The sequence below is a fragment of the Yersinia artesiana genome (assembly GCF_902726545.1).
In the GTDB taxonomy this organism is placed as follows: Bacteria; Pseudomonadota; Gammaproteobacteria; order Enterobacterales; family Enterobacteriaceae; genus Yersinia; species Yersinia artesiana.
On the sequence record NZ_CACVAD010000012.1, the window covers coordinates 57,672 to 102,804 of the forward strand.

Here is a 45,133-nt window from a genome sequence, read left to right on the forward strand (position 1 = left end):
TGAGAGAAAGCAGTCCACCATCGCGGCGACTTCAGTTTCTGATTGCCCAACCCCGACGGTTTCAACAATAACGATGTCATAACCCGCTGCTTCACAAAGTAAAATCAGTTCGCGGGTACTCTGACTGATACCGCCAAGATGCCCCCTGGAGGGGACAGGCCGGACAAACGCATGCTCGGCGCGTGATAAATTCAGCATGCGGGTTTTGTCCCCCAAAATGCTGCCGCCGCTGACCGGGCTGCTGGGGTCGACCGCAATCACCGCCACTTTGTGGCCTTGTGCTAACAACTCTTCCCCTAACGCTTCAAGAAAGGTGCTTTTGCCCGCTCCCGGAGTGCCGGTGACGCCAAGCCGTTTGGCTTGCCCGGTGTAGGGCATAATGCTGTCCAGTAACCGGGCGCTTAATACTTGATGTTGGGACAGGGTGCTTTCTGCCAGTGTCATGGCTTGCGCCAGTGCAGCCCGCTCCCCTCGGCGTAAACGCTGGATGTAATCATCCAGATTGTCAGCGTTAATCATGATGGGCACTGATCAGTTGCAAGACATCACGCACGCTGGCTAACATCGGGGTGCCCGGCCCATAAATAGCGGCAACACCGCGCTCACGTAAAAAGGCGTAGTCTTGTGGGGGAATAACACCGCCGGCGACCACACAGATATCCTGACGATTGTATTGGCGTAATGCCTCGACCAATTCAGGGATCAAGGTTTTATGACCGGCTGCCAGTGATGACGCACCGATGACATGGACATCATTTTCAACGGCCAGCCGGGCGATCTCTTCCGGTGTGGAGAACATAGGGCTAAGGTCGACATCAAAGCCAAGATCAGAATAGGCACTGGCAATCACTTTCGCGCCACGGTCGTGACCATCCTGACCCATCTTGGCAATCAGAATTCTTGGATGCCGGCCATTTTGTTCAAGGAAGTGCTGAGTTTGTGCGAGAATTTGATCAAACTCTTGTGCATCGTTTTCATTTTGATGATAACTGTGGGCAATCACCCCAGTTACGCATTCGCTTGGCACCAGATAGCGGTCAAACTCAGTTTCCATGGCATCTGAAATTTCCCCTAATGTTGCCCGTAATCGTGCAGCTTGCACCGCCGCTTCCAACAGGTTTTCATTATGCCCGGCGGCATGGCGCAATTGTGCTAATGCCTGCTGTACCGCCGCATTGTCACGACGGGCGCGGATATCTTTCAACTGAGCAATTTGTTCATTGCGCACTTTGACGTTGTCGATTTCCAACACCGGCGTTTCCGCTTCTTGCTCTAGCTTGTATTTATTCACCCCGACAATAACGCGCTTGCCTTGATCAATCAGTGATTGCTCTCCGGCGGAGGCTTCTTCAATCATGCGTTTGGGCAGCCCGACCTCAATGGCTTTGGCCATTCCACCCACATCATCAATTTGTTGAATGATTTTGCGCGCTTGTTTGACCATTTGATCAGTCAGTGACTCGACAAAATATGAGCCTGCTAATGGGTCAATGGTGCGGCAAATTTCTGACTCTTCTTGAATGATAATTTGCGTGTTACGCGCAATTCGCGCTGAGAAATCAGTGGGTAAGCCGAGGGCTTCATCAAAAGCGTTGGTATGCAAAGATTGGGTGCCGCCGAGGGTTGCTCCCAACGCTTCAATGGTGGTGCGAATGATATTGTTGTAAGGGTCTTGCTCGGTCAGACTCCAGCCTGATGTCTGGCAATGGGTGCGTAGCGCCAAAGATTTAGGGTCAGTGGCACCAAATTGGCTCACAGCTTCACTCCAGAGGTAGCGAGCCGCCCGCAACATGGCAATATTCATAAACAAATCCATGCCGATGCCGAAGAAGAAGGAGAGGCGCGGGGCAAAGTCATCAATATTTAAACCGGCTTTCAGCGCGGCTTTGATGTATTCAATGCCATCGGCGATAGTAAAAGCCACTTGCTGTACACAGTTAGCCCCGGCTTCCCCCATGTGGTAGCCACTGATACTAATGGTGTTAAAGCGCGGCATATTGTGCGAACTCCAGGCAATAATGTCTGAAATAATGCGCATGGAGGGTTTGGGCGGGTAAATATAGGTATTGCGGCACAAATACTCTTTCAGAATATCGTTTTGAATAGTACCGGTCAGTAGCGCCGGAGCCACGCCTTGTTCTTCAGCGGCGACAATGTAAAACGCCATAATGGGCAGCACTGCGCCATTCATGGTCATTGAGACCGACATTTTATCCAGTGGGATTTGGTCGAATAAGACTTTCATATCTTCGACGCTATCAATTGCTACTCCTGCTTTCCCGACATCACCCGCAACGCGTGGGTTGTCGGAGTCGTAACCGCGGTGGGTAGCCAGGTCAAAGGCAACTGACAGCCCTTTTTGCCCCGCCGCCAGATTTCTGCGATAAAAGGCATTTGACTCTTTAGCGGTTGAAAAACCAGCATATTGGCGAATGGTCCAGGGTTGCGCTGCATACATTGTGGCCCTTGGCCCTCTGACATAAGGTGCCATGCCGGGCAGAGAGCCAGTGACTTCTAACCCAGCAAGGTCACTGGCGGTATACAGCGGTTTGACCGCAATACCTTCCGCTGTGTTAGTGATCAGGTCTTCGATATTTTTTCCTCGCCGGTTGAGTTCTTTATTAGCAAGGTTTTCCCATTCGCGGATATCTACCATTATATGGCTCCCAATTATTGGCAATAGAGTCCCTATTAAGGAGAGTGATATTCCCTTAATGAAGACTCTTGATTTTATTTAAGTAAGCGCTTTTTAATGGGGATTGTCGCTGGCAAAAAAGAACAGGGTTTACGGTCATTATTAGACGGCAGGAATGCAGCTAATATGTGGTTTGGTTCATACTTTTTTAGGAAAAGTCATATATTGCGGAATGTTGGCAGCATAAAAAACACCCTGCGAGTTGGATAGCCAACTATTAGGGTGCTATTGACGGGCAACGGGCAGACTAAAATTTTTCGGGATGCAGCAGTTGCTCCACCGCTTTCTGCGCATTAATCCAATGTTGTCCACCGAATAAGTTACTGCGGTTCAGTAGGTAATAAAGTTGATAAATAGGTTGGCGTTCAATAAAACCGGCAGGGAGTGGCCAGATACTCTGATAACCATCATAAATCTGTGCCGGAAGTGCAGGGTAGAGCGGCAACATGGCAAGGTCACACTCGCGATCACCCCAATAACAGGCGGGATCAAAAATAACCGGGCCATTGATACTGGCGGCGCAGTTTGCCGGCCACAAATCGCCATGTAACAACGAAGGTTGCGGCTGGTGGCCCTGTAAACGTTCTTGAACCAGATGGGTTATATGATCGATATCGCCAAACGACATGCCTTTCTCGGCGGCTAATTGCAATTGCCAGCCGATACGTTGTTCCGCGAAAAATTGCGCCCAGCGACGTTGCCAACTATTAGGTTGTGGCGTGGTGGCTAAATCATTATCAAAATCCAGCCCAAATTGCAGTTGTTCACTCCATTGATGTAAATGGGCTAATTGTTGCCCCAAACAATAAGCACTGTGAGCATCTAATGGTTTAAGCGGAAGATATTCGAGTAGCAAGAAACTGTATTCACGATCACTGCCCACACCATAAACTTCAGGTACCCGGACAGTTTTGCTGCGAGCTAATAGCGAGAGTTGGTCTGCCTCGGCGGTAAATATCGGTAGCATTTCACGGGTATCACATTTGACAAAAACCTCAGTTTCGCCATAGCTGAGGCGCCAGGCTTGATGAATATCTCCGCCGGGCAGTTCGGTTCTTTCCCGAATTTCAGCCGGCCCAAGATATTCACTTAACAGACGATTCACTGCTTGCCACATGATATACCCCCTATTAGCTGCCAGTTATACCCTTCATCTTATTAAAGAGTGGTTCGCTTGCTGCTGACCTGTAATCCAATGCCCTGAATACAGAATATTAGGTTAGCTTTTTTATAGTGCATAGAACAAGAGCCTATGCACAGAGGATACCCATGCCGGATCAAATAAAAGACGGATTGTGCTCATTATTTAGGATATAGCGTAAAGCTCAATTTATTATAGCAGGTTACCTTTTGGCGCGTTTTCAGCAGGTTCATCTTTAACCTTCAACTCTATTGGGTGGCCTTTGGTTGGTTTGATGAGGTTATAAATAAGCGCAATAACAAAAAACAGTGCCTGAATAATAACAATACATGGCCCCGTTGCCCCATCAATATGGAAGCTTATCAAGGTACCTAATACGCACGCCACCACTGAAACCACAGTAGCCACAACCAACATTTGATCAAAACTGCGACAAACCATAAAGGCGATAATGCCGGGTGCTATCAGCATGGCAATCACTAAAATAACCCCCACCGCCTGTAATGAAGCCACAATAGTTAATGCCAGCAAACAGAGTAAACCATAATGTAATAACTTAACCGGTAGACCAATGACGCGGGCATGGTTTGGGTCAAAACAGTACAGCATGAAGTCTTTACGTTTTAATAGCACAACTAACAATGTGAAGCCGGCGATCCAGAGGGTTTGCTTCAATTCCGCTAGCGAAATACCCAACATATTACCGAACAAAATATGGCTCAGGTGTTGATCGGTATCCATGCGAGAAAACAGCACCAGACCGAAAGCGAACATGCCAGAGAAGACAATCCCCATAACGGTATCTTCTTTAACCCGGCTGTTTTCTTTTAAATAGCCCGTGGCGACCGCACAAAAGATCCCTGAAACAAAAGCGCCGATAACCAATGGGATACCGAGCCAAAAGGCCAACACTATGCCCGGTAACACCGCGTGAGAGATAGCATCTCCCATTAATGACCAACCTTTTAATACCAGATAGCAAGATAACACCGCGCACACCACACCGGTGATAATCGCGGCCACTATCGCCCGCTGCATAAAAGGGTAGGCGAAAGGTTCGCTCACCAGACTGAACAAGGTGTTCATGCATGATCCTCCGGGTGAGAGGCCGCAGGGTGGCGGCGCTTCTGACGCGATTGATAGCGCGTCGCCAATAAACCGTGTTTGGGGGCGAAGAAAAAGGCCAGTAGGAACACGACGGTTTGTAAGGTGACGATAACCCCACCGGTTGCGCCATCAAGGTAGAAACTGAGGTAGGCACCAAAGGCACTGGTAAATGCGCCGATGGCAATCGCTATCACCAGCAAACGGCTGAAACGGTCAGTCAGCAAGTAGGCGGTGGCACCGGGGGTCACGACCATTGCAATCACCAGAATCGCCCCGACAGTTTGCAACGCCGCCACTGTACAAGCACTTAATAAGGTGAAGAATAAAATCTTTAAGCGCAGTGGTGACAAGCCAATTGACATGGCATGACTTTCATCGAAAAACACCGCCAGCAAATCTTTCCAAATCAGGCACAAAATCACAAAAGAGATCAAAATAATGATTTCTACCTGCAGCACATCTTCATCGGCGATGCCCAAAATATTGCCGAAAATAATCGACTGCACATTAACCGAGGTGGGATTGAGCGAAACAATGAGCAGCCCGACGGCAAAGAAGGTGGAGAAGATAAAGCCGATAATGGCATCTTCACGCAAGCGGGTGATATGGCGCACTAAGGTCATTGCCAATGCGGCGAGCATACCGGTAAAGAATGCCCCGGCGGCATAGGGCAGGCCGAGGGCATACGCGCCAGCGACGCCGGGTACCACGGAGTGAGAGAGCGCATCCCCCATCAGCGACCAGCCTTTCAGCATCAAATAAGCGGATAAGAAAGCGCAGACGGCACCAACAATCGCGCTGACCCAAATGGCCTTGACCATGTAATTGTAGTTAAAGGGTTGCAGTAAGATTTCCAGCATCAGGGATTGCTCTCCTTCGACTGGCTTTGTGCCGGGGGATCATTTTTGGTATGACCATAAAATACTGCTGGGCGCTCGTCATCGGTGATAACAGTCACGGTGCGTGGATCATTATCGTCGTGCAGCGTGTTCCCCGACAGATTGATATGGCGCAGTACGCCACCAAAGGTCATTTCCAGGTTCTTTTGAGTGAAAGTCGTTTCTGTCGGGCCTGCGGCCAGTACCGTTTGATTAATCAGAATCACATGATCACAAAACTCTGGCACGCTGCCGAGGTTATGAGTGGAAACCAAAATCAGGTGACCTTCGTCGCGCAACGCTCGCAACAAATCTATGATGGCATTTTCTGTTTTGACATCGACACCGGTAAACGGCTCATCCAGCAGCAATACAGTACCTTGCTGGGCCAGTGCTCGCGCCAGAAACACGCGTTTTTTCTGCCCGCCGGAAAGTTCGCCTATCTGACGTGAACGCAATGCGGTTAATCCGACCCGCTCAATGGCCTTATCGACTATGGCTTTGTCTGCGCGACTCGGAATGCGCAAAAAATTCATTTTTCCGTAGCGCCCCATCATGACGACATCTTCGACTAATACTGGAAAATTCCAGTCCACATCTTCCGTCTGCGGAACGTAGGCGATGGTATTTTGCTTTAATGCATGGCTAATCGGCTTATTGCTCAGCTCTACTTTGCCCACACTGGGCTTTACTTGCCCCATGATGCTTTTAAACAGGGTAGATTTACCGCTTCCATTAACGCCGACTAATGCGCAGATGGTACCGCCAGAGAGAGAGAAACTGGCGTCGTAAATGGCAGTATGCCCATTGTTATAGGTGACAGTGACGTTATCCACTATCAGCTCCGGGCGGACAAAAACAGCATGACTCATTGACCAAATCCTTTCGCGATAGTTTGCACTGTGGTGTTAATCAAATCGATATACGTCGGAACAGGCCCTTTCGCATTCGATAGAGAATCAACATATAACACCCCACCGTATTGCGCACCGGTTTCTTTGCTGACCTGTTTGGCAGGTTTATCAGAAATAGTGCTTTCGCTAAATATTACCGGGATTTTATTGGCGCGCATGGTGTCAATGACACGACGCACCTGCTGCGGTGAACCTTGCTCCTCGGCGTTGATTGGCCATAGATACACCTCTTTGAAACCATAATCTTTCGCCAGATAGCTAAAAGCGCCTTCACTGGTGACCAGCCAACGCTGTTCTTGCGGAATTCGGGATAAACGCTCGCGCAGCGGGGCATCCAACGCCGCAATTTTTTCTGCGTAGGCTTTAGCATTGCGATTGTAAGTCTCAGCATGAGCAGGATCGTGTTCGACCAGTGCTTTGCGAATATTTTCAATATAGATCAATGCGTTTGACGGTGACATCCAGGCATGAGGATTAGGGATGCCTTTATAAGGCCCTTCACGAATGGGGAGTGGCGTGATGCCATCAGTTACCACCGCCGAAGGAACATCTTTAATATTCTCAAAAAAACGCTCAAACCAGCGCTCCAGATTCATGCCATTCCATAAAATCAGGTCTGCTGACTGTGCCTTCACGATGTCGCGCGGGGTCGGTTGATAGTCATGAATTTCAGCACCGGGTTTAGTGATTGATTCAACAATGGCCGCATCACCGGCGACATTTTGCGCAATATCCTGAATAATTGTGAATGTCGTCACAATTTTGAATTTTTTATCTGAATCGTTTGGCTGATTGTCTGCCCATGCAGAGGCGTTCATCAGCAATGAAATTGCAACGACTGTAAACCAGGTTATGGCAGGTAAAAAATGAGGCGTAAAGCCGCTAATAGCGTGCAGGTAGGGTATTTTTTGCTTAATAAACATGGCGATGTTCCCTTTCTTTAAATGAAAATGATTATCAATATCATTTGTGGTGAAGTCAAGCCTCGCCATACAATAAACTAAAACTTACCGATAGTTACCGAATATAGCCTGATCATTATGTTGATAATGGTCAAACTAGGCCAAAAAATCTATTTGGACGAGGTGACAACTTGTATATGCTACCAAACGGCTTATCAGCACGGGGAATACTGTGAATCCAAAAGTCGGTTGCCTAATGGCAATTTTATTGCTGGCGGGGTGTGCTAAACAAACCCCTCCACCGCAAGCAAATAACGGGTGGCTGAAAAAACCACCTGCAGGTGGTTTCCTTAATGCACCGAAAAGCAGCGCAGGTTCAAGTACAGTTGCGTATAGCGATGTAATTAAACAAGCAGCCAGCCATTATGGTGTTGATGAAACTTTGATTAAAGCCATTATCCAAGTGGAGTCTGGTTATAATCCTGATGTAGTGAGTACCTCAAATGCCGTGGGGTTGATGCAAATTAAAGCCTCTACTGCGGGGCGTGATGCGTACCGCATGAAAGGGCGCAATGGTCAACCAAGTTCTGGCGAATTAAAAGATCCGGTGAAGAATATTGATATTGGGACGGCTTATATCAATATTTTGCAAAATCAGCAGTTAGCGGGAATTAATGATCCGCAAACGTTGCGTTATGCAACCATTGTTTCTTATGCTAATGGGGCGGGGGCGATGTTACGGACATTCTCATCGGATAAACGTCTGGCCGTGAATAAAATTAATAGTCTTAGCCCGAACGAATTTTATCAGCATATACAAAAGAAACATCCGGCCGCACAAGCGCCACGTTATTTGTGGAAAGTCGATACCGCCTATCGGGCGATGTCGGAATAATATTAAAACGCTAACCGGTGTCGTATCAGTATCAACATCGGTTAGCGTTTCTTTTAAGCTATTATCGCGTTATGCAACCACCGGGTGGTAGTTGGCAATAATATCCAGCACGCCATTAATAATAAATTGCACGCCCATACACACCAGCAAGAACCCCATCAGTCGTGAAATTGCCTCAATACCACTCTTGCCGACCCAACGCATAATTGCACCTGAGCTGAGCAATGAACCCCATAAAATCAGTGATACACTGAGGAAAATCAGTACCGGAGCCACGGTGACAACCCATGGGCTGAACATATCATGGCCTTTTATCGAGGCGGCGGAACTGATTATCATGGCGATGGTACCTGGCCCCGCAGTGCTGGGCATGGCTAAAGGCACAAAGGCGATATTGATGGATTTACGTTGCTTTAAATCCTGTGATTTTGCTTCTAATTGAGTATCTTCCGCTGATTGCTGCGGGAAGAGCATACGAAAACCAATAAATGCCACAATCAAACCACCTGCGATACGCAAGCCTGGAATAGAAATACCAAAGGTATTCATCACCACCTGACCGGCGTAAAATGCAATCGTCATAATAAAGAAGACGTAGATTGACGCCATCTTCGACTGATGATTCCTTTCTTCGCTGGTCATATTGCCGGATAAGCCGAGTAATAGAGCCACTGTCGTTAATGGATTTGCCAATGGCAGCAGGAGCACTAAGCCCAGGCCAATGGCTTTAAATAATTCGAGGATACTTTGCATCAATCTTGCTCCGAAAATGACATCAAACTTACCCGATGAAAGTAAAACATATCAGGCAATTAGCCGTATATCGGGCAAATATACCCGCACACGTCATTATTACTTACCTTGCCACTCTACGCGATACACTGTGTAAAAGGCTATCTCGCTTTTGTTTCGCCAAGTTATTGGTGTTAATAGCTCGACACGGGTACTACAGCGGATGGGCTACAAAGGGGATTTGTGATGCGGATCAAATCTCTGGCGGGCAACAGTTGGTTCCATACCGTAGATCCAGAATATACTCGTCATACTTCAAGCTGCATGTGTGTTGGCTGCTGTCTCGCACCCGAATCATTGCCTGGCGTCAATTTATCGGGATTTACTCCCTTGCCGCCTTTCTGCAGTTCGAATTATTTAAAGTAACATCATGGCAGCATCAATTTTTGCAAGGAATCCGGTTGTGTGTATTTGTGATATCAGTGTTGAAGATGAATATATTCGTCAGCCATTATCGGCTTCTGTTGCGTGGGTGTTAGACACACAAGCCGCACGAACCCGCGGCCGTTTACGCTTCTTAAAACCTAAACGTGAGGCGCGTCCGCGCTGGCGTCTGGCACCACTCAAAGATACTTACGAAATTCGCTTTTATCCTCACCGTTTGCCAGAACTGTGGTTTTTCAGTGCGGAAAACGCTGCCCGGAAGCGGCTTTGATGGCTGTTATCAGTGCCTATTACTGGTTTAGTTTGACAATAAACCCGGTTTTATCATTCTGAGCGGGGGCTGGCATGGGTTTTACTGATAATGAACGTAGCGCGCTGTTGGCCGTCAAGGGGGTAGGGCCGACAGTTGTTACGCGACTGGAACAACTTGGTTTTACTTCGCTGGCGCAATTGGGCCAGGCCGATATGAATGAAATTGTTAGCACTGCTGCAGCAATGGTCGGGTCTACCTGTTGGAAAAATAGCCCACAAGCGCGTTCGGCAATTCAAGCTGCGATTGAGTTGGCCAAAATGCATTCATGATAGTGAGTGTATCCCGGCCATTATTTGCCTTGTTTCCTGTTATTCAATCCCCCAACTCGCACAGCCTATTTCTTTTTTGGCGCGGTGGTGGGGTATGGCATCAGTAAATCATCCAATATCTGCATCCTTTCCTCTACCGGAATATATAACCAACGCGTAAACCAAGGTGTCTTCTCTGTGCACTGTTGATCTGTTCGGCGAAAATAAAGTTCGAGACCTGACAGAACGTCATTAATCTGTTTCATCCTATTTCTCCTTCTTAGCGACCAGTGAGCAAATCATAGGCAACAAAATAAGGAAGAAAAACGGATGGAATCTATTTTATTGTTCAGTATTTAGAGGTGATAATCCATAGTTGTATGATGTGATGGAATTTACTGCGAAAGAGAGTTGTTTTCGATGTCGAGGCGATAGATGTTAAAAATAAAACGCCCCGATTGCGTAAACAATCAGGGCGGCGTTCCAGTAACCATTGCTACACGGAAACGGAAATTTATTATGGGCACTTCCTGTAGAAATAGCAATACACCCAGTGCTACTCAAAAGCAATAGATCATAATGTAAATCATTGTTGGTGAGAATAAACACCTTTACACAACTAACGCCGGTTGTATGTGTGATAAAATCGCTTTCCTTCGCCAAACGTAACATTTCAAAAAATTGCTCAGGCGATTCAATCGTTTGTCTTTAGCTATTATCGGAAATACCTAATTCTAAAACAGACATATTTTAACTCATCAGAACGCATTTTAGCGATTGGGAGTATGCTATGGTTGGCCCGTTTATTAACAGTGCGGGGATAATCCTGGGGGGGATCGTCGGCGTCTTACTTGCCCGCCATATCCCCAAACGGTTACAAGAGGGATTACCAGCAACATTTGCCCTGGCATCCATATCCATTGGTATTGTGATGGTGGTAAAAGTGCACTTTATGCCTGCGGTTATTTTGGCATTGATTATTGGGACCGCGGTGGGGGAATTACTAGCACTGGAACAAGGTGTGAAGTGGGGGGCCAATAAAACCCGCACACTGTTAGAACGTATCATTCCTTCTCGCAGTACTTTGCCACCCCAGGAGTTTGCGCAAAGTTTTAGCGCCATGATTGTTTTGTTTTGTGCCAGTGGATTGGGGGTTGTGGGTTCTCTAACTGAAGGTATTACCGGTGATTTTCAACTGCTATTCGTCAAAGCGCTGATGGATTTTTTCACCGCGCTGATATTTTCCATTTCACTAGGTATTGCGCTGGTGGCCATTGCTATTCCTCAACTGCTCATTCAAATCGCATTGGTTTTCCTGGCCAAACTGATTATGCCTTATATGGATGATATTGCCTTTGCCGATTTTTCTGCCTGTGGTGGGATTATTATGATCGCGGTAGGATTACGAATTGCGCAAATTAAAATATTTGCAGTGGTGAATTTTCTACCTGCATTATTGTTTGTCGTGCCAATTTCCTATTTATGGCGTCACTTCATGGCATAAGAATTTGCGGAGATAAGCAATTAACTTTCCGAAACGGTAGGCCTCTTTGCCAATGCTAATCATAGAAGCGACCGTTTCAGAGTAGTGTAATATTATGTTTTTATTTGATTATTTTCTGTCTAGCCAATCTTTCGGCACAAAAACTTGCCTTTTATTACGCCATCAAAAAAACGACCTTTCGAAACCACAGACATAAAATTCTGATGAACACGCTCCGGGACACCTAGATACTGATAAATCCCTTGTTCACGGAACTGTATCTCCAGCATGCGATTTTCAGGATCATAACCAATCGACAAAATTCTGGAGGATGTAACAGGTTGTCGCTGCAATAGTTGACCCTCAGTTATACGGTGTTGATATTATGCTGATCGTAGAGCAGTTTAAGCATGATAACTATGTCGACGATCATTATCACTGTTTGGTTGCAGCATTAATAGATTATTCGCCAGGTATTATTGTCATTGCTTTAAGTGATGATAATATGGCTCCACTTTATGACATGATCTGGGTCACAAAGTAAACTGTGTACACAGTTGCGTACCAATATAACAAACGTGGGTTAAATTGATGTCGCAACTCTTTGAAGTTAAACAATAATTACGTCTTGCATGTGATCTGTCGTGTGGGTCACCACTGTAGATAAGGAATTAGAATGCCTGTTATTACCCTTCCTGACGGCAGTCAGCGCCAATATGATCACGCCGTTTCTGTGCTTGATGTTGCTTTAGACATCGGCCCCGGTCTGGCAAAAGCCTGTATTGCTGGCCGAGTCAATGGCGAACTGGTCGATGCCAGTGATCTTATCGAATCTGATGCGCAACTAGCCATAATTACCGCCAAAGATGCTGAAGGTTTAGAGATTCTGCGCCATTCCTGTGCACACTTATTGGGGCACGCTATCAAGCAACTTTGGCCAGATACCAAAATGGCAATCGGCCCAGTTATCGACAACGGTTTCTATTACGATGTTGATATCGACCGCACTCTGACGCAGGAAGATCTGGAACTGCTGGAAAAGCGGATGCATGAGCTTGCCGATAAAGATTATGACGTAATTAAGAAAAAGGTCAGTTGGCAAGAAGCTCGTGACACTTTTGCTGCTCGTGGTGAAGATTATAAAGTGGCTATTCTTGATGAGAATATCAGCCGCGATGATCATCCTGGTTTATATCACCATGAAGAATACGTTGATATGTGCCGTGGCCCGCACGTACCCAATATGCGTTTCTGTCATCACTTTAAATTGCAGAAAACATCTGGGGCCTATTGGCGTGGCGACAGCAAGAATAAAATGCTGCAACGTATTTACGGCACGGCCTGGAGTGATAAGAAGCAACTGAATGCTTATCTGCAACGTCTGGAAGAAGCGGCCAAACGCGACCATCGTAAGATTGGTAAGCAACTGGACCTTTACCACATGCAGGAAGAAGCGCCTGGTATGGTGTTCTGGCACAATGACGGCTGGACTATCTTCCGCGAGCTGGAAACTTTTGTGCGCATGAAGCTCAAAGAGTACCAGTATCAGGAAGTTAAAGGGCCATTCATGATGGACCGTGTACTGTGGGAAAAAACCGGGCATTGGGAAAACTATGCTGAGCATATGTTTACCACCTCGTCGGAAAACCGCGAGTACTGCATCAAGCCAATGAACTGCCCAGGGCATGTGCAGATCTTCAACCAAGGGTTGAAGTCATACCGTGACCTGCCACTGCGTATGGCTGAGTTCGGTAGCTGCCATCGTAATGAGCCATCAGGCGCGCTGCACGGTTTAATGCGCGTGCGTGGCTTTACTCAGGATGATGCACATATCTTCTGTACTGAAGAGCAGGTACGCGATGAAGTGAACAGCTGCATCAAGATGGTGTACGACATGTACAGCACCTTTGGCTTCGAGAAGATTGTGGTCAAGCTGTCCACCCGTCCTGAAAAACGTATCGGTAGCGATGACCTATGGACTCGCGCTGAAGACGATTTAGCGGCTGCGCTGACTGAAAATGGCATTCCATTTGATTATCAGCCGGGTGAAGGTGCCTTCTACGGTCCGAAAATTGAATTTACCTTGCATGATTGTTTGGATCGTGCGTGGCAGTGTGGTACCGTACAGCTCGATTTCTCATTACCGGGCCGCTTAAGTGCGTCTTACATCGGCGAAAACAACGATCGCCAGGTGCCAGTAATGATTCACCGGGCTATTTTGGGGTCAATGGAGCGCTTCATCGGTATTCTCACCGAAGAATATGCAGGCTTCTTCCCAACTTGGTTAGCTCCGGTACAAGTCGTGGTGATGAATATCACCGATAGCCAGTCTGATTATGTCCAACAAGTGACCAAAAAACTGCAAGATGCAGGGATTAGGGCAAAAGCGGACTTGAGAAATGAGAAGATTGGCTTTAAAATTCGTGAACATACGTTGCGTCGGGTTCCATATATGTTGGTCTGTGGTGATAAAGAGGTCGAATCAGGCAAGATTGCCGTTCGTACCCGCCGCGGTAAAGACTTAGGAAGCTTGGACGTCAACGTGGTCGTAGACCAGCTGCTAGCAGAAATTCGCAGCCGTAGTCTTCATCAACTGGAGGAATAAAGTATTAAAGGCGGAAAACGAGTTCAACCGGCGCGTCCTAATCGCATCAACAAAGAGATTCGCGCCACAGAAGTTCGCTTAACAGGCGTCGATGGTGAGCAGATTGGCATTGTCAGTCTGAATGAAGCTCTTGAAAAAGCTGAGGAAGCTGGTGTTGATTTAGTAGAAATCAGTCCGAATGCCGAGCCGCCGGTTTGCCGAATCATGGATTACGGCAAATTCCTCTATGAGAAGAGCAAGTCGACAAAAGAACAGAAGAAGAAGCAAAAAGTCATTCAGGTCAAGGAAATCAAATTCCGTCCTGGTACCGATGATGGCGACTATCAGGTCAAACTACGCAACCTGATTCGCTTTCTGGAAGATGGCGATAAAGCCAAAATCACTCTGCGATTCCGTGGACGTGAGATGGCGCACCAACAGATCGGCATGGAAGTCCTTAACCGTGTCAAAAAAGATCTGACTGAAGATTCTGATTTGGCTGTCGTGGAGTCTTTCCCGACTCGTATCGAAGGCCGTCAGATGATCATGGTGCTCGCACCTAAGAAGAGACAGTAAGGCACTCAAGTAATAGGCCTCTCTTTGCTTGCAAAGGAGGAGGTCTATTCGCCTAGCTAGCTCGTTGTAATTAACAATGCGAAGTGGATATATTCAATGCCAAAAATTAAGACAGTACGCGGCGCCGCTAAGCGCTTTAAAAAAACCGGTGCCGGTGGTTTTAAGCGTAAGCATGCCAACCTGCGTCATATTTTGACCAAAAAAGCTACTAAGCGTAAACGTCATTTACGTCCAAAAGGCATGGTATCTAAGAACGATCTAGGTTTGGTCGTAGCATGTCTGCCATACGCATAAGTAATTTTGGTTTGAATTAAGACGATAGGAGAAGTAAATGGCTCGCGTAAAACGTGGTGTGGTAGCTCGTGCACGTCACAAAAAAATCTTAAAGCAGGCGAAAGGTTACTACGGTGCCCGTTCGCGCGTTTATCGTGTTGCTTTCCAGGCAGTAATCAAGGCAGGCCAATACGCCTACCGTGACCGCCGTCAACGGAAGCGTCAATTCCGCCAATTGTGGATTGCACGTATCAACGCAGCTGCTCGTCAGAATGACATGTCTTACAGCAAATTCATTAATGGTCTGAAAAAGGCTTCTATTGAAATTGACCGTAAGATTTTGGCTGACATCGCAGTATTCGATAAAGTGGCATTCTCTGCACTGGTCGAAAAAGCGAAAGCAGCTCTGGCGTAAGTCAGAATTGAAGAGGGAGCTTGTCTCCCTCTTTTAATCTTTAGCTTACTAGTAAAAAGGTCATCGTCATGATGCATGTAGTTACTTTTCGCTTCTTTTTTTACTTTAGCGCCTGATTTCAGGAGGCTTGCGCGTAAGAATAGAAACGAAAAATAGCGCCTAAGCCTCCCATCGCGGAGGCTTTTTTGTTTTTGCTCTACAGCACTTATGGTGACTAGAGTATGGGTATCAAGGATGTGATATCTTATTGATTTTGTAAGAAAAATTTATTTCAATTATCGAATTTTAACTAATTCCATATATCCTAAATAATTCGAGTTGCAGGAAGGCGGCCATTGAGCGAATCCCCAGGAGCTTACTCAGGTAAGTGACTGGGGTGAACGAAAGCAGCCAACGCACATGCAGCTTGAAGTATGACGGATATAACTATAAGCGGGCCATACCGGCCAGAGGAAGAGAAAACAATGCCACATCTCGCAGAGCTGGTTGCCAAAGCTAAAGCAGCCGTAGAAGATGCCCAGGATGTTGCCGCGTTGGATTTGGTACGCGTCGAATATCTAGGCAAAAAAGGCCATTTGACCCTTCAAATGACATCGCTGCGTGAACTGCCAGCGGAAGAACGCCCGGCAGCAGGCGCTGTCATTAATCAGGCTAAACAGGAAGTTCAAGAAGCACTCAATGCACGCAAGGAAAAACTGGAATCAGCGGTTCTGAATGCCAGATTGGCAGCCGAAACCATTGATGTCTCTTTACCGGGGCGTCGTATGGAAAATGGTGGGTTGCATCCGGTCACTCGTACGATTGATCGCATTGAAACTTTCTTTGGTGAGTTGGGCTTCTCAGTAGAGTCCGGCCCAGAAATTGAAGATGACTACCATAACTTCGATGCATTGAATATTCCGGCTCATCACCCTGCTCGTGCTGACCATGATACGTTCTGGTTTGATGCTACCCGACTGTTGCGTACCCAGACATCAGGTGTACAGATTCGCACCATGCAAGGCCAGCAGCCACCGATTCGGATTATCGTGCCGGGGCGCGTTTATCGTAATGATTACGACCAAACTCACACGCCAATGTTCCATCAAATGGAGGGGCTGATTGTCGACAAAGATATCAGCTTTACCAATTTGAAAGGAACCTTGCACGATTTCCTGCGTAATTTCTTCGAAGAAGATTTGCAAATCCGCTTCCGCCCATCCTATTTCCCGTTTACCGAGCCATCTGCTGAAGTGGATGTAATGGGCAAAAATGGTAAGTGGCTGGAAGTGCTGGGCTGCGGCATGGTACACCCAAATGTATTGCGCAACGTAGGTATTGACCCTGAGGTTTATTCAGGTTTTGCATTCGGGATGGGAATGGAGCGCTTGACTATGCTGCGTTACGGTGTCACCGATCTGCGTGCATTCTTCGAAAACGATTTGCGTTTCCTCAAACAGTTTAAGTAAGGCGGGAATATCTCATGAAATTCAGTGAACTTTGGTTACGCGAATGGGTAAACCCAGCCATTAGCAGTGATGATTTGGCGCATCAAATTACCATGGCCGGCTTGGAAGTTGATGGCGTAGAAGCGGTCGCCGGTGAATTTAATGGCGTGGTCGTGGGCGAAGTGGTGGAGTGCGGCCAGCATCCAAATGCCGATAAATTACGTGTGACAAAAGTCAACGTTGGCGGTGACCGTCTGTTAGATATCGTTTGTGGTGCGCCGAACTGCCGTCAGGGTTTGAAAGTTGCGGTTGCCACTGTGGGCGCGGTGTTGCCGGGTGATTTTAAGATTAAAGCGGCTAAATTACGCGGTGAGCCATCTGAGGGGATGCTGTGTTCGTTCTCTGAGTTAGCAATTTCAGAAGATCACGATGGTATTATTGAACTACCTGCGGATGCGCCGATTGGTGTTAATCTGCGTGAATATCTGAATCTGGACGACAAAACCATCGAAATCAGTGTCACACCAAACCGTGCAGATTGTCTGGGTATTATCGGTGTCGCGCGTGATGTGGCCGTGTTAAATCAACTGCCACTGACTGAGCCAGATATGAGCCCGGTGGCACCGTCTATCAATGACAGTTTCCCGATCCGTGTTGATGCCCCACATGCTTGTCCACGTTATTTGGGCCGCGTGGTGAAGGGGATTAATGTTAAGGCCGCCACCCCATTGTGGATGCGCGAGAAATTGCGTCGCTGTGGTATTCGTTCCATTGACCCGGTGGTTGATATCACTAACTTCGTCTTATTGGAATTGGGTCAACCGATGCATGCGTTTGACCTGGACCGCATCGACGGTGGGATTATTGTTCGTCTGGCGACTGAAGGCGAAGAATTAACCCTATTGGATGGCACAAAAGCCAAGTTGAATGCAGACACTCTGGTTATTGCCGATCAGCAAAAACCTCTGGCAATGGCCGGGATTTTTGGTGGTGAACATTCAGGTGTTAATGAAAACACCCGCAACGTACTGTTGGAGTCCGCATTTTTCAACCCACTTTCCATTGCTGGCCGTGCACGTCGTCATGGTCTGCACACCGATGCCTCTCATCGCTATGAACGTGGGGTAGATCCTGCGCTACAACACAAAGCGATAGAACGTGCGACGCGCTTGTTGATTGATATCTGTGGCGGTGAAGCTGGTCCGGTTATTGATGTCACATCTGTGGAAAACTTGCCAAAACGCGCCACAATTACATTGCGCCGCGAGAAGCTGGATCGCTTGATTGGTCATTCGGTGCCTTCTGAGCAGGTTAGCGACATTCTACGCCGTCTCGGTTGTCAGGTCACAGAGCAGGGTTCTGATTGGCAAGCTGTTGCACCAAGCTGGCGTTTCGATATGGAAATCGAAGAAGATTTGGTAGAAGAAGTTGCGCGTATTTACGGCTATAACAATATCCCTGACGTGCCTATCAAGGCCGATTTGGTGATGACCAAACATCGCGAAGCAAACTTGTCGCTCAAACGTGTTAAAACCGCTTTAGTCGATCGCGGCTATCAAGAAGCAATTACTTACAGTTTTGTTGACCCTAAAGTACAGGCATTGCTGCATCCACAACAAGACGCACTGATCCTGCCAAGCCCAATCTCTGTTGAGATGTCTGCCATGCGGCTGTCATTATTGACGGGCTTGCTGTCGGCAGTGGTTTATAACCAGAATCGCCAACAATCTCGTTTACGACTATTTGAGAGTGGCTTGCGTTTTGTACCTGATAGTAAAGCAGATTTGGGTGTTCGACAGGATGTAATGCTAGCTGCTGTTATTACTGGCCACCGTTATGACGAACATTGGGATCTGGCGCGCCAGCCAATCGACTTCTATGATTTGAAGGGCGATTTAGAAGCAATTCTGGAACTTACCGGCAAATTATCTGATGTTCAGTTCCGTGCAGAAGCTCATCCTGCACTGCATCCAGGGCAGAGTGCTGCAATTTATTTATCAGGCGAACACATTGGTTTCATTGGTGTAGTTCATCCTGAACTGGAACGTAAGTTGGACCTAAATGGTCGCACTGTGGTGTTCGAAGTGCAGTGGAACAAGCTGGCAGACCGCGCCGTGCCTCAAGCGAGCGAAATTTCGCGCTTCCCGGCAAACCGTCGTGATATTGCTGTTGTGGTGGCTGAAAACGTTCCCGCAGAAGATATTTTGGCAGAGTGTAAGAAAGTTGGCGCAAATCAGGTAGTTGGCGTAAACTTGTTTGATGTGTACCGTGGCAAGGGCGTAGCAGAAGGTTATAAGAGTCTGGCTATTAGTCTGGTGTTGCAGGATACCGCCCGTACACTGGAAGAAGAGGAGATCGCCGCGACCGTCGCAAGATGTGTAGAGGCGTTAAAACAGCGATTCCAAGCATCCTTGAGGGATTGAACCTATGGCGCTTACTAAAGCTGAAATGTCAGAACATCTATTTGAAAAGCTTGGGCTTAGCAAAAGAGATGCAAAAGATCTAGTTGAGTTATTCTTTGAAGAGGTTCGTCGTGCTCTTGAGAATGGCGAACAGGTCAAACTGTCTGGCTTTGGCAATTTTGATCTGCGAGACAAGAACCAACGTCCGGGCCGTAATCCGAAGACGGGTGAGGACATCCCTATTACGGCGCGCCGTGTGGTGACTTTCCGTCCAGGACAAAAGCTAAAAAGCCGGGTAGAGAGTGCCACTCCGAAAGAGTGAATTCTTGCAAAAACAAAAGGCCGCGCAAGCGGCCTTTTTCTTGTCTGCAATCCATTGATTTAAAATGGTTTTATTTTCCTGGTGCCCACGTTCTGACCGCCACCTGAGGTCTTGCTGCTTTTTACTATGCTCTAATTGTGAGTGTGTATTAAGCCAGACAAGAACAACCCCGCATTGCGGGGTTCCAGACTGCTGACAAACCCTAACGACTCGATCTTGCAAGGTGAGGACAGGTAGAAGAGTAAAGCGTCCGCGCCAAGGATGGCGCGGGTCGAGCCCCCAGGGAAGGGTTTACGGCGTCTTTACGATCTGCCTGTTTTCACCGTTACGGGTACTTTGTCATTAACCTCAAACCCCGCATTGCGGGGTTCCATACGCGTGGCTAGATTTCATTACCCACTTTCTGTTAACCGTATTTTCGGGCAAATTCTTCATCTGAATTGCAAAGATAAATAATAAATTCAATGAAGGCGATAATTGATGGAATGAATGTCCAGCAAAAAATGAGATATAAAAATCCCTGTCCAATCTTACCTAGATAAAACTTGTGCGCGCCGAATCCGCCAAGAAAAAACGCCAGAAGGGCCGCAACCACACGATTTCTCTCACCCGTGACTTTTTGAGTTGCACCGCAACTTGGGCAAGCTCTTGCTGATTCATGTATTTCTTTACCGCACCCACGGCAAAAAACCATGTTTGACATAATGTGTAATCCTTCTAAATTTCAAAGACAATTATAATCAGGGCACTGAATTGGCTGAGAGGTTTCAGCAAGGCACATCATCGATGTGGCCTCACAAGTCGTGCTGATTTCATTTCGTTTTTAATATGCTAACTTCAGCTCAGTGGTTTTAACACTTAACTGATTGTAATGATTAAAAGGGTAGCAATCCATCAGAAGTGATACTGAGTCAAACAAAAAGGCCCACAGGCGGCAGGCTGTTTGAAAACGCTTAAGTATCAAAATGCTAAATCAAATTGGTCATCACCCAGATACCCCGACTGAAACAGACTGCGGGGTAGGGTTGCGGTGTTATTACGGCTGGGGTGGGACAGGATTTTATCGGCTGATTGCAGCGTGCTGAAGGTACAGTTGCAAAGCAGGTTTTGCCACTGGTGGTAATTATCTAAGGTATTGACGGTTTTTATTCTGCTGAAATTGGCGAATACGTCAACGAGACTTTTGGCGACTAGTGATTACTGTAATGCATATGCGGGCCGCCGCCATGTCCGCCACCATGCGGAGGGAAGATACAGCAAGCCGATAGTGCAGAACTTAATAAAAGTACAGCCAATATGTATGTTGTACGACGCATTATATTTATCTCGCAATTTAATTATGCTACTTAAACTAGAGTGGTGATGATAATTCACTATCAAAGTAACCATTGTCAGTTGTGCGTTAAGATATGTTAGCAATAGTGCTAAATAATAAACGCTCTAAAATGACTGTATGGATTACGTAAACAGCCTGCAATGAAATTGAAAATAAGCAGTTATCCGATAGATGGACTTTATTTGCGCTGATATAAATTTAGCAACTGTTAAATAATATATTCGGATTGATATGAAAAAGATTATGCTATTACTGGGCGTCCTGTCATTAATGCCAATGATTGCGCAGGCAGATGTGTCTCTTGACATCAATGTACCCGGTGTCAGTTTACATTTAGGTGATCAAGATAAGCGTGGTTATTACTGGGATGGCTACGACTGGCGTCCACCGCAATGGTGGCACGAGCACCGAGGTGGTCATATTGGTGATCGCAATGAGCATGGTTATTACTGGGATGGCGGCCGCTGGCAGCGCCCACCGGCACAAGACGGTCATAATCCATTCCGAGGGCCGGAACATGGGAACTCGGGGCATAATAACGGTGGCTCTCATGATAATCCGCCACAACACAAAGAAAATAATGGGCATGGTCAGCAGGGCCAGAATAATGGGCCGGGTAACAGTGGCAAGCCGGGGGGCCAAAATAACCAAGGTGGCCCAAATAATAACGCAGGCCATGGAAACCAGCAGATCTATCCACCGAAAAATAATGGTTACCGTGGATAATAAATAAGCGATAACGCTAGCCTTGCCCCTGAAAACAGTGGCTGTGTTAGCGTTATTCTCCCAATAAAACATCATCTTCTTTATGCAAAAACTTCCCCTCATCCTCCGAACCTCTTACTATCAGTCATAGCAATCAATATTACACTCTGATATTTATCAGATATTTTCAGGTAAATCCTGATGCAACGACCGAGGATGTCATGCAGACCAGTCAGTTATTTACCGTACTTCAACAACGGCAACAGCAGCGTGATCACCGCTATATCAAAGGGTTGGTTGTGATATTGTTTTTTGCGTTGTTCATGAGCTTATGTGCCGGTGACATTTGGCTTTGGCCCACTCAGTGGTTTAGTGAAACCGGGCAATTGTTCGTTTGGCAGTTGCGTTTGCCACGAGCCTTGGCAGTGATGATGGTGGGGGCCAGCCTTGCTGTATCAGGGGCTGTCATGCAGGCGTTGTTTGAAAATCCATTAGCCGAACCTGGTTTGCTCGGCGTGGCAAATGGCGCGGGCGTTGCACTAGTGATGGCCGTGTTGCTCGGGCATGGATTGCTCCCTATTTGGTTTTTAAGTGCTTGCGCAATCGCAGGGGCGTTATTGATGACGATGCTTTTGCTGGGATTCGCCCGCCGACGCTTATTAACCAATGCCCGTTTATTACTGGTTGGGGTGGCATTAGGTATCGTTTGCAGCGCCATCATGACTTGGGCGGTCTATTTCAGTACCAGTCTCGACCTACGCCAATTAATGTATTGGATGATGGGCGGATTTAGTGGCATTGACTGGCGACATCAGGGGTTGGTGTTCGCACTACTGCCGATCGTCCTTTGGCTCTGCTGCCAAGGGCATGTACTTAATTTTATGTCACTGGGTGAGCAACAAGCTCAGCAATTAGGGGTTTCACTTCATCTATGGCGAAACTTATTGGTACTCGCTATTGGCTTATTAGTGGGGATTAGTGTTGCCCTGGCCGGAGTAATAAGCTTCATTGGGTTGGTTATCCCGCATATTTTGCGACTAACGGGGTTAACCGATCAGCGCCGGCTACTGGTAGGGTGCGCATTAGCCGGAGGGGGGATATTGTTATTAGCTGATATTGTTGCGCGTATCGCCTTATTCTCAGCAGAATTACCGATTGGTGTGGTGACAGCAACCTTAGGCGCGCCTCTATTTATCTGGTTGCTGACACGTATTAAAGGTGTAAAGTGATTTTCCTTACACTGACTTGTGTTCCTGTAAGTTCACCTGTTTATTATTGCTGAAATAAGGATACCCCTGATGAGTCATTCAATTTATTCCATCCCAGTAAAAACGATTGAAAGCCAATCCATTAACCTGGAAAAGTATCAAGGATCGGTTTTGCTGGTGGTCAATGTGGCTTCCCAGTGTGGCTTAACCAAGCAGTATGAAGGGTTGGAAAATCTATACAAAACTTATCAGCAGCAGGGTTTTGAAGTATTGGGTTTTCCAAGCAATGAGTTTGCCGGGCAAGAGCCTGGCAGCAATGAGGAAATTCAGGCATTCTGTCGCGGAACTTTTGGTGTCGATTTCCCGATGTTTAGCAAAATAGAAGTCAATGGCCCACAACGGCACCCCTTATACCAACATTTAATCGCGGCCAAACCTGTGGCGGTAAAACCGGAAGGAAGTGAATTCTATCAGCGCTTAGCAAGCAAAGGACGTGAACCAAAACATGCCGGTGACATTTTGTGGAACTTTGAAAAATTCTTGATTGGTCGAGACGGTACGGTTCTTGAACGTTTTGCTCCCGATATAACGCCAGAAGACCCGATTTTAGTCAATGCTATTACTCGTGCATTGGCTGCTCACTAATTTACGGATAAAAGAGTTATTTGAATGCTATTGCAACTTAGCAATGTCACTGTAGATACCCGTCTGGCACCATTTTCTACGCAGGTAACTCCTGGGTTGCAAATTCATGTGATAGGCCCGAATGGTGCAGGGAAGAGCACTGTGCTGGCGGCTTTGGCGGGGTTATTGCCTTCGGGGGGAAACATCTCACTTGCCGGGAAGGCATTACCTCTCTATTCGGGGGCTGATCTAGCGCGTCTGCGGGCCTATTTATGTCAACAGCAATCGCCTCTGACCATGATGCCGGTCTTCCAATATCTCTCGCTTTATCAACCCACAGGTGCTTCCTTGGACGCCATTGCGACTACCATTGGCTACCTCTGTGAGAGATTACGCTTAACCGATAAGTTACCTCGCATGTTGTCACAACTTTCCGGTGGCGAGTGGCAACGGGTTCGTTTGGCCGCTGTTTTTTTACAAGTTTGGCCAGATATTAATCCTGACAGCAAATTGCTGCTACTTGATGAGCCATACACTGGCCTTGATGTTGCGCAAAAAGTAGCATTGGACAGCTTATTGCGTGAGTTTTGCTCTGCTGGTCGCAGTGCAATCATCAGTGCTCATGACCTGAACCACACCTTGCAACAAGCTGATCAGGTGTGGCTAATGGCGGGTGGAAATGTGCTTGCTCAAGGGAATACCAATAAGGTGATGCGAGCCAATATACTCTCCGAAGTGTTTGAAGTTGATTTTCAAATACACAATTTTAATCGGCAGAATTGGATTATTACAAAAGATTTTTAACAGTAACATTTGTGCTTATTTGTAACTTCCCTTTCTAACTATATTTATTCATATATAGTTTCTATCCTTATATTTTTATCTCTGATAAAGACAATCAGGCCTGATATTAGTGGCGTTAGGATTGTTACTTTATTGATTTTAATGATAAAAATATAACTTCAGCCTTAAATACTTACACCTAATATTACTGCAGATAAAATCCTATCTTAAGGTTTATTTAAGGTTAGTGAACTAGACTTCATATTCAGCCAAGAGTGAGTTTATCTGAGTAGCGTTTAGTTTCCGTTAACTTACAGGGGAATATAGTTTCCCGAAGAGCCAAGTATCCTGGGAATTTTTCAATGCAGAATTTTTTGCCTTTCTCTCGTCCAGCTATTGGTCAGGACGAAATTAATGCGGTAGTGAATGTACTAGGCTCAGGTTGGATCACCACAGGCCCTCAGAATCAACAGTTGGAAACCGATTTTTGTGCAGCATTTGGCTGCAAACATGCGATTGCCGTCTGCTCTGCCACGGCGGGTATGCATATTACGCTGATGGCGTTAGGGATTGGCCCTGGTGATGAGGTGATTACGCCGTCTCAGACGTGGGTTTCAACCATTAATATGATTGTGTTGCTCGGTGCTGAACCCGTCATGGTAGATATAGACCGCGACACATTAATGGTGAATGCGGCTGATATCGAAGCAGCCATCACCGCCAAAACCAAAGCCATTATTCCGGTGCATTATGCAGGAGCACCTTGCGATCTTGATGCCTTGCGCCATATTGCTCAGCAACACAACATCCCACTGATTGAAGATGCGGCTCATGCCGTTGGTACAGGTTACGGAGAGCAGTGGGTTGGCGAGAAAGGTACTGCCATTTTCTCTTTCCACGCTATCAAGAACATTACCTGCGCTGAAGGTGGTTTAATTGCCACCGATGATGATGAACTGGCTGCCAGAGTGCGTCGGCTCAAATTTCATGGTTTGGGGGTGGATGCTTTCGATCGCCAAATTCAAGGACGTAGCCCACAGGCTGAAGTCGTCGAGCCGGGGTATAAATACAACTTATCGGATATTCACGCCGCTATTGCTGTTGTTCAACTCCAACGCTTAGCTGAAATCAATGCTCGGCGTCAGGCCCTGGTCGCTCGTTATCATCAAGCATTAGCCGATTCGCCCTTGCAACCGTTAGCGGTTCCTGATTATGCCCATCAACATGCCTGGCATCTTTTTATGGTGCGGGTTGATGAAGAGCGTTGTGGTATTGACCGCGATTCACTGATGGCACGATTGAAAGACGTAGGCATAGGTAGTGGCCTGCATTTTCGCGCAGCACATACCCAGAAATATTATCGCGAGCGCTACCCCTCTTTGCATTTACCCAATACCGAGTGGAATTCCGCCAGATTATGCACATTGCCTCTTTTCCCCGACATGCTGGACAGTGATGTTGATCGGGTAGTGGATGCATTGGCAACAATTATAGGGCCGCACCGTGTCTGAAAGTGAAAAAATAAAGAAAGTCTCAATTGTTATCCCTGTTTATAACGAGCAAGAAAGTTTGCCCGCATTAATAGAGAGAACGTCGGCGGCCTGTAAATTACTGACTCAACCCTATGAGATTATTCTGGTTGATGATGGTAGCAGTGACACTTCAGCCGAGCTTTTAACGGTGGCAGCGAATGAGCCAGAGAGTCATATCATTGCGGTTTTACTCAATCGTAATTATGGCCAGCATTCAGCCATTATGGCCGGGTTCAATCAGGTCAGTGGCGATTTGATCATTACACTTGATGCTGACTTGCAAAACCCACCGGAGGAGATCCCACGGCTGGTGAGTGTCGCTGAAGAGGGCTATGACGTGGTGGGCACTGTGCGCGCGAATCGTCAAGATTCGTTATTCCGCAAAACAGCTTCCCGCATGATCAATATGATGATTCAACGTGCTACGGGGAAATCAATGGGCGATTATGGTTGCATGCTACGCGCCTATCGCCGCCATATTGTTGAAGCAATGTTACACTGTCACGAACGCAGTACCTTTATTCCTATTCTGGCAAATACATTTGCCCGCCGCACGACAGAGATTACCGTTCATCACGCAGAACGTGAGTTTGGTGATTCAAAATACAGCCTGATGAAACTCATCAATCTGATGTATGACTTGATTACTTGCCTAACAACAACACCATTACGTTTATTAAGTCTGGTTGGCAGTGTCATTGCGCTTTCTGGTTTCACTCTTGCCGTGTTGTTAGTGGCTTTACGCTTAGTATTTGGCCCTGAATGGGCCGGCGGCGGCGTCTTTACGCTATTTGCCGTGTTATTTATGTTCATTGGTGCCCAGTTTGTTGGTATGGGGTTACTCGGTGAATATATCGGTCGTATCTATAACGATGTCCGTGCGCGTCCGCGTTATTTCATACAGAAAGTGGTCAGCGCTGAGCAGACCGAAAATAATCAGGAAGTAGAAAAATGAAAGCGATTGTATTTGCCTATCACGATATTGGTTGTGTCGGTCTGAAAGCCCTTGCTGATGCTGGTTATGATATTCAGGCGGTATTTACCCATACTGACTCTCCCAACGAGAATCGCTTTTTCTCTTCTGTGGCCAGAGTGGCTGCGGAGCTAGAGCTTCCGGTATTTGCGCCAGAAGATGTTAACCATCCGCTGTGGATTGAGCGCATTCAGCAGTTACAGCCCGATATTATTTTCTCTTTCTATTATCGCCATATGCTGTGTGATGACATTTTGTCCTCGGCTCCGCGTGGAGGGTTCAATTTACATGGGTCCTTATTACCAAAATACCGCGGGAGAGCGCCGATTAACTGGGTTTTGGTTAATGGTGAGACGCAAACTGGTGTGACCTTGCACCAAATGGTGAAAAAAGCCGATGCCGGGCCGATTGTCGGGCAGCATAAGGTCATGATTTGTGCAGAAGATACCGCGTTAACACTGCATACAAAAATGCGCGATGCGGCTCAAGAGTTGCTGTGTGACTTACTGCCTAAAATGAAAAATACCTCATTGCCTCTAATGCCGCAAAAAGAAGCGGAAGCAAGCTATTTTGGTCGTCGCACGGCGGATGATGGTGCGATTCATTGGCACAAATCAGCCTCGGCAATCAACAATCTGGTACGAGCAGTGACTGAACCTTATCCCGGTGCATTCAGTTACCTTGGGCAACGCAAATTGATCATCTGGCGTTCACGGCCACTCACTATTGCCCATGGCAAGCTACCGGGTACGGTATTATCCACAGCGCCATTAGTGGTGGCTTGTGGCGAAGGTGCATTGGAGATTGTTACTGGGCAAGACGAAGGGGGGCTATATGTCCAGGGTAACCGTCTGGCACAGGAAATGGGAATTGTCACTGATATCCGTCTGGGCAATAAACCAAGCCAGAAACTGAAAAGGCGCACACGTGTATTGATCTTAGGCGTAAACGGTTTCATTGGTAACCATTTAACTGAGCGCTTGTTACAGGATGATCGCTATGAAGTTTATGGTTTAGACATCGGTTCTGATGCCATCTGCCGTTTTCTGGATAACCCTAATTTCCATTTTGTTGAGGGTGACATCAGTATTCATTCCGAATGGATTGAATACCACATTAAAAAATGTGACGTTATCTTGCCCTTGGTGGCTATTGCGACCCCCATCGAATACACCCGAAATCCACTGCGTGTTTTCGAATTGGATTTTGAAGAAAACCTAAAAATTGTTCGTGATTGTGTTAAATACAATAAGCGTATTATCTTCCCATCTACGTCCGAAGTGTATGGTATGTGTGACGATAAAGAGTTCGATGAGGATAGTTCGCGGCTTATTGTTGGGCCAATCAATAAACAGCGTTGGATTTACTCGGTCTCCAAACAATTGTTGGATCGTGTTATTTGGGCTTATGGCGCGAAAGAAAACCTGAAATTTACATTGTTCCGTCCATTCAATTGGATGGGGCCACGGTTGGATAACCTTGATGCCGCTCGTATTGGGAGTTCCCGTGCCATTACACAGCTCATTTTAAATCTGGTCGAAGGTTCGCCAATTAAACTTGTCGATGGTGGGGAGCAAAAACGCTGCTTTACAGATATTCATGATGGTATCGAAGCACTGTTCCGTATTATTGAAAACCGTGATGGCGCTTGTGATGGTCAGATAATTAATATTGGTAACCCGACGAATGAAGCCAGCATTCGCGAATTGGCAGAAATGCTATTACGGTGTTTTGAAAAACATGAATTACGCCATAACTTCCCGCCGTTTGCTGGATTTAAGGATATTGAAAGCAGTGCATATTATGGTAAAGGCTATCAGGATGTAGAATACCGCACACCCAGTATCCGCAATGCGCGCCGCATTCTACAGTGGCAGCCGGAAATTGCTTTGGAGCAAACAGTCACGGAAACTTTAGATTTCTTCCTACGTGGCGTTGTACTTGAGCAAAATAAAACCGCGAAGGATGAGCATCACCTATGAAGCAAGTTGGCCTGAGGATTGATGTAGATACCTACCGAGGAACAAAGGAAGGTGTGCCATCATTGCTTGCTGTACTGGAAAAATATGATATTAGTGCCAGTTTTTTTTTCAGTGTCGGGCCGGATAATATGGGGCGGCATTTATGGCGCCTTTTCCGTCCTCGTTTTTTGTGGAAAATGCTGCGTTCTAATGCTGCCTCGCTTTATGGTTGGGATATATTGCTAGCCGGTACCGCCTGGCCAGGTAAGCAAATTGCCAAAGACTTTGGCCCACTGATGAAGGCAACATTGCAGGCCGGTCATGAAGTGGGGTTACATGCCTGGGACCATCAGGGCTGGCAAGCTAAAGTCGCAACCTGGTCAGAACAGCAATTAACCGAGCAGGTACAATTGGGCATTGATGCATTACAAAATAGCATTCAGCAACCAGTGACCTGTTCTGCGGCGGCGGGCTGGCGTGCTGATGAACGTGTTCTGGCGGTTAAGCAGTTGTTCTCATTCAGCTATAACAGTGATTGTCGCGGAACCCATCCTTTTCGCCCACTATTGCCTGATGGCCGTCTTGGTAGCGTGCAAATTCCCGTTACGTTACCGACTTACGACGAAGTTGTTGGTAGCGAAGTTCGAGCCGAAGATTTTAATAATTTTATTTTGAACGCCATCTCCCATGACCATGGTGTGCCGGTTTATACCATTCATGCAGAAGTCGAAGGAATGTCGCAGGCATTAATGTTCGAACAATTATTAGTCATGGCGAAAGAGCGCGGTATTCAATTTTGTGCTCTTGGCTCGTTATTGCCCGAAAATTTAGATTCACTCCCTATGGGTAAAGTCGTGCGTGCAGCCTTTCCTGGAAGGGAAGGTTGGTTAGGGTGTCAGGTAGAATTAAAGGATGCACAATGAGGCTATTAAAAGGCAGTTACGCAGTGCTGTTGGCGCTGTTTTTTGCTTTGGTTTATCTGTTACCTATTAATAGTCGTTTATTATGGCAACCGGACGAAACACGATACGCTGAAATAAGCCGGGAAATGTTACAGCGCGGTGACTGGGTAGTCCCGCATTTGCTGGGGATTCGTTATTTTGAAAAGCCTATCGCGGGCTATTGGTTTAATAATATTAGCCAGTGGATCTTTGGTGATACTAATTTCGCCGTAAGATTCGGTTCAATATTTAGCACCGCCCTGAGTGCAGTATTAGTTTATTGGCTGGCAATGTTATTATGGCGTAATCGTTCCACCTCATTTTTAGCAGCATTAATTTACCTCTCTATGCTGCTGGTATTCAGTATTGGCACTTATGCCGTACTGGATCCGATGATTTCATTGTGGCTAACCGCTTCAATGGTCTGTTTTTATCTCACGCTGCGAGCAGAAACGGCAAAACAAAAAGCAGGGGCCTATCTTCTGCTCGGTTTAGCTTGCGGTATGGGTTTTATGACCAAGGGTTTTTTGGCCTTAGCGGTACCGGTTATTTCGGTATTGCCGATTGTCATTCAGCAAAAAAGAGTAAAAGATCTCATTATTTTTGGCCCAATAGCCATTGTAGGGGCCGTGATATTGAGCTTGCCTTGGGCATTAGCGATTGCTCAGCGCGAACCTGACTTTTGGCATTATTTTTTCTGGGTTGAACATATTCAGCGTTTTGCCGAGAAAGATGCTCAACATAAAGCTCCTGGTTGGTATTACTTGCCTATTTTATGCCTTGGTGTCTTGCCGTGGTTGGGACTATTACCAGGGGCCTTACTTAAAGGATGGCGTGAACGGATTGCCAGGCCGGAGTTATTTTTTTTACTCAGTTGGGTATTAATGCCGCTGATTTTCTTCAGCGTCGCCAAAGGCAAGCTTCCGACATATATCCTACCCTGTATGGCACCGTTATCTTTATTAATGGCAGCATACGCCACCGATTGTGCTTATAATATGCACATGCGCGCACTGAAAATTAATGGTGCGATTAACCTTATTTTTGGATTTATTTGTGCGCTGGCTATTTTAGTTATTGGTATGGGGTGGGTCGGGCATTTTGTGGCTTATGGGCCACAAGAGCATCAAAAAGTTATTCTTGCGGTACTTGCTTTTGCTGGGTGGGGCATAGTCGGTTTTGCGACAGTGCGGAATAATGCTCGTCATTGGCGTTGGGCTGCTGCATGTCCGTTGTTATTTATATTGCTCGTTGGCTATTTGATTCCACAACAAGTCATCGACTCCAAACAGCCACAAAATTTTATTCAGCGTAATTTTGATGAACTCAATAGCAGCCGTTATGTGGCGACAGACAGTGTAGGTGTCGCAGCTGGATTAGCGTGGGAGTTGAAACGTAGCGATATTTTGATGTTCAGCGAGAAGGGTGAGTTATTTTACGGGCTGAGTTATGCCGACAGTGGAGATCACTACATAAGTGCACAAGATTTTAGCGACTGGCTGGCACATGCAAGGCAACAAGGGAATGTATCGCTGGTAATTCAATTATCCCGTAATGAAAAAATACCGGATAGTCTGCCAGCCGCGGATAAGGTTAACCTGATGAATCGTCTGGCACTGTTGTGGTACAAGAAAACACCATGACAAACTACCTGCTATTGATAATGGTGAGTTTATTGACTTGTGCGGGGCAGTTATGTCAGAAGCAAGCCGTGCAATGTTGGACGCTGCCTCAAGAAGAACGATTGGCTCCAACATTGCGCTGGCTTATTAGTGCCGCTTTATTACTCGGTTTGGGGATGTTGTTGTGGCTAGGTTTACTGCAACATTTACCTTTGAGTGTCGCTTATCCAATCCTCAGTTTTAATTTCGTGCTGGTGACCTTGGCGGCCCAATTTTTTTATGGTGAGAAAGCGACTTCCCGCCATTGGATAGGAATTGCTTCCATTATGTTTGGCATTCTTTTGATTAGTTGGCATCTATGAAAGGGTATTGCTGGGGAATAGGAAGTGTCGTGCTGGTGACCGTTGCCCAATTAATACTCAAGTGGGGCATGATGAATACGCCATTAATGTCATTGGGCGATATTAATGGGCCATTCTTTATCAATCATCTGCCACAATTTATTGCTGTTATTTGTGGATTGGCAGGATATGCCTTATCAATGTTGTGCTGGTTTTTTGCTCTAAGATATTTGCCGCTTAATCGTGCATATCCACTATTAAGCCTCAGCTATGCGTTGGTCTATCTGGGCGCGGTTTCTTTGCCGTGGTTCAGCGAGTCAGCAACTTTACTGAAAACATTAGGGGCTGGCTTTATTCTGTTGGGAATATGGTTGATTAATACCAAACCAATCGAAAGAGATTAGTCTGGTTGCTGAGATCTCCAAATTAAGGGGGATAGTGCCGTTGGGGTTACGGTGGCACTATCCATAAGAAAGCCCTTAGGCACGATAAGCCCTTTACTCATTGAGCCATTAATAGCTATTATCCGCCTGAATCAAATCTATTATCTCATTCATATAACTTGTCTTTTCCAAACTCGATAGCTAAATTAGCCATACAGATGTCGTTCATTAGCGCATAGCTAATTGTTTGGTGAATTGGCAAAGCCTTACCTTTGGTGAATTATCGATGCGGATACGTTTCTGGATCTTTCTAATCAGCATGATCCTCGCGGGGTGTAGCAGCCATGCCCCGACACCAAGTGGTCACCTGTCTGATTCTATTGTGGTAGTGGCAAAACTGAATGAACAATTGCGTCAATGGGAAGGCACACCCTATCGGAATGGTGGGCTGGATCAACGCGGTGTAGATTGTTCTGGTTTTGTATATCGCACATTCCGCGATCGTTTTGATATGCAATTACCCCGTACTACTGTCGCGCAAACCACTTTAGGCACAAAAGTCTCCCGTGATGAACTCATGCCGGGTGATCTTGTCTTCTTCAAAACCGGCAGTGGCCAGAATGGGCTGCACGTTGGCATTTACGATACCAATGATGAATTCATTCATGCCTCAACGAGTAAAGGTGTGATTCGCTCATCACTCGACAATGTTTACTGGAAACGGGTGTATTGGCAAGCACGGCGAATGTGAACATGGAATTGAATCAATAGGCCGAACCTAAAGATATCTATGCTGGTTATGTTATCTTAGTGACTGCTTATTTTGGTTCGGAGCCGCGTTTATGTCATCCCTTCGGTTATTCATTTCTGATTCTTATGATCCCTGGTTCAATCTGGCGGTGGAAGAGTGTATTTTCCGCCAAATGTCGCCGGATCAACGGGTTCTGTTTCTATGGCGTAATGCAAATACCGTGGTGATCGGCCGCGCTCAGAATCCTTGGAAAGAGTGTAATACCCGGCGTATGGAGCAAGATGGCGTGAAGTTGGCTCGGCGTAGTAGTGGCGGCGGGGCGGTATTCCATGATCTAGGCAATACCTGTTTTACCTTTATGGCCGGTAAACCAGAGTACGATAAAACGGTATCAACTCAAATTATTCTGAATGCTTTGGCATCGCTTGGTATTCAGGCGACGGCATCGGGTCGGAATGACTTGGTGGTGGTGAAGGATGATGGTGAGCGCAAAGTTTCCGGCTCCGCTTATAAAGAAACCAAAGATCGTGGTTTTCATCATGGGACGTTATTGCTCAATGCTGACCTCAATCGCCTTGCGGATTACCTCAATCCCGACCCGAAAAAGCTGCAAGCCAAAGGCATCACGTCAGTACGGTCGCGTGTGACTAACCTGGTTGAACTGTTACCGGGAATTAACCACGAAAAAATCTGTGCTGCTGTTGAGCAGGCGTTCTTCAATTATTACGATGAAAAAGTTCCCGCTGAAATCATCTCGCCACAAGCATTGCCAGACTTACCCGGTTTCGCCGAACAATTCGCTAAGCAAAGTAGTTGGGAGTGGAACTTTGGTCAGGCGCCTGCGTTTAGCCATCTTGTCGATACTCGCTTTGTCTGGGGCGGCATTGAACTACATTTTGATGTGTTGCACGGTGCCATTGACCGCTGCCAAATATTTACTGACAGCTTAAATCCAGCTCCGCTGGAAGCACTTGCTGAACGATTACAAGGGGTGGAATATCGTCCTGCTGCTATTGATGCGGTTTGTTTGCAATTAAGCGGTGATTTTCCTGAATCACAAGCTGAATTGTTGCAAGTTCGCCATTGGTTGGCGGAGGTCATGCGCTAATGGGTATGAATGATAACTCACCACAATTTAGTCACAGCTATGGGCAGCAATTGAGTGGTTTTTATACGCATTTGCAGCCGACACCGCTAAAAGGGGCGCGCCTGCTCTATCACAGCGAGCCGCTTGCCAGGGAACTGGAACTTGATAGCAGTTGGTTCAGTGGCCCGAAAGCCGCAGTATGGGCAGGTGAAATGCTGTTGCCGGGTATGGAACCTTTGGCACAAGTGTATAGCGGGCACCAGTTTGGTCAGTGGGCTGGGCAACTTGGCGATGGGCGCGGCATTTTACTGGGGGAACAAAAACTCAGTGATGGTCGCCATATGGACTGGCATTTGAAAGGTGCCGGTTTAACACCTTATTCCCGTATGGGGGATGGGCGTGCGGTATTGCGCTCCGTGGTGCGCGAATTTTTGGCCTCTGAAGCACTGCACCATTTAGGGGTTCCTACCAGCCGTGCGTTGACGATAGTGACCAGCGACCATCCGGTTTATCGCGAACAAGCAGAGAGGGGGGCTATGCTTTTGCGTGTGGCTGAAAGCCATGTGCGTTTTGGTCATTTCGAGCATTTTTACTACCGACAGCAACCGGCCCAAGTCAAACAACTCGCTGATTATATTATCGCACGGCACTGGCCGCAGTGGGTCGGGCAAGAGGAGTGTTACTTGCTATGGTTTACTGATGTGGTTAAGCGCACGGCGCGGTTAATGGCGCATTGGCAAACCATCGGTTTTGCGCATGGTGTGATGAATACCGACAATATGTCGATACTTGGCATTACCATGGATTATGGCCCATTCGGTTTTCTGGATGATTATGTGCCCGGTTATATCTGCAATCACTCCGACCACCAAGGGCGTTATGCTTTCGATAATCAGCCTGCGGTTGCGCTATGGAATCTGCATCGGCTGGGGCAAGCCCTGTCCGGTTTACTCTCAACGGCGCAATTACAACAGGCGCTGGAAGCTTATGAACCAGAGTTAATGGTGGCTTACGGTCAGCAAATGCGCGCTAAATTAGGATTTTCCGAGCGTGATAGTCAGGATAATGATTTATTGACCGGGTTATTGAGTTTGATGATCAAAGAAGGGCGAGATTATACCCGAACCTTCCGCTGGTTAAGTGAAGTGGAGATACACTCCGCGTCATCGCCGTTGCGAGATGATTTTATCGACAGAGCGTCTTTTGACAGTTGGTATCGCCGTTATCGGGCACGTTTGCAGCAAGAGCAAATTGATGATGCGCAGCGTCAGCAAGCTATGAAAGCGGCGAATCCTAAATATATATTACGCAATTACTTGGCGCAGCTTGCCATTGACCATGCAGAAAAAGATGATATTCAGCCGTTACAGCGTTTACATCAGGCTTTGCAGCAACCTTTTGCCGATCAACCTGAATTCAATGACTTAGCGGCATTGCCACCGGATTGGGGGAAACATCTGGAAATTTCTTGCTCCAGTTAATCGGTATGAGGGGCGGGATTTGTGTCCCCGCCGCCATCACTCTTCAGCGCGTCTTCACATCAGTTTGATTCAGCCGCCGCACGCAGTTGCTTAAGAACATCTGGGGTCTGTAAGCCAAACCCCAGCAAGGCAATATCATCCAGCACCAGCAGCCGTTTTTGCTTACCCGCCGGTGTGAGAGCCAGTCCCGGCAACCGCCAGACATTCTCTACCCCCTGGAGTGATGTCACACCATGGGTGGTCACGATGAGTAAATCAGGGGCACTGTCGATAATCCCTTCTTGTGATAGCGGGCGATATCCACTGAATTCCTCAATTGCATTTTTAAGCCCTGCCGCCTTGAACATGCTATCAGCAGCGGTATCTAAACCCGCAGCCAACGGGGGAATCCCAGCATGAATCATGACAAACAATGCTTTCACCGGTAGCGGGCTTGATACCACCGTAGCCAACTGTTGTTGATAATGCTGTATCAACTGCTGGCCTTTTTCTTCCTGACTGACTGTGGTGGCAATCAACCGTATCTTATCGATTACGGCTTGCGGCGATTTATCGGCGGGTACATAGATAAGCTTGGCCCCGTACGCCGTCACTTGTCTCAGTACCCTTGATGGCTCGGCGCGTTTACTGCTTAAAATCAAGGTAGGTTTTAAAGCCAGGATACCTTCAGCATTGAGCAGGCGCATATAGCCCACATCAGGTAGCGCTTTCAATGCCTCAGGGTTCAGGCTGGTGCTATCCCGCCCCACGATAAGGTCACCGACACCGAGTGCATAGGTGATTCCAGAGACATCGCCGCCAATGGTCACAATGCGCGGTGTAGCAATACCATTCATTGAAATAACAAATGCAAGTGAAATGACAAATCTCAATGCCGCGCCCCATTTATTCATACCGCGCGCTCTATGGGGGGCAACTCAGCCAGTTGCTGATGCCATTGAGTTTGCTCCGGCTGGCCTTCGCTGCGCTGACCAAAGATTTGCAAGATATGCTTCCCGTGCTCATCAAGTAGTTCCAGGCTTGAGACAAAACCGTCCTTGGTTGGTTTGCGTGTTACCCAACTTTCTGCGATGGCCTGCTGGTTTAGCTGCAAATTAAAGCGCGGGTGACTTACGTTAACCCACTGACTTTCCGAGGATTGCTGCTCCGCTGAGGTTGCAAATTGTTCAATAGTACCGGTGAATATCTGCATACAGCCATTGTTACCCACGAACAGCATAATTTCATTCTGACCGGCTTGTGCTGCCTTGAGTATGTGTATTACAGCTTGATTATCGACTTGATACGCCAGGTCATCGTCAACCGCGCGAAAGGCTTGTTGACGGCTAATGTTATGGCGTTTTAGTAACATAAAAAATTGATGAATATCATTCATTTTGCGCCATTCGGTATCAATGATGGAACCGTCGATAGCTGACTCGTTGTTGGGCTGTTCCCCGACAGGCGTTAATTCCAGCGCAGGATTATCGCTCATGCGATATTTTGCGACCAATGCCTGCCAGGCAACCTGATTTGTCTCTGTTGTGCAATAGATTTGATGAATGGCATTGCCTTGAAAATCAAAACATTGAATGCTTAATTGTTCACCCTGTGCTGTGGTTTCGCGCAGGCTGAAAACAGAGCTCCAGTGGCGGAAAAACAGTCTTAAATCCAGTGCGCGCGGGTTAAGGAGTAACCCCAGATGACCATGCTGCCGTAGGTTTCGATACTCGCCCATCTGCTGGTGTACTGCATGTGGGTTGGAGGTCACCGAGCAAGTGACGCCAACAGTTGCCAACTCAGTCAACAACAGGGGGGCACTGATATCCAGCCGCTCGGCATCTTCCCCCACACGGGCATAGGCCAATTCCGCCTCACTGATATTGAGCCTTTGTGCGAAATCCCGCGAGGTCAATTCTGGATGAGCTTGCTTCGTGTTGATGTATTGTTGAGGCAGTGTCATTTCCATTTATTTATTCCTTTATCATGTAGTGCCATAGCGGGTGTGCGATGGCAGGGTTCCATAGAGCCATTTAATTATGATTATTTTTTAACCTATCACCACAATCAGGCAGATGAAATATCACCACTGGTAGCTGATCAGTAACTTGGCATTACGTCCGTCTTGTGGGATTGCTTGTGGTGAGTAATAGGCTTTATTAAAGGCGTTACCCAGTACCGCGGTGGTGGTGACGCTTTTGAACCTACCTTGCCCGCGATAGCTGAGATAAAAATCATGCACGGTATAACCGGCTTGCGGTTTATTGGGTTGGCGTGATGAGTTTTGGGCATCGTTATCTTTCATGAATTTAGTATTTTCTGCCATGGTGACTATCCAGCCGGTGCTCAACCCACTGTTAGCAACAGGCACATTCAGCCTGCTGGTGACCGTGTCGGGGTTGATGCTGTTGATAAATTTGCGGGTATCAAGGTTGATGCCACGGGTGCGGTTATAGACCAGACTCCAGTCAAACCAATTGTTTTGGTATTCCAGTGAGGCATCCCAGCCCCAACTTTTGCTGCGCGGGATATTGATATAAGTTGAGTAGCCGATGAAGCTGGAGGTAACTTCAGTGGTAATACGATCTTTGGCATCAATATGAAAATAACTGGCTTTCAATTTCATTGAATCGCTGTCTGCCAACAGATCATCGAATTGAAAACCAAAACCGGCTTCACGAGTGACGTTATGTTCTGGCTTTAAATTTGGGTTTGGCCTCCAATAATTAAATGCAAAATGGTTTGAATTGTTATAAAGCTCCGCCAATGTCGGGGTGCGGAATGCCTGACTGTAGGCACCAAATAACATCAGCCAATCAGTGGGATTGACGGTGACCGCACCGCGCGATGACCAATTTTTAGCCTCTCTATCTGCAAAGCCCTCACGGCTGTTTTTATAGCGGTCAAAACGCGTACCCGCTAGCAAAGTGACTGGCAGGTCACGTAAGGTCAGCTCATTTTGCAGCCAACCGGCGGAGAAACTGATTTCAGCAGGTGGAAAACTGCGAATAACGCCTTTGGGAATTTGCTGTTGCTGGTAGCTTTCAACACCGTAAGTTAATAGATGAGCCGCCGGGCTATGGGTAAGCAGTTGGCTGCGATTTTCCAGTTTTATCCCACGGGTAACCTGTTTGCGGCTACCGTAACCTTCACTACGCACATCATCGCTGACATTAATTTCGGTGTAGTAAAGCTGGGCGGTGGCATCCAGCCAATCAAGGTGTTGCGGTTGCAGGCGATAGGTCAGCTCAGCATCACGTTGCATGGTGGAACGATTCATCATCGGGTTGATATTCATCTTTGGATTCGGCGCACTCTGATTGGCCATGCGGGGTTCCAGGGCGCGGTTATTAAAATAGCGCAGGGCAGTAGTTAACGATTGGCTGTCAGAAAGGTAGGCGGTGGTCTTAAGCATCAGGTTGTTGATAGCTTCAGCGTTCGGTGCCTCAGAGCCATTGCCGTGATAAATATTGCCAACCTTTCGTTTACTGAATGCAAAGATGCCATCCAAATCCTCTGTGCGGCCAAACACTGACATCCCCAAGCCAGTGCTGTGATAACCCGTAGCACCGAAGCCACTGACACGAAATCCGAAATTTTGATCTTTTGCCAGTAAATCAGCAGCATCAACGGTCTGGTAGGCAATAACGCCCCCCAAGGCTCCGCTACCAAATAGTGAGGTTGATGGGCTGCGAATAACACTGACTTTTTTTATTAACGCGGGATCAAGGAAGGTACCATTAAAATGCACGCCTTTAATTCCCTGACGAATACCATCAATGAGTATCAGTACGCCATATTGATCATAACCTCTGATATTGACGTTCTGCCCATTGGTACGGCCGGCCCCGGTAACCGTGACCCCTGGTATGTGTTGTAGCATTTCACCGGCAGTGGTGGCGGTTTGCTTTTGTGGCATCGAAGCATCAATGACGGTCAGAACTCCGGGGTGTTTGAAACTGTCGGATGCAGTACGAGTGCCAGTTACCTTTAGTGTGTCATGATGATCCTGCGAAGGGGAACTGGCGATGGCTATCGACGGCAGCGCCAAAGTCATAGCCAGACTGCATGAAGATAAACGAAAAAAACGAGGCATAAACAGCTCTCCATATATTGTTTAATATAATCAATGGATTGCTGGCTGCCTGAGTAGTGAGCGTTAGGTGGCTGGCGTCGGGGCAATGGTTTTTAATCAGGGGCTGATTCCGATTATTTAGTCAGTATCAGTTTCCCTGCTTTGGTCTGGCGTAAGTAATAAAGTTGGCCCTGGTGATTGATGACGACAACTTCATGTTGTCCAAGCAATTGTTGGCTGTTAATACAGGAAAGTGGCAAAGAGGAAAGTGTCTGGTCGATTGCGTGTTGAGTTCGATCTGTTGCTTTATACATAAGATACTTTCTTTGAGTTGATATCATGATCAAGTTGATAATGATTATCATCCCCATATGGAATTGATTTCAACCCTCAACTCAATTAGTTGTTATTCCAATCTCTTGTTTTTCATTAGTCATTTGTATGCTGAATCATTTGGGCAGGAATAAGGCGAGGAGGTGTGAATGGAAGTGGTTTGATGCATTTAGCTCAGTGATGGAATAGGCCGTTAGCGAAAAGCCACGCCATCACTGATTTTAAATGAAGTTAATACTAGTTAAACCGGCTGCTGACAGCATCCGCCAGTAAACTGAGCAACTGTTCAGTATCCGCCCAATTCAGGCAAGGATCAGTAATGGATTGCCCATAGGTTAGTGGCTGACCCGCAACAATTTTCTGTGTGCCTTCAACCAGGAAACTTTCTGCCATCACCCCGACGATAGCGGTGGATCCCGCGCGGATCTGCTGACCGATGTCAGCGGCGACCTCTAACTGACGACGATGCATCTTCTGGCAATTGCCGTGGCTGAAATCTACCACCAGATGTTCGGGTAAATCAAATTCACGCAAGCTATCACAAGCTGCGGCGATGTCAGATGCACCATAATTTGGTGTCTTTCCGCCGCGCATAATGATATGCCCATGTGGATTGCCACTGGTTTGATAAATCGTCATTTGACCGGTTTTGTCCGGTGATAAAAACATATGACTGGCTTGTGCCGCACGGATAGCATCAATAGCAATGCGGGTATTACCGTCGGTGCCATTTTTGAAACCAACCGGGCAGGAGAGGGCTGAGGCCATTTCACGATGGATCTGGCTTTCAGTCGTCCGCGCGCCAATCGCGCCCCAACTAATCAGGTCGGCAATATATTGGCCGGTCACCATATCGAGGAATTCGGTAGCGGTAGGCAGACCTAACTCATTAACCGCCAATAGCAACCGGCGCGCCATTTCAATCCCCAAATTGACCTGACATGAGCCATCAAGCGCGGGATCTGAAATCAACCCTTTCCAGCCCACCACGGTACGCGGCTTTTCGAAATAGGTGCGCATGACGATTTCAAGACGATCCTGGTAGCGAATACGTAATACATTCAATCGCTTTGCATAATCGATTGCAGCATCCAGGTCGTGAATCGAACAAGGGCCGACGACCACCAGCAGGCGCGAATCTTCACCGGTGAGTATTTTTTCAATTCGTTTACGTGACGCTGTCACGTTATCAGCGACAGCCTCGGAAATCGGTAACTTTTCTGCCAATTGTTGTGGCGTCACTAAGCTATCGATGCGCGCGGTCCGCAGTTCATCAGTTTTGTGCATGAAAATTCTCTAAATCTGTTCTTCTCTGCGGCAGGAATACCGGGAAGTGATGGCGATCACAATAAACCAAAAATAGATGAATTCAACTGCTCGCGTCATGATTCATAGAAATTTTGATGAAATAAGCCTTAATTATCACTCTTGGAAATGTTTATACCCAAGTAATCAGAGTCGCAGGTAGGCAGCAAGCCAACCCCTGCGACTCAAGGACGAAAGGGATAATCAGAACATCCGCCGACTCATGCCCAAAATATCGAGAATTTTGGTCGAGATCTCTTCAACGGAGTAGTTGGTAGAATTCAGATAGCGAATCTGGTGCTTACGAAACAGGGCTTCTACTTCGCCGACTTCCATGCGGCATTGGCGCAGCGACGCGTAGCGACTATTTTCACGGCGCTCTTCTCGAATAGCCGCCAGTCGCTCAGGATTAATTGTTAAGCCAAACAACTTATGCTGAAAGGGCTTCAGCGCAGCAGGAAGTTGCAGGTTATCCATGTCATCGGCGATAAAAGGGTAATTGGCCGCACGAATACCAAATTGCATAGCCAGATACAGGCTGGTTGGGGTTTTGCCGCAGCGGGAAACGCCCAATAAAATCACCTGAGCCTGGTCGAGGTTACGCAGAGAAATACCGTCATCATGCGCTAATGCATAATCAATGGCGGCGATGCGCGCGTCATATTTACCCAGATTGCTTTCGGTTAAACCGTGGGTGCGATTGAGTACCGGTTGTGGGGAGACGCCCAGTTCACCCTGAAGTGGGGCCACCAGTGCTTGCACGATATCCTGACAGAATCCTTCACTATGCTGAATGAGTTCCCGAACTTCAGGGCTGATTATTGAATAGAAAACCAACGGCCTGACACCGGTTTCGCGGTATATTGTATTAATCTTTTCACACACTTCTTGAGCACGCGCCGCACTTTCGACAAACGGCAGCGTGAAAGTCGTCGCTTTAACTGGAAACTGAGATAAAACGGCATGACCGAGCACTTCGGCCGTGATGGCCGTCCCATCTGAAATATAAAAAACGCTTCTTTCCACGCTGACTCCTGAGTCATTTTCTGGCCGATTTATACCACTGCTTAACCCCATCAGTGTGCCTTATTCGGCTTATCGGTAAAGGGTTTGCTGTCAGAATAGCCTGAAAAACATTTTTCTTGTTGGGTTGATCGATTCACCTGTCTATGGGCTATGGATGATTGTGCTAGTCTGAAATGTACCTTTCGTCATTGACACCGCAGCTAACTCAGCAGCGACGTCGATGACTTTGGCTAGATGTACCCTACTGATCGTCCGTAATTAATGACAATGTAAAAAGGATTGTTTCGATGTCCAACAATGGCCTAAATCTGTGTAATGTGCTTTGGTACAACCAGCTTGGCATGCACGATGTTGAAAGGGTTGGCGGCAAAAATGCCTCCCTGGGTGAAATGATAACCCATCTTTCTGAACTGGGTGTTTCGGTGCCCAATGGTTTTGCCACCACCGCTCAGGCGTTTAACGATTTTCTGGAGCAAAGCGGCGTTAATAACCGCATTTATCAACTGTTGGATCAAACCGATGTTGATGATATTGCGGCGTTAGCTAAAGCCGGCGCGCAGATTCGTCAATGGGTGATTGAAACGCCATTCCATCCCGAGTTCGAACAATCAATTCACGATGCTTATCAGCAGTTAGCGGATGATCCACAAGCGTCATTTGCCGTGCGTTCTTCAGCGACTGCCGAAGATATGCCGGATGCCTCTTTTGCCGGGCAGCAGGAAACCTTCCTCAATGTGCAAGGCATTGATGCGGTGATGATTGCCATCAAGCATGTCTTCGCCTCACTGTTTAATGATCGAGCCATTTCTTATCGTGTGCATCAGGGGTACGACCATCGCGGCGTAGCGCTGTCTGCGGGGGTTCAGCGCATGGTGCGCTCAGATCTCGCCGCATCGGGTGTCATGTTCACCATCGATACCGAATCGGGTTTTGATCAAGTGGTCTTTATCACTGCGGCCCATGGTTTGGGTGAAATGGTGGTGCAGGGCGCGGTAAATCCTGACGAATTTTATGTACATAAACCCACGCTGCGTAAGGGAAAACCCGCGATAGTCCGCCGCAATATGGGGTCGAAAAAAATTCGTATGGTCTATGCCGAAAACCAGGACCACGGTAAACAAGTCCGAATTGAAGATGTGCCAGAAGCACAACGCAATCGTTTCGCCCTCAGTGATGATGAAGTTGAAGCTCTGGCCCATCAGGCTTTATTGATTGAAGAACACTATGGCCGCCCGATGGATATCGAATGGGCGAAAGACGGCCATACCGGTAAGCTGTTTATCGTGCAGGCACGTCCGGAAACCGTGCGTTCCAACGAACAGGTGATGGAACGCTATCAGCTCAATAATCAAAGTAATGTGCTGGTGGAAGGCCGTGCTATCGGGCATCGCATTGGCGCAGGGCCAGTCAAGGTCATTCATGATATTAGCGAGATGGATAGAATTCAGGCCGGTGATGTGCTGGTAACAGACATGACTGACCCTGATTGGGAACCTATCATGAAAAAGGCATCGGCTATCGTCACTAACCGTGGTGGGCGAACCTGTCATGCCGCCATTATTGCGCGTGAGTTGGGCATTCCGGCGGTAGTGGGGTGTGGTAATGCCACTGATATTCTGAAAGAAGGGCAGAATGTGACGGTTTCCTGTGCTGAAGGGGATACCGGCTATGTTTATCATGAGTTGCTCGACTTCTCTATTCAAAGCTCACAGGTGACAGAATTACCTGATTTGCCTTTGAAAATTATGATGAATGTCGGCAATCCGGATCGGGCTTTTGATTTTGCCCGCTTGCCGAATGAAGGTGTTGGGTTGGCGCGGTTAGAATTTATCATCAACCGCATGATTGGGGTGCATCCTAAAGCACTGTTGGAGCTTGATACTCAGCCGCCTGCGATTCAAGCAGAGATCAAAGCGTTAATGAATGGTTATGACGACCCGGTTGAGTTTTATGTCGGCCGTTTGACCGAAGGAATTTCTACTCTGGGTGCGGCATTTTGGCCTAAGCGTGTGATTGTGCGCTTGTCAGATTTTAAATCTAATGAGTATGCCAATTTGGTCGGCGGAGAAGCCTATGAACCCCATGAAGAGAACCCGATGCTGGGCTTCCGTGGGGCGGGGCGTTATGTCGCAGACAGCTTCCGTGACTGCTTTGCATTGGAGTGTGAGGCGGTTAAGCGGGTCCGCAATGTGATGGGTCTGACCAACGTTGAGGTGATGGTGCCTTTCGTGCGGACAGTGGAGCAGGCTGAAGCGGTCGTGGCTGAACTCGCTCGGCAGGGGCTTAAACGTGGCGAAAATGGCCTGAAAATCATTATGATGTGCGAAATCCCATCTAATGCTTTATTAGCTGATCAATTCCTTGAGCATTTCGACGGTTTCTCCATCGGTTCTAATGATATGACTCAGCTAACACTGGGGCTGGACCGGGACTCTGGTGTGGTGTCTGAGTTGTTTGATGAGCGTAATGACGCCGTTAAAGCATTGCTATCAATGGCTATTCAGGCCGCTAAACGTCAGGGGAAATATGTCGGGATTTGCGGGCAAGGCCCTTCAGATCATGAGGATTTTGCGTTATGGCTGATGGAACAAGGGATTGACAGTTTGTCTCTTAATCCAGATACCGTGGTGCAAACCTGGTTGAGCCTGGCACAACAGACCAAACACTGATAGATAGCACTTTCGCCAATATATTTATTATCCGCAGCTTAGGTTGCGGATTTTTTTTGTTCTTTCTGGTGGCTATGCTGGTCATTGAGGTGATTCAGGGAAATGGACATGGCTAATACAGACGCTATTCTAATTACACAGAATATAATAAAAAAAAGGCCCGTCTTAGGTGACAGGCAAAGACTACACACAGCATTGCGTGTATACCCGTCATACTTCAAGCTGCATGTGCGTTGGCCGCCTTCCTGCAACTCGAATTATTTAGGG

General features: G+C 47.2%; 44 protein-coding genes and 1 other annotated feature (1 of these 45 running past the window's edge). Of the genes, 27 read left to right on the forward strand and 17 right to left on the reverse strand.

The features are described 5' to 3' along the window. From meaB to yfeA, 7 genes are all read right to left on the reverse strand, one after another. Positions 1–519, reverse strand: partial view of a methylmalonyl Co-A mutase-associated GTPase MeaB gene (gene meaB / locus HU019_RS05685; RefSeq protein ID WP_174847576.1) — the 5' portion only. Its footprint begins 477 nt before the window's first position; only the first 519 of its 996 coding nucleotides appear in the window; it begins with the start codon at positions 517–519; its stop codon lies off the left edge, out of view. Then, positions 512–2,656, reverse strand: coding sequence for a methylmalonyl-CoA mutase (scpA, locus tag HU019_RS05690; RefSeq protein WP_174847577.1), 2,145 nt, complete (start codon positions 2,654–2,656; stop codon positions 512–514). Before scpA ends, meaB begins: the two co-directional genes overlap by 8 nt. Before the next feature lie 286 nt (positions 2,657–2,942). Beyond that, positions 2,943–3,812 carry a fructosamine kinase family protein gene (locus HU019_RS05695; protein WP_174847578.1) on the reverse strand — a complete coding sequence of 290 codons (870 nt, stop codon included), beginning with the start codon at positions 3,810–3,812 and terminating at the stop codon, positions 2,943–2,945. A gap of 216 nt (positions 3,813–4,028) precedes the next feature. Beyond that, entirely contained in the window at positions 4,029–4,922 is an 894-nt protein-coding gene (gene yfeD, locus HU019_RS05700; RefSeq protein ID WP_174847579.1) for an iron/manganese ABC transporter permease subunit YfeD, read from the reverse strand. Next, on the reverse strand, positions 4,919–5,803 hold the full coding sequence (yfeC, locus tag HU019_RS05705) for an iron/manganese ABC transporter permease subunit YfeC (RefSeq protein ID WP_174847580.1): 885 nt from the start codon (positions 5,801–5,803) through the stop codon (positions 4,919–4,921). Before yfeC ends, yfeD begins: the two co-directional genes overlap by 4 nt. Then, on the reverse strand, positions 5,803–6,693 hold the full coding sequence (gene yfeB, locus HU019_RS05710; protein WP_174847581.1) for an iron/manganese ABC transporter ATP-binding protein YfeB: 891 nt from the start codon (positions 6,691–6,693) through the stop codon (positions 5,803–5,805). Before yfeB ends, yfeC begins: the two co-directional genes overlap by 1 nt. Next, entirely contained in the window at positions 6,690–7,658 is a 969-nt protein-coding gene (gene yfeA, locus HU019_RS05715) for an iron/manganese ABC transporter substrate-binding protein YfeA (protein ID WP_174847582.1), read from the reverse strand. Before yfeA ends, yfeB begins: the two co-directional genes overlap by 4 nt. Positions 7,659–7,869: 211 nt before the next feature. On the opposite strand from yfeA, the gene HU019_RS05720 reads away from it, so the two are divergent. After that, positions 7,870–8,532: a transglycosylase SLT domain-containing protein gene (locus HU019_RS05720; protein WP_174847583.1), complete on the forward strand. Its 663-nt coding sequence runs from the start codon at positions 7,870–7,872 to the stop codon at positions 8,530–8,532. 69 nt (positions 8,533–8,601) lie between these two features. On the opposite strand, the gene HU019_RS05725 is transcribed toward HU019_RS05720, so the two are convergent. Continuing rightward, a complete protein-coding gene (locus HU019_RS05725; protein WP_019083034.1) occupies positions 8,602–9,285 on the reverse strand; it encodes a MarC family NAAT transporter in 684 nt (227 codons plus the stop codon). A 442-nt stretch (positions 9,286–9,727) separates the two neighbouring features. Here HU019_RS05725 and HU019_RS05730 point away from each other — a divergent pair, with 442 nt between their 5' ends. Both HU019_RS05730 and HU019_RS05735 read left to right on the forward strand, forming a co-directional pair. Continuing rightward, the gene (locus HU019_RS05730) at positions 9,728–9,979 is read left to right on the forward strand and encodes a hypothetical protein (protein WP_174847618.1); all 252 of its coding nucleotides are present in this window, start codon (positions 9,728–9,730) and stop codon (positions 9,977–9,979) included. A gap of 74 nt (positions 9,980–10,053) precedes the next feature. Continuing rightward, positions 10,054–10,290 (forward strand): helix-hairpin-helix domain-containing protein, encoded by a 237-nt coding sequence (locus tag HU019_RS05735; RefSeq protein ID WP_174847584.1) that lies wholly within the window; start codon positions 10,054–10,056, stop codon positions 10,288–10,290. A 65-nt stretch (positions 10,291–10,355) separates the two neighbouring features. On the opposite strand, the gene HU019_RS05740 is transcribed toward HU019_RS05735, so the two are convergent. Next, positions 10,356–10,535 (reverse strand): hypothetical protein, encoded by a 180-nt coding sequence (locus HU019_RS05740; RefSeq protein ID WP_174847585.1) that lies wholly within the window; start codon positions 10,533–10,535, stop codon positions 10,356–10,358. 524 nt (positions 10,536–11,059) lie between these two features. Between HU019_RS05740 and HU019_RS05745 the strand changes: the two genes are divergently transcribed. Beyond that, entirely contained in the window at positions 11,060–11,773 is a 714-nt protein-coding gene (locus tag HU019_RS05745; protein WP_174847586.1) for a DUF554 domain-containing protein, read from the forward strand. 119 nt (positions 11,774–11,892) lie between these two features. On the opposite strand, the gene HU019_RS05750 is transcribed toward HU019_RS05745, so the two are convergent. Next, positions 11,893–12,105: a KTSC domain-containing protein gene (locus HU019_RS05750; protein WP_005161573.1), complete on the reverse strand. Its 213-nt coding sequence runs from the start codon at positions 12,103–12,105 to the stop codon at positions 11,893–11,895. A gap of 323 nt (positions 12,106–12,428) precedes the next feature. Here HU019_RS05750 and thrS point away from each other — a divergent pair, with 323 nt between their 5' ends. The 8 genes from thrS to ihfA all read left to right on the forward strand — a co-directional run bounded on the left by thrS (position 12,429) and on the right by ihfA (position 19,751). After that, positions 12,429–14,357, forward strand: coding sequence for a threonine--tRNA ligase (gene thrS, locus HU019_RS05755; protein WP_050337342.1), 1,929 nt, complete (start codon positions 12,429–12,431; stop codon positions 14,355–14,357). Between the two features lie 3 nt (positions 14,358–14,360). Next, positions 14,361–14,912, forward strand: coding sequence for a translation initiation factor IF-3 (gene infC, locus HU019_RS05760; protein WP_011816226.1), 552 nt, complete (start codon positions 14,361–14,363; stop codon positions 14,910–14,912). A 96-nt stretch (positions 14,913–15,008) separates the two neighbouring features. Beyond that, complete coding sequence (gene rpmI, locus HU019_RS05765; RefSeq protein ID WP_004713020.1) at positions 15,009–15,206, forward strand: 50S ribosomal protein L35; 198 nt, start codon at positions 15,009–15,011, stop codon at positions 15,204–15,206. A gap of 37 nt (positions 15,207–15,243) precedes the next feature. Then, positions 15,244–15,600, forward strand: a complete 357-nt coding sequence (rplT, locus tag HU019_RS05770; RefSeq protein WP_004393357.1) for a 50S ribosomal protein L20 — start codon at positions 15,244–15,246, stop codon at positions 15,598–15,600. 67 nt (positions 15,601–15,667) lie between these two features. Continuing rightward, positions 15,668–15,790: a sequence feature (Phe leader region), on the forward strand. Further along, positions 15,672–15,716 (forward strand): pheST operon leader peptide PheM, encoded by a 45-nt coding sequence (pheM, locus tag HU019_RS20500; protein ID WP_226722699.1) that lies wholly within the window; start codon positions 15,672–15,674, stop codon positions 15,714–15,716. It overlaps the preceding feature by 45 nt. Positions 15,791–16,064: 274 nt before the next feature. Then, positions 16,065–17,048 carry a phenylalanine--tRNA ligase subunit alpha gene (gene pheS, locus HU019_RS05780; RefSeq protein ID WP_174847587.1) on the forward strand — a complete coding sequence of 328 codons (984 nt, stop codon included), beginning with the start codon at positions 16,065–16,067 and terminating at the stop codon, positions 17,046–17,048. 14 nt (positions 17,049–17,062) lie between these two features. Next, positions 17,063–19,450 carry a phenylalanine--tRNA ligase subunit beta gene (gene pheT / locus HU019_RS05785; RefSeq protein ID WP_174847588.1) on the forward strand — a complete coding sequence of 796 codons (2,388 nt, stop codon included), beginning with the start codon at positions 17,063–17,065 and terminating at the stop codon, positions 19,448–19,450. Between the two features lie 4 nt (positions 19,451–19,454). Next, the gene (gene ihfA, locus HU019_RS05790; RefSeq protein WP_002211830.1) at positions 19,455–19,751 is read left to right on the forward strand and encodes an integration host factor subunit alpha; all 297 of its coding nucleotides are present in this window, start codon (positions 19,455–19,457) and stop codon (positions 19,749–19,751) included. 406 nt (positions 19,752–20,157) lie between these two features. Here ihfA and HU019_RS05795 read toward each other — a convergent pair whose 3' ends face one another. After that, on the reverse strand, positions 20,158–20,454 hold the full coding sequence (locus tag HU019_RS05795; RefSeq protein ID WP_174847589.1) for a TM2 domain-containing protein: 297 nt from the start codon (positions 20,452–20,454) through the stop codon (positions 20,158–20,160). Positions 20,455–21,318: 864 nt separating this feature from the next. On the opposite strand from HU019_RS05795, the gene HU019_RS05800 reads away from it, so the two are divergent. The 14 genes from HU019_RS05800 to HU019_RS05865 all read left to right on the forward strand — a co-directional run bounded on the left by HU019_RS05800 (position 21,319) and on the right by HU019_RS05865 (position 35,479). After that, positions 21,319–21,813, forward strand: coding sequence for a DUF2502 domain-containing protein (locus HU019_RS05800; RefSeq protein ID WP_174847590.1), 495 nt, complete (start codon positions 21,319–21,321; stop codon positions 21,811–21,813). Positions 21,814–22,013: 200 nt separating this feature from the next. Next, positions 22,014–23,021, forward strand: a complete 1,008-nt coding sequence (gene btuC, locus HU019_RS05805; protein ID WP_174847591.1) for a vitamin B12 ABC transporter permease BtuC — start codon at positions 22,014–22,016, stop codon at positions 23,019–23,021. Between the two features lie 69 nt (positions 23,022–23,090). Next, positions 23,091–23,645, forward strand: a complete 555-nt coding sequence (locus HU019_RS05810) for a glutathione peroxidase (RefSeq protein ID WP_174847592.1) — start codon at positions 23,091–23,093, stop codon at positions 23,643–23,645. 24 nt (positions 23,646–23,669) lie between these two features. After that, entirely contained in the window at positions 23,670–24,428 is a 759-nt protein-coding gene (gene btuD, locus HU019_RS05815) for a vitamin B12 ABC transporter ATP-binding protein BtuD (RefSeq protein WP_174847593.1), read from the forward strand. 341 nt (positions 24,429–24,769) lie between these two features. Beyond that, positions 24,770–25,918, forward strand: a complete 1,149-nt coding sequence (arnB, locus tag HU019_RS05820) for a UDP-4-amino-4-deoxy-L-arabinose aminotransferase (RefSeq protein WP_174847594.1) — start codon at positions 24,770–24,772, stop codon at positions 25,916–25,918. Beyond that, the gene (arnC, locus tag HU019_RS05825; RefSeq protein ID WP_174847595.1) at positions 25,911–26,894 is read left to right on the forward strand and encodes an undecaprenyl-phosphate 4-deoxy-4-formamido-L-arabinose transferase; all 984 of its coding nucleotides are present in this window, start codon (positions 25,911–25,913) and stop codon (positions 26,892–26,894) included. The genes arnB and arnC overlap by 8 nt, the downstream gene beginning before the upstream one ends. After that, complete coding sequence (arnA, locus tag HU019_RS05830) at positions 26,891–28,894, forward strand: bifunctional UDP-4-amino-4-deoxy-L-arabinose formyltransferase/UDP-glucuronic acid oxidase ArnA (protein WP_174847596.1); 2,004 nt, start codon at positions 26,891–26,893, stop codon at positions 28,892–28,894. The genes arnC and arnA overlap by 4 nt, the downstream gene beginning before the upstream one ends. Next, positions 28,891–29,796 (forward strand): 4-deoxy-4-formamido-L-arabinose-phosphoundecaprenol deformylase, encoded by a 906-nt coding sequence (gene arnD, locus HU019_RS05835; RefSeq protein ID WP_174847597.1) that lies wholly within the window; start codon positions 28,891–28,893, stop codon positions 29,794–29,796. The genes arnA and arnD overlap by 4 nt, the downstream gene beginning before the upstream one ends. Beyond that, on the forward strand, positions 29,793–31,457 hold the full coding sequence (gene arnT, locus HU019_RS05840; protein WP_174847598.1) for a lipid IV(A) 4-amino-4-deoxy-L-arabinosyltransferase: 1,665 nt from the start codon (positions 29,793–29,795) through the stop codon (positions 31,455–31,457). The genes arnD and arnT overlap by 4 nt, the downstream gene beginning before the upstream one ends. Then, a complete protein-coding gene (gene arnE / locus HU019_RS05845; RefSeq protein ID WP_174847599.1) occupies positions 31,454–31,798 on the forward strand; it encodes a 4-amino-4-deoxy-L-arabinose-phosphoundecaprenol flippase subunit ArnE in 345 nt (114 codons plus the stop codon). The genes arnT and arnE overlap by 4 nt, the downstream gene beginning before the upstream one ends. Then, positions 31,795–32,181, forward strand: coding sequence for a 4-amino-4-deoxy-L-arabinose-phosphoundecaprenol flippase subunit ArnF (gene arnF, locus HU019_RS05850; RefSeq protein ID WP_174847600.1), 387 nt, complete (start codon positions 31,795–31,797; stop codon positions 32,179–32,181). The genes arnE and arnF overlap by 4 nt, the downstream gene beginning before the upstream one ends. 265 nt (positions 32,182–32,446) lie before the next feature. Continuing rightward, positions 32,447–32,911 (forward strand): NlpC/P60 family protein, encoded by a 465-nt coding sequence (locus tag HU019_RS05855; protein ID WP_050077595.1) that lies wholly within the window; start codon positions 32,447–32,449, stop codon positions 32,909–32,911. A 91-nt stretch (positions 32,912–33,002) separates the two neighbouring features. Next, complete coding sequence (locus HU019_RS05860) at positions 33,003–34,019, forward strand: lipoate--protein ligase A (protein ID WP_174847601.1); 1,017 nt, start codon at positions 33,003–33,005, stop codon at positions 34,017–34,019. After that, complete coding sequence (locus tag HU019_RS05865; RefSeq protein ID WP_174847602.1) at positions 34,019–35,479, forward strand: protein adenylyltransferase SelO; 1,461 nt, start codon at positions 34,019–34,021, stop codon at positions 35,477–35,479. Before HU019_RS05860 ends, HU019_RS05865 begins: the two co-directional genes overlap by 1 nt. 59 nt (positions 35,480–35,538) lie before the next feature. Here HU019_RS05865 and HU019_RS05870 read toward each other — a convergent pair whose 3' ends face one another. From HU019_RS05870 to ppsR, 6 genes are all read right to left on the reverse strand, one after another. Beyond that, on the reverse strand, positions 35,539–36,372 hold the full coding sequence (locus HU019_RS05870) for a heme/hemin ABC transporter substrate-binding protein (protein ID WP_174847603.1): 834 nt from the start codon (positions 36,370–36,372) through the stop codon (positions 35,539–35,541). Then, the gene (locus tag HU019_RS05875) at positions 36,369–37,427 is read right to left on the reverse strand and encodes a hemin-degrading factor (protein WP_174847604.1); all 1,059 of its coding nucleotides are present in this window, start codon (positions 37,425–37,427) and stop codon (positions 36,369–36,371) included. Before HU019_RS05875 ends, HU019_RS05870 begins: the two co-directional genes overlap by 4 nt. A gap of 114 nt (positions 37,428–37,541) precedes the next feature. Beyond that, positions 37,542–39,554, reverse strand: a complete 2,013-nt coding sequence (locus tag HU019_RS05880) for a TonB-dependent hemoglobin/transferrin/lactoferrin family receptor (protein ID WP_174847605.1) — start codon at positions 39,552–39,554, stop codon at positions 37,542–37,544. A gap of 113 nt (positions 39,555–39,667) precedes the next feature. Further along, positions 39,668–39,847 (reverse strand): hemin uptake protein HemP, encoded by a 180-nt coding sequence (gene hemP / locus HU019_RS05885; protein WP_174847606.1) that lies wholly within the window; start codon positions 39,845–39,847, stop codon positions 39,668–39,670. A 256-nt stretch (positions 39,848–40,103) separates the two neighbouring features. Then, positions 40,104–41,153 carry a 3-deoxy-7-phosphoheptulonate synthase gene (locus tag HU019_RS05890; RefSeq protein WP_019079312.1) on the reverse strand — a complete coding sequence of 350 codons (1,050 nt, stop codon included), beginning with the start codon at positions 41,151–41,153 and terminating at the stop codon, positions 40,104–40,106. 222 nt (positions 41,154–41,375) lie between these two features. Further along, positions 41,376–42,197 (reverse strand): posphoenolpyruvate synthetase regulatory kinase/phosphorylase PpsR, encoded by an 822-nt coding sequence (ppsR, locus tag HU019_RS05895; protein ID WP_174847607.1) that lies wholly within the window; start codon positions 42,195–42,197, stop codon positions 41,376–41,378. Positions 42,198–42,484: 287 nt separating this feature from the next. On the opposite strand from ppsR, the gene ppsA reads away from it, so the two are divergent. After that, complete coding sequence (gene ppsA, locus HU019_RS05900) at positions 42,485–44,866, forward strand: phosphoenolpyruvate synthase (protein ID WP_174847608.1); 2,382 nt, start codon at positions 42,485–42,487, stop codon at positions 44,864–44,866. The last annotated feature ends 267 nt before the right edge of the window (positions 44,867–45,133 follow it).

Coding starts and splice junctions, on each gene's coding strand:
- HU019_RS05745 (WP_174847586.1), top strand. CDS start 11,060: ATGGTTGGCCCGTTTATTAACAGTGCGGGGATAATCCTGGGGGGGATC.
- HU019_RS05870 (WP_174847603.1), bottom strand. CDS start 36,372: ATGAATAAATGGGGCGCGGCATTGAGATTTGTCATTTCACTTGCATTT.
- HU019_RS05890 (WP_019079312.1), bottom strand. CDS start 41,153: ATGCACAAAACTGATGAACTGCGGACCGCGCGCATCGATAGCTTAGTG.
- ppsA (WP_174847608.1), top strand. CDS start 42,485: ATGTCCAACAATGGCCTAAATCTGTGTAATGTGCTTTGGTACAACCAG.
- HU019_RS05865 (WP_174847602.1), top strand. CDS start 34,019: ATGGGTATGAATGATAACTCACCACAATTTAGTCACAGCTATGGGCAG.
- HU019_RS05740 (WP_174847585.1), bottom strand. CDS start 10,535: ATGAAACAGATTAATGACGTTCTGTCAGGTCTCGAACTTTATTTTCGC.
- arnD (WP_174847597.1), top strand. CDS start 28,891: ATGAAGCAAGTTGGCCTGAGGATTGATGTAGATACCTACCGAGGAACA.
- HU019_RS05875 (WP_174847604.1), bottom strand. CDS start 37,427: ATGGAAATGACACTGCCTCAACAATACATCAACACGAAGCAAGCTCAT.
- hemP (WP_174847606.1), bottom strand. CDS start 39,847: ATGTATAAAGCAACAGATCGAACTCAACACGCAATCGACCAGACACTT.
- HU019_RS05735 (WP_174847584.1), top strand. CDS start 10,054: ATGGGTTTTACTGATAATGAACGTAGCGCGCTGTTGGCCGTCAAGGGG.
- HU019_RS05880 (WP_174847605.1), bottom strand. CDS start 39,554: ATGCCTCGTTTTTTTCGTTTATCTTCATGCAGTCTGGCTATGACTTTG.
- scpA (WP_174847577.1), bottom strand. CDS start 2,656: ATGGTAGATATCCGCGAATGGGAAAACCTTGCTAATAAAGAACTCAAC.
- arnF (WP_174847600.1), top strand. CDS start 31,795: ATGAAAGGGTATTGCTGGGGAATAGGAAGTGTCGTGCTGGTGACCGTT.
- HU019_RS05795 (WP_174847589.1), bottom strand. CDS start 20,454: ATGTCAAACATGGTTTTTTGCCGTGGGTGCGGTAAAGAAATACATGAA.
- btuD (WP_174847593.1), top strand. CDS start 23,670: ATGCTATTGCAACTTAGCAATGTCACTGTAGATACCCGTCTGGCACCA.
- rpmI (WP_004713020.1), top strand. CDS start 15,009: ATGCCAAAAATTAAGACAGTACGCGGCGCCGCTAAGCGCTTTAAAAAA.
- arnA (WP_174847596.1), top strand. CDS start 26,891: ATGAAAGCGATTGTATTTGCCTATCACGATATTGGTTGTGTCGGTCTG.
- arnE (WP_174847599.1), top strand. CDS start 31,454: ATGACAAACTACCTGCTATTGATAATGGTGAGTTTATTGACTTGTGCG.
- ihfA (WP_002211830.1), top strand. CDS start 19,455: ATGGCGCTTACTAAAGCTGAAATGTCAGAACATCTATTTGAAAAGCTT.
- pheS (WP_174847587.1), top strand. CDS start 16,065: ATGCCACATCTCGCAGAGCTGGTTGCCAAAGCTAAAGCAGCCGTAGAA.
- pheT (WP_174847588.1), top strand. CDS start 17,063: ATGAAATTCAGTGAACTTTGGTTACGCGAATGGGTAAACCCAGCCATT.
- HU019_RS05855 (WP_050077595.1), top strand. CDS start 32,447: ATGCGGATACGTTTCTGGATCTTTCTAATCAGCATGATCCTCGCGGGG.
- HU019_RS05725 (WP_019083034.1), bottom strand. CDS start 9,285: ATGCAAAGTATCCTCGAATTATTTAAAGCCATTGGCCTGGGCTTAGTG.
- HU019_RS05860 (WP_174847601.1), top strand. CDS start 33,003: ATGTCATCCCTTCGGTTATTCATTTCTGATTCTTATGATCCCTGGTTC.
- rplT (WP_004393357.1), top strand. CDS start 15,244: ATGGCTCGCGTAAAACGTGGTGTGGTAGCTCGTGCACGTCACAAAAAA.
- HU019_RS05800 (WP_174847590.1), top strand. CDS start 21,319: ATGAAAAAGATTATGCTATTACTGGGCGTCCTGTCATTAATGCCAATG.
- arnT (WP_174847598.1), top strand. CDS start 29,793: ATGAGGCTATTAAAAGGCAGTTACGCAGTGCTGTTGGCGCTGTTTTTT.
- yfeC (WP_174847580.1), bottom strand. CDS start 5,803: ATGCTGGAAATCTTACTGCAACCCTTTAACTACAATTACATGGTCAAG.
- yfeD (WP_174847579.1), bottom strand. CDS start 4,922: ATGAACACCTTGTTCAGTCTGGTGAGCGAACCTTTCGCCTACCCTTTT.
- thrS (WP_050337342.1), top strand. CDS start 12,429: ATGCCTGTTATTACCCTTCCTGACGGCAGTCAGCGCCAATATGATCAC.
- HU019_RS05695 (WP_174847578.1), bottom strand. CDS start 3,812: ATGTGGCAAGCAGTGAATCGTCTGTTAAGTGAATATCTTGGGCCGGCT.
- arnB (WP_174847594.1), top strand. CDS start 24,770: ATGCAGAATTTTTTGCCTTTCTCTCGTCCAGCTATTGGTCAGGACGAA.
- btuC (WP_174847591.1), top strand. CDS start 22,014: ATGCAGACCAGTCAGTTATTTACCGTACTTCAACAACGGCAACAGCAG.
- yfeA (WP_174847582.1), bottom strand. CDS start 7,658: ATGTTTATTAAGCAAAAAATACCCTACCTGCACGCTATTAGCGGCTTT.
- yfeB (WP_174847581.1), bottom strand. CDS start 6,693: ATGAGTCATGCTGTTTTTGTCCGCCCGGAGCTGATAGTGGATAACGTC.
- HU019_RS05810 (WP_174847592.1), top strand. CDS start 23,091: ATGAGTCATTCAATTTATTCCATCCCAGTAAAAACGATTGAAAGCCAA.